Source organism: Sphingomonas sp. BK069 (genome assembly GCF_014193405.1).
In the GTDB taxonomy this organism is placed as follows: domain Bacteria; phylum Pseudomonadota; class Alphaproteobacteria; order Sphingomonadales; family Sphingomonadaceae; genus Sphingomonas.
In genome coordinates this window covers 56,478-104,206 of record NZ_JACHZH010000010.1, presented here as the reverse complement: position 1 = coordinate 104,206, position 47,729 = coordinate 56,478, and the positions used below count along the sequence as shown (strand labels likewise).

Sequence of the window (47,729 nt, the reverse complement as noted above, 5' to 3'; positions counted from 1 at the left end):
ATCTTCCGCTCGTCGGCTTCGATCGCGGCCATTTCAGCGTCCAGTGACTTCGCCATAGTCTTGCCTTTCGGTCAGGCTCATCGGCTTCTGAACGGCGCTGTTATACCGATCACGCTCGCGATCTGAAAGCCACCTCGCAGCACCAGCGAGCAACCCCGGAGACAACCCATGAAACAGCCTTGGCCACGCCTCAACGAACCGGCGCGAAGCGCCCCTCAAAACCTGCCATTCCGCCTCACGGCGGGGCAGATCCCGGCGGAAGACCGGGGCACGCCCGGAGCCTCCTCGATGGACCTAGGGGGTCAAAGCAGCACGGAGGATTCGGGACTACAGTAGTGCACACCCTACGCAAGCTTCGCTTGCCGTTTTTCCCGGATCTCTGCGGCTTTTGAGGCGCTCAGATGGTGATTACATTGCGGTACGCTTTGCGGTACAACGTACTACACTTGGAAAACGGCGGATTTCCGCACGTTTGAGCGTAAGACGATGTAGTACGCGCTCGTCTCGGAGGCTAGATCGATCTTGCACCTCGAAGATTGATCGAGTAAGCAAAAGGTCCTCCTTAGGACCCACCAGCCCCCCTGCTAGGAGGCTGGTTCGTTGAAAACCTCGCGCCCTTACACGCTCCGGGTGCCCCGCGACTTGCGGGAACGCATCGACGCTCAGGCCGAGCGTCAGAGGTGCCTACCATCTGAGCTAATCAGACGCGCAGTCGTCCACTATCTCGACGGTCAGCAACGACTGTCGGATAGCGAGCTGCGCCACCTCCGCGTCGCCGAATATACCCAGGTCGCACTCGACGCGATCATCCGGGAAGATCATCCGGAACTGCGCGACACGCTGGTCCTCGAGACGAACCGCCGCATGGAGAAATACCATGGCGCGTGACGACCCCAAGGGCATGCGGCGAGACATCCGCAACAACCGCCTCGCGATACCGCAGGAGCACCATTCCTCGCGCGGCGACACACCCCGCAATTCGGGCAATTTCACCCGTGGTTCGCAGCTCCTAAACACGCAGGTGCTGATGTGGCTACAGGGGGCCAAACTGCCGGTCCTGATGTGGCTCGGCGTGTTCGCCCTCGCCTATGTCATCATCCTATCCATCACCCTCGATGAGAACAACGTGCAGCTCATCTGCATGCGGATTCTCTCGAGCCTGTGGAACTGGGTCGCGCTCGACAATCTGAAGCAGGTCGACCTGCGCATGCCGGACAACAGCCTGCATCGCACGATCATGGGCTACGTGCCCTACGTTCCGGAGGTCGCCCGCGCGTGGGACAAGGCGATCCGCGGGGTGCTCGGATCGATGATGATCGCCACCTGCGTGACTGTGCCGCTTGCCATCTGGTTCGTTGGCTTGTCCAAGCGCCGCGGCAAGCCCATGATCCAGGAGCGCCCCGAGCGCGGCGCCATGCTGATTTAACGTGATATCCTCTACGCCGAGATCGTCCCGCACAACGAGATTGAGCTCGAGACAGAGGCGTAGACCCTCTTTCCGGGCAAGAGCACGAACGTGGTGCTCCAGCCGCCATCTGGAGTGTGGAAAGCTTGCGCATCCACCATCCTTACTACATCGCCGGCATCCCCTACCCGCATTGCCTCAAGCAGTTGCACACGATGCTGCTCGGCATCACCGGCTCGGGTAAATTCACGACGCTGCGCAAGCACATCCAGCAGAGCGTGAGCGCCAGACAACGCCGTCGTCTTCGACCTGACCGGGGCCTACTTAGAGGCTTTCTACGGTCCCCGGAACGACACGATCCTGAACACGATCGACGCCCGCTGCCCCGCCTGGTCGATCTTCAACGACTGTCACCGTTATGGTCGGTGACAGTGCCAACGCCGCCCATATCGTGATTAAGACGAAGGCGCGCTCCGCCTTCATGGTGCGTCATGCGATCGCAACGAGAGCGAGGCCGAGAAAGGCCACTTCGAAAACAGCTCTGTACTTGACCTGGATGGCGGTCGACTCAGCAGCAGGGCGACGATGCCGTGGCTTTTGACCTTGTCTGGCGCGTTGATGCTACGAAGAAAAAGCAGGACCGCGGCCGCGACGACAAGATTGTAGAAGGCGGGTGATTGGCTATTCGCGCCACCGAACACCATCATTCAGCAAAAATAGAGTAGCGCCGTCGCTAGAGCCGTGAAGGCGCTGCCGTAGCGTCAAGCTATATTCCAGATGACGAAGACGGTGCCGACGGTCGAAAGGGTACCCACCAGCTGTATGCCGATGAGGCCACCGCCGCTCAACGGGTGCAGCGCGGCGTAGGTAAGGAACAAGCCGATCGGCTTGCGGTCCCAGACATCGACGTGCGGGAGGGCGCCGTGCCACGTCAGATCGGCAGAGAGTCCATTAAGCTCCTCATTTCGCATGGTAATCTGGATTCCCGGAGGAAGCTGACCCGCGTCAAGGTGGTTATCACGAGAAGGATGAGGATTCCTAAGAGCTGACGAGTTGGTACTTCGACCTAGTTGAGCGGCAGGCGCATTCTACGTCTCGCGAACGGCGTGGCCACGTTGTCGGTGCGCACCAGCATGCTCCCACGTCGATGCACGGGGTGCTGCTAACACGTTGTAATCAAAGCGCACTTGAAGGCTGATGAAAGCGGCCCTGCGCTGGAAACACGATGGAGCAAGTGGCCAAGGCGCGCAGATACTCTCGCAAACCGGCAAAGTTCCCGAGCACGGAAATATAAACATTCGTGTCCCAAGGCATCCCGGTCGATCCCGTCGCCGTATCTCTCGAAGCTCGCGCGTGGGGACATGGCCCTCTCCTGTGAGCATAGGGAGTTGCCACTCATGCATGAAGACGATCTGGTCATCGACGCTCTCGAGGCACGCGCCCAGCGACGCCACGACCGCCGCGCCCTGTTCACCGCGGCGCTCGGCGCCGCCGCGGTCGGTTCCGCCTTCGCCTACTCGGATCCCGCCCTGGCGCAGTCCGCGGTGACCGACGCGGACGTGCTGAACTTCGCGCTCAACCTCGAGTATCTCGAGGCGCAATTCTACCTGTACGCGGTCAACGGCACGGGGCTGCCGTCGACGCTGACCGGCAGCGGCAGCACCGCCGGCGGCACGGTGACGGGCGGCGCGCAGGTCGACTTCTCCGGCGACACGCTCGTCGGCGCCTATGCGCGCGAGATCGCGGCGGACGAGCAGGCGCACGTCAACTTCCTGCGCACCGCGCTCGGCTCGTCGGCGGTGGCGATGCCCAACATCAACATCTCGGGCGCGGCCGACGGCCCGTTCACTGCGGCGGCGCGCGCCGCCGGCGTGGTCGATTCCACGAGCGGGGTGTTCAACCCCTATGCCGACCCGACCAGCTTCCTGCTCGGCGCCTACATCTTCGAGGACGTCGGCGTCACCGCCTACAAGGGCGCGGCGCCGCTGCTCAGCAACAAGACCTTCCTCGAGGCCGCGGCGGGGATCCTCGCGGTCGAGGCCTATCACGCCGCGATCGTCCGCACGACGCTCTATGCCAAGGGCGTGCCCGCGCTGGTCGAGGCGACCGAGAAGATCTCGGCGGCGCGCGACGCGCTCGACGGCAGCCCGACCGAGGACCTGATCCGCGGCATCGCGCCGAAGGACGATTTCGGCATCACGCCGAGCGGCAGCGGGGACACGCTGGCGTCGAACATCGCGCCGCTCAACGTCAACGGCCTGGCCTACAGCCGCAGCACCGGACAGGTGCTCAACATCGTCTACCTCAACGCCGCGACCACGACGATGGGCGGGTTCTTCCCCAACGGCGTCAACGGCAACATCCGATCGACCACGTGAGCGTGCGGCGGCTCCCCTGCCCCGTCCCTCCCTCGTCACAGGAACCACGCACATGATCGATCATCGCAACGCCCTCGACCTGCTCGCCGCCGCGGACACGCGCCGCGCGGCGCGGCGCCGCTTCCTCAAGGTGGCGGGCGGCGGCACGCTCGCGCTCGGCGGGATCAGCCTGCTGTCCGGCTGCTTCGACTCCGAGGACGACGACGCCCCGAACCCCACGCCGACGCCGACGCCGACCCCCGCCGCGGTGACCGACAGCGACATCCTCAACCTCGCGCTCAACCTCGAATATCTCGAGGCGCAATATTATCTCTACGCGGTCAACGGCAGCGGACTGGCGGCCAATCTGACCGCGAGCGGCACCGGCACCGCGGGCGGCAGCGTCACCGGCGGCGCCAAGGTGGACTTCTCGGGTGACGCGCTGGTCGGCGCCTATGCCCGCGAGATCGCCGCGGACGAGGCCGCGCACGTCGCCTTCCTGCGCGCCGCGCTCGGCTCCGCCGCGATCGCCATGCCCAACATCAACATCGCGGGCGACGCGAGCGGCGCCTTCACCGCGGCGGCGCGCGCGGCCGGCGTGATCGGCGCGAGCGACACGTTCAACCCTTACTCCTCGCCCGAGAACTTCCTGCTCGGCGCCTATCTGTTCGAGGACGTGGGGGTCACCGCCTACAAGGGCGCGGCGCCGCTGCTGTCGAGCAAGGTCTTCCTCGAGGCCGCCGCTGGCATCCTCGCGGCCGAAGCCTATCACGCCGGGCTGGTCCGCACCGTGCTCTACGCCAAGGGCATCGCCGCCCCCGCGCTGGTCACCGCGGCGGGGAAGATCTCGGACGCGCGCGACGCGCTCGACCAGGGCGGCGACACCGACCAGGGCCTCACCGGCACGGGCGGCGCAGCCAATCTCGTCCCCGCCGATTCGGATGCGATCGTCTACAGCCGCAACAGTCGCCAGGTGCACAACATCGTCTACCTCAACGCCACCGGCGCCAACCAGAACGGGGGCGGCTTCTTCCCCAACGGGACGAACAACCCCAACGCGACGCTGCGGGTGGGACTGCCCTGATGCCGCGCCGGGCGCGCCGCCCGGCCGCCGCGCGACGGGGATGATGACGACAGGGGAGGAGGCCACCGCCTCCTCCCCAGTGATTCACGAGGGAGTGAGACATGAAGGTGATCGGATTGACCGCGGCGGCGCTGCTTGCCGCCTACGCGCTGCCCGCGACCGCGCAGGAGAGCGACGGCGGCTTCAGCGGCGTCTACGTCGGCGCGGCCGGCGGCTATGACGTCCAGCCCAATGACGGCGGCCGCTCGCGCGTGCTGTTCGACCGCAACCTCGACGGCCAATATGGCGACGTGGTGCGCACCGGCTCGGGCGCCGACGCGTTCGGCCCCGGCTTCTGCGGCGGCCGCGCCACCAACCAGCTCAGCCCCGCCAACGGCGGCCGCTGCGCCAAGGACAAGGACGACTGGGCCTATTACGGCCGGCTCGGCTTCGACGCGCAGCGCGGCCGCGTCGTCGTCGGCGTGGTCGGCGAGTTCGGCACCACCAACATCACCGACGGGGTGAGCGCCTTCTCAAGCACGCCGGCGAGCTATGTCTTCAACCGCGGCGTCGACTGGGAGGCGGGCGTGCGCGCGCGCGCCGGCTATACCCCCAACGACACCACCTTGTTCTATGGCACCTTCGGCCCGGGCTACGCCCGGATCGACCGCGCCTTCGGCTCGACCAACACGACCAACACGTTCGAGGGCAGCGGCAAGCGCAACCAGTTCGGCTTCCAGGGAGGCGGCGGCGTCGAGCAGCGGCTCGGCCGGCACTTCTCGATCGGGCTGGAGTACATCTACCACCAGTATCAGGACGACGATTATGTCGTCCGCGCCGCCGGGCCCGCGGGTACACCCTTCACCAACGCCAACAACGGCGGCAGCGCGTCGGGCACCGACTTCATCCGCAGCGACGACAAGTTCCGCTGGCACTCGCTGCGCGCCACCGCGGCGTTCCGCTTCTGACCGGCAGCCCCGTGCCGCCGCGCGACCCCGGTCCGCGACGGCACGGGGCCAGCGGCCTCTCGCCGGCGATCAGACCTGGCGCATGCCGCCGTCGACGCACAGCTCGGCGCCGGTGACGAAGCTGGCGGCGTCGCTCAGCAGGAACAGCGCCGCGGCCGCGACCTCGTCGACGCGCGCCATGCGCCCGAGCGGGATCGGCGCGATCAGCGCCCGGCGCGTCTCGTCCGGTACCGCCGCCATCATGTCGGTGTCGGTCGGCCCCGGCGCGACGACGTTGACGCGGATGCCGCGCGGCGCGAGCTCGGCCGCCCAGCTGCGCGCGTAGGAACGCAGCGCCGCCTTGGTCGCCGCATAGGTGCTGTACGGCGTCACCCCCATGGTCGCGGCGATCGAGCCGACCAGCACCACCGCGGCGCCCTCGCGCAGCAGCGGCAGCGCCGCCTGCAGGCCGAACAAGGCGCCGCGCACGTTGACCGCGAAATGCCGGTCGACATGCTCGGCGGTCTCCTCCGCCAGCGTCGCCGGCTCGGACAGGCCGGCGTTGAGCACCAGCGCGTCGACCCGCCCGTGCCGGTGCCGCACCTCGGCGACGACGCGCGCGAGATCGGCCTGCGCCGCCGCGTCGGCGACGATCCCCTGCGCCGCCCCCCCGATCCCCGCGGCGGCCGCGGCGACTTCCTGCTCCTTGCGACCGGTCAGCACCACCGTGGCGCCCTCCTCCGCCAGCGCGCGCGCGGTCGCGAGACCGATCCCCCGTGCGCCGCCGACCACCAGCGCGATCCTGCCTGCCATCCGCGTCATCGTCCGTCCTTCCTCGTCATGGAGGGCGGCTAGATATACGACGCATATCTGCTATCAAGAACGCACCCGGAGGTGAGTAGATATGGCGAGCGATACCGATCTGGCGGCGCTGTCGTGCCAGGCGATGATGGACGTGCCGCGGATCCGCCCCGTGCTCGACAAGATCGCGGACAAATGGACGATCATGATCCTGACGGTGCTGTGCCCCGAGCCCGCCCGGTTCAACGAGATTAAGCGGCGGCTCGACGGCATCACGCACAAGTCGCTCGCCGACGCGCTCAAGCGGCTCGAGCGCCACGGCCTGATCACGCGCACCGTGATCCCGACCGCGCCGATCGGCGTCGTCTACGCCATCACGCCGCTGGGCCACTCGCTGCGCGCGCCGTTCGAGGCGCTGTGCAGCTGGGCGCTCGCGCACGAGCAGGCCTTCGCGGACGCCGCGCTCGCCTATGACCGAGCGCGCGCCGCATAGCCCTCCTATCCACCTCATCAGAAATAGTCTTTTCAACTCCTACCAGCTTGGTGGATGATCGCGGCCGGAGGTGGCGATGTCCGACGAACTGGCGACGACGGAGGGAGGCGAACCGGCGCGGCGCGGCGCGATCGAGTGGCCGACGGTGGCGCTGGCGGCGCTGATCTACGGCGGCTGGCTCGCGCTGACCTACTGGCACGCGCTGCTGCCCTGGCCCGTGCTGATGGCGGCGGGCGGGTGGATGGTGGCATGGCACGGGTCGCTCCAGCACGAGACGATCCACGGCCATCCGACCCGCTGGGCCCGGGTCAACGGCGCGATCGGCGCGGTGCCGCTGGCGCTGTGGCTGCCCTACGGCGTGTACCGCGACAGCCATCGCGCGCACCATCGCAGCCCGCACATCACCGACCCGCGCCACGATCCCGAGTCGCGCTACGTCGCCGGGACCGGCCTGCCCCGCACGCTCGCCGCGGCTCAGGCGACCTTGCTCGGGCGGCTGGTGCTCGGCCCGCCGCTGGCAGTGCTGGCGCTGGCGATCGACGAGGCGCGCCGGCTGCGGCGCGCGCCCGCCGCGGTGCTGCGCGACTGGGCGCCGCATCTCGCCGCGGTCGCGCCGCTGATGGCCTGGCTCGAGTGGACCGGACTGGGCGTGGCGCGCTACGCGCTGCTGATGGTCTATCCCGGGCTCGCGCTGACGCTGCTGCGCTCCTTCGCCGAGCATCGCGCCGACCTGCCGGGACCAAGCCGCGCCGCGACGGTGGCGCGCGGCGGCGTGCTCGGGCTGCTGTACCTCAACAACCACCTTCACACCGCGCACCACGATCGGCCCGGGCTCGCCTGGTACCGGCTGCCGGCCTATCAGCGCCGCCACGCCGCGCGGCTGGAGGCGCAGGCGGGGCGGATCCACCGCAGCTACGGCGAGATCGTGCGCCGCTTCGCGCTGCGCGCGCACGACCGGCTGGTCCATCCCGCCGCGGCGCCCCGATGAGCGGCGCGGTCGCCTCGCTCGGGATGTACGACCACCCGGCGCAGCGCTGGGCCAACGACGCCTTGTGGCAGGCGATCGCGGCGCATCTGGCCGCGGGCGGCGTGGCGGCGCCGGACGCGCTCGACCGCGCGCGGCCGGTCGAGGCGATCTGGCGCGACCCGCGGCTGCTGCTGGCGCAATGCTGCGGCTACCCGCTGGTGACCGATCCCGCGCTCGCGCTGCGCGTGGTCGCGGTGCCGCATTACGCGGTGCCCGACTGCGCGCCGGGGCGCCACGCCAGCCGCGTGCTGGTGCGCGCCGACGATCCGGCGACGACGCTGGCGGAGCTGCGCGGCCGCCGCGCCGCGGTCAACGCGCTCTCCTCGAACACCGGCGCCAACCTGTTCCGCGCCGCGCTGGCGGGCGAGCCGCTCGACCAGGTCTTCGCTGCTGTGGTGGAGACCGGCTCGCACCGCGCCAGCGCCGCCGCGGTCCGCGACGGCGTCGCCGACGTCGCCGCGGTCGACGCGGTGAGCTACGCCGCGCTGGCGCGCGACGAGCCCGACGCGGTGGCGGGGCTGCGCCAGCTCGCGCTCACCCGCTCCTCCCCCGCGCTGCCCTTCGTCACCGCGCGCGCCACGCCCGCCGCGCTGGTGGCCGCGCTGCGCGACGCGTTGCACGCCGCGGTGCATGACCCGGCGCTGGCGCGGGCGCGCGCGGCATTGTTCCTCGCCGACGTCGCGCCCGCGAGCGTCCACCGCTACGTGGCGCTGCGCGCGCTCCACTGAGCCGCGCGCCGCCGCGGCAGAGCGCGGGCACGGTTCCTTTCCCCGCTCTCACGCGTATGCGCATCGGATGGAACAACAGGCACTCGTCATCGCGCTGATCGGCGCGCTCGGCATCGGCGCGCAATGGGTGGCGTGGCGCACCGGCTGGCCGGCGATCGCGCTGATGCTCGTCGCCGGCGTCGTCGCGGGGCCGGTGACCGGCCTGATCGACCCGCATCGCACCTTCGGCGCGCTGCTCGAGCCGCTAGTTTCGGTCGCGGTCGCGATCATCCTGTTCGAGGGCGGGCTCAGCCTCAACTTCCGCGAGCTGCGCCGCACCGACGGCGCGGTGACGCGGCTGCTGCTGGTGGGCGTCCCGGTCGGCTGGCTGCTCGGCGCGCTCGCCTGTTATTACATCGGCGGGCTGGTGTGGCCGGTCGCGATCCTGTTCGCGGGCATCCTCGTCGTCACCGGGCCGACCGTCGTGCTCCCGCTGCTGCGCCAGAGCAACATCGCGGCGCGGCCGCGCGCGATCCTCAAATGGGAGGCGATCGTCAACGACCCGATCGGCGCGTTGTGCGGCGTCGTCACCTACGAATATCTCCGCCGCGCCGGTGAGGGCGTGACGATCCCGCAGCTGCTGCTGTCGCTGCTCGCCGCGAGCGTGGTGTCGGGGCTGATCGGCTATGGCGCGGCGCGCGCGGTCGCCTGGGCCTTCCCGCGCGGGCACGTGCCCGAATATCTCAAGGCGCCGGTGCTGCTGGTGGCGGTGATCGGCACCTTCGTCGTGTCCAACCTCGTCCAGCAGGAGACCGGGCTGCTGGCGGTGACGGTGATGGGCGTGGCGCTCGCCAACCTGCGGCTCGACTCGCTGCGCGACATCCATCCGTTCAAGGAGAATGTCACCGTCCTGCTGATCTCGGGCGTGTTCGTGCTGCTGTCGGCGACGCTCAACCTGAGCGTGCTCGAGCGCTTCGAGTGGCGCTTCGCCGCCTTCCTGCTGGCGCTGCTGTTCCTGGTGCGCCCCGCCACGGTGCTGCTCAGCCTGGCCTTCACGCGCGTGCCCTGGAACGAGCGGCTGCTGGTCGCGTGGATCGCGCCGCGCGGCATCGTCGCGGTGGCGATCTCGGGGCTGTTCGCGCTGCGGTTGGGCAATCTCGGCTATGACGACGGCTCGATCCTGGTCACGCTCTCCTTCGCGGTGGTGGTGGCGACGATCGTGGCGCACGGCTTCTCGATCGGCGCGGTGGCGCGCTGGCTCAAGGTGACCGGCGCGACCAAGCGCGGGCTGCTGATCGTCGGCGCGACGCCGTGGAGCATCGCGCTGGCCGAGCAGCTGCGCCAGCTCGAGGTGCCGGTGACGCTCTGCGACACCAGCTGGCAGCGGCTCGCCCCGGCGCGGCGCGGCGGGATCGACACCTATCACGGCGAGATCCTCGCCGAGGCGACCGAGGACCGGCTCGACCTGTCGCGCTATCAGGTGCTCATCGCCACGACCGACAATGAGGCGTATAACGCGCTGGTGTGTAACGAATTTGCCCCCGAGCTCGGCCGCGACAACGTGTATCAGCTCGGCGCCGGCACGCACGAGGACGACCGCCGCGCGCTGCCCGCCTCGCTGCGCGGCCGCGCGCTCTTCACCAGCGGGCACGGCGTCGAGGAGATCGTCCGCCGCGTCGACGACGGCTGGGCGTTCCGCAAGACGCGGATCACCGACAAGTTCGACTATGCGACCGCGCGCGCCGACCTGGCCGACGAGGCCGACATGCTGCTGCTGCTGCGCAAGGGCGCGCCGCTGCGCTTCTTCTCGCACGCCAGCCGGCCGGTGCCGCAGTCGGGCGACACGATCATCAGCTTCGGTCCGCCCGCCGGGGTGCGACGCGCGCAGCAGGAGGTGAGCGCATGAGCGGGACCCGGGTCAAGCGGATCGGCGCGATCGAGGCCGGCGCGGCGGCGCTGCTGCTCGGCCTCGCGGCCTGCTCGTCGCCGCCGGCGGGCGAGCGGGGCAATGCCGCGGAGGTCGCCGAGGTGGCCGGCAACGCCGACGACGTCGCCGCGCCCGGGAACGGCGCCGAGGCGGTGCCGCCCAAGTCGATCCTGCGTCCCGAGGTCGCCGCCCCGGTGCCGGAGCCGGAGGCGCCGCGCGCCGAGGACGTCGTGGTCGGCTTCGACGAGCCCGGCAAGATCCTGACCGACGAGGCGAAGGCGGCGCTCGACGCGCTGGTCGCCAGCCCCGCGGCGCGCGCCGGCGGCGCCTTCACGCTGCGCGGCCACAGCGACTCGCGCGGCGACGATCGCGCCAACCTGCGCGCGTCGCGCCGCCGCGCCGAGACGGTCCGCGACTATCTCGTGGCCAAGGGGATCGACCCGGCGCGCCAGACCGTGATCGCGCTCGGCGAGACCACTCCGCTCGTCCCCAACGCGCACCCGGACGGCAGCGACGACCCCGTCGCCCGCCAGAAGAACCGCCGCGTCGAGGTGCATGTCGCGCTGCCCGCGCCCGCTCCCGCCGCCACCCCCGCCGCGGCGGGCGAGGACGCGGTCGCGGAGAACGCGACGGCGCCGACCGACTAGGCTGATCCGACCTTCAGCTGATCCCCCTCGCTAGGGGATCGCTGCGAGATCGCTCGGCTCGTGTGACGCGTCTCCGTGTTCCGGCGAACGCCGGAACCCAGGGCCAAGCAGAACCACACGTCGGGGTGCGTCACTCTGGGCTCCTGCCTGCGCAGGAGCGCGGACAGAGACGACGCGACGACCTCCTGCGAGGGATGATCGGCGAGCCCTTTCCTTGCATGCTGTTACGACCTGCATGGCGGCGCCGTGCGCTCGCCGGCAGAAGGGCCGGGATGCGCGCCGTCGGGCGTGCTCCACGCCGGCGCGCCGCTCGCCGACCTGCGCCGCAGCTTCGTGCCGCTGTGGCTGTTCCATCGCTACGCCGTGGCGGCGATCGGCAAGACGCTCGGCGGGGTCCACTACAGCTACGCCACCGCGGGCGACAGCGCCCCGCCGCCGACCCGCGCGACTGCGGCCGAGCAGGGAGAAGCGCTCGACGCGCTGATGGCGACGCTCAGCCCCGCCGCGCTCACCGTGCCGCCTGCGCTGGCGCTGACGCTGTCCTCAGGCGTCAACGGTAGCGCCGACCCGCAATATGACAGCGAGGTGTTCGACACCGCGGGCGGCGCGGTGTTCGACCCCCTGGTCGCGACCGACGTCGCGGCGCAGGTCACGCTGGAGACCCTGCTCGCGCCGTCGCGGCTCACCCGGCTCCACCTCCAGCACGCCGCCGACCCGGCGCTGCCCGGCGTCGAGACGCTGCTCGACCGGCACGACCGCGACGTGGTGGCGCGCCACGACGACGCGGTGGCGCAGCGGATCGCGCTGCGGCTCGACACCGCCCTGGTGGCGACGCGCGGGCGGCTCGCGCGCGACAAGCGCGACGCCTGGGCGCAGGGCGTGGCGCGGTTGCTCGGCGACAAGGACGCGCTCGACCGCGCGCCCGCGCCGGCGTCGCGACCCGCGCCGGCGATCCCACCGGGGATGCCGATCGGGTGAGCAGGGGGCGTCCGCTTCGGCTGGCCGACGCTCGCCGCGATGATCTCTTTCGCTTATCAACGGCCGACCGTCGCCTCAACAGTGATCGCCATCGGGGCGCTGCGGCTCGGCGCCGGGCATCTCGACGGTCATGTCGTCCGCTAACAGACGTCACCAGTCCGGCGCATACGAGCTAGCCAATTGCGGCGAATGCCATTAGGCGCTCGGCGCAGAGTCAACGAGGATTGTCGCGATGATCGGATCGACCAGCAGCCATTCCGCGACGGCGCCGCTCCACTTGTCCGACGCCGCGCGTGCCGCGATGACGTCGGATCGATTCCACGATGCAAGCCCGTTCCCGGTGCTGATCGTGGACGATTTCCTGCCCGAGGCTTTCGCCGCCGACTTGCACCGGGAGATCCTGGCGCTGCAAGACCTCAGCCAATCGAACGACTATATTTTCGCCAAGAACAAGTTCGAGTATCCCGCGCTCGAGGCGATCGGGCCGCACGGTGCCGAACTCAAGCGTTTCCTGCTGTCGGAGGAGTTTGGGACCGCACTCACCGCGATGTACGGGCGCCCCCTGTTCGTCGACGCGAATTTCACCGGCGGCGGTGTCCACCGCGGCGGACCCGGCTCGTTCCTCGACATGCACGCCGATTTCGAGCGTCATCCTGGCGAAAAAGATTGGGTAAGAGAGCTCAATATACTACTCTACATGAACAAGGACTGGGAGCCCGCGCACGGCGGCGCACTGGACCTGAAGCACGCCGACACGGGCGCGGCGAGCGCGATCGAGCCGCGCTATAATCGCCTCGTGTTGATGCTAACCAAGTCGTTCACGCTGCACGGCTACAAGCGCACCTCCTTCCCACCGGGTTCGTATCGCAACTCGATCGCGGCCTATGCTTACTCGCGCGAGGCCGATGAGAGCCGGCTCGCCCGCTTATCGACGACGACGCGATGGCAACCGTCCAACGCCGGTGCGGTGAAGCGCACCATCGCCGCGCTCACACCAGGCCTTGTCAGGCTGAAGCAACGGCTGCTCGGCAGCAACACGGCGCGAGGCGCGGGGAAAAAGTAAAAATGCCGATCGCCCGCCTCAGCGCGGTACAATCGTTCATCAATTTCTTTCAAAACTTCCTGGACTATGGGGTGGTCGGCTGACTAGCCCTCCTTTGCGCGATGGGGGATTGCGTGAGTTTCCGGGGGTGGAGTGGCATGAACAGGCTGGGTTCGGTGCGTATGCGCCGGTGGACGCTCGCGCTCGGGGCGAGCATCGTGGCGATCGGCGTCGCCAGCAGCCCCGCTGCGGCGCAGTGCGGCCCGGACCCGACGCGCGCGAACGCGACCACCACCTGCACGGGCATCGATCCGGACGGCCTCGTGGTAACGACCCAGGGCTCAAAAGTGAACGTCAGCGCCGATGCGGTCATCCGCTCGGGCCGTCACGCCGCGATCGACGTGGCCGCGACCGGCGTTACGCTCTCGATCGCCGGCGCGGTCGCTGGCGGCAGCAACGCCGGCATCCGGCTAGACGTCGGCGCCCCGTACAACGTGGCCTGCAACGACCGCCTGCCGGGCGCCCCGGTCCCATGCCCAGCCGGCTACATCTACTCGGCCTATCCCGCATCGGCGTCGGCCACGATCGCCATCGCGGCCGGTGCGAGCGTGGGCGGTGCACACGCGCTGAGTGTCTCACTCAGTCCGGCCAATTACGGCGCCACCGCGCGCGCCGACGTTACCAATGCCGGCGCGATGAGCGGCAGCGCCGGTGCAGCGATCATCGCTGACCTGCCGCAGACCGGCAGCTTCTTCTACAATCAGGTGAGCGTCGTTAACGCCGCGTCGGGAACGATCGCCGGGATAAGCGGTCACGTCGGCAGCATCACGAATGACGGTACCATCACCGGTGTCGGCGGTACGGCCATCAACATCAGCGGCCCGCTCTCGCTCACCAATCTCGGTACGATCGACGGCGCGGTGCGGGCGGGGTCGTCGGGCAACCAGGGCAGCACAATCGACTCGAGCCGCGGCACGATCGACGGCGCGCTCACGCTGGGCGACGGCGACGACGTGCTGCTCGCGCGCTACGTCGACGGCAGCATCATGACCGGCATCACCGGCGCGATCGACGGCGGCAACGGCGTCGACACGCTGCGCCTCGGCATCGCGGCCGATGCCACGCTCGGCGCGGTGGCGCTGCCGACCAACTTCGAGCGGCTCGGGCTGGACGTGGCGAGCGGCGCCACCGCGACTTTGGTGAACGGCTTCGCCGGCCCGGTGCTGCTGGGTGGGACGGGCACGATCATCAATCGCACGACGCTAACCGGCGACACGAAGCTGGTGGGAAGCGCCGGCTTCTTCGACTCGCCCAGCTTCATCAACGCTGGCACGCTGCGTACGCTGGGCGCCGGCGGCTATGCGATACAGACAAACGCGCGCGCGATCGACAACCAAGGGGTGATCAACGCGGCCGGCGACGGGGTGTCGGTCGACGGATCGTCCGCCACCTTCGCCAACAGCGGCACGATCACCGCGGGGGGCACCGGTGTTTTCGGCGTCGGCATCTCGTTCAGCAACACGGGCTCGGTCCAGTCGACCGGCGGGACGGCGGCGCGCCTGTCGAGCGGCAGCGCGCGCAACAGCGGGACCCTCACCGGTGCGGAGGCGGGGGTGCGGCTCTCGGGCAACCTCGTGAACGAGGGGACGATCAGCTCTCCCGGCACCGCGATCCTCGTCAACACCTATAGCGTGATTGACAATCGCGCGGGCGGCCGGATCAGCGGCGGCACGCGGGCGATCGCTTCCGAATATGCGGTCTCGCTGGGCCGCGTCGACGTGACCAACGCGGGCACGATCGACGGCGATGTCCTCCTCAATACCGATCCGGACCCCGACTTCTACAACGGCAACCGCTACGTCGCACTGCCGGGCGGCGTGCTCAACGGTAATCTGACGATCGGTGGTGGCGACACACTGGTGACCGAGCTGGCCGGTAGCGGCGACGGCCGCTTCGCCGGGATCACCGGCACGGTCAGCGCGATCAACAGCGGGCTGCGTTACCGCGTTCGCGACACCGCCATCGTCTCCGCGGCGGCGCCGGCGGGCTTCATCGCCGTCGGCTACGAGCTGTTCGACGGCGCCGCGCTGACGTTGACCGGCGCGAACGCACCGCTGAGCTTCGCCGGCACCGGCAGCGTCGACGTCAGCGGCGACATGGTGGTGGGCAGCAGCCCCGCGATCGGCCGCGCCGCACCGCTCTATGTCACGGGTGAGCCCGAGCGCGACGGCGGCGCGCTGGCGATCACCACCCGCGGCACGTTGACGCTGGTGCGCTCGGCCGACCAGGGCGGCGCGCCCGGTGTCGCGGTGAGCTTGAGCGAGCGCGACACCTATACGAACGCCGGCACGATCCTGCTCGGCGGCGCGGTCAGCGCCGCGAGCGCGGGCCGCATCATCAACACCGGCACGATCCGCCAGGTGGTGGGCAGCGCCGCCTCCGACGGCATCAACGGTACCTATAGCCGGATCGACCTCGTCAACGACGGGACGATCGAGGTCGCCGGCGCGGCGGTCCGCGGCAGCTACAACAGCACAACGATCGACAACAGCGGCCGGCTCGTCAGCAGCGCGAGCGCCGCGGTGATCGCGGGCGGCTATGCCGACACGATCGTCAACCGCCCCGGCGGCGTGATCGCGGGCAGCGGCACCGCGGTGCGGATGTACGGCGGCACGCTGACCAACGCGGGGACGATCAGCGGCGACGTGCTGCTCGGCTTCGGCGATTATGGCCTCAGCTATGCTCCGACAACCTATGTCGCGCAGGGCGGTACGATCGCGGGCGACCTGCGCTTCGGCAGCGGCGACGACCAGTTCGTCAGCTACGGTGAGGCGACCGGTGTGAGCGGCACGATCGACGCGGGCGAGGGTTACGACACCTTCGTCCACGCGCGCAGTACCAGCGCGACGGTGACGCTGGGCGCGCCGCTGCTCGCCAGCTTCGAGCGCGAGGGCGCGCGCGCGACCGGCGACGGCACGGTGCTGACGCTGCGCGCCGACGCACCGCTGACGGCCGACCTGCTGCTCTCGGGCGACGCCACGATCGTCAACACCGCGACGCTCAGCGGCAGCATCACCGCGGCGAGCGCGCAGCTGCTCCCGGGCGCGGACATGAGCGCGCTTGCCGGCCTCATCAATCGCGGCGATGTCACGGGTACCGTCGTCGGCACCGTGCGCGACTTCACCAACGAGGGCAGCATCAGCGCGGCCCGCGGCGCACAGCAGCAGACGGTGCTCTACCTCGACGGCGATGCGGCGCTGACCGCGCGCAACACGGGCACGATCCGCGGCGCGACGATCCTGGTCGGCGGCGACAGCGGCTCGCCCTTTATACCCGACCCTCGCGCACTGACGCTCGGCTTCAGCAACAGCGGGACGATGTCCGCGACCCGGGCGACGCTGCAGCTGGCGGCGAGCACCTACCTGCCGCGTGAGACCGCGTTGTCGCTCGACAACCAAGGGACCATCGAGGCAACGGGCGTTGCGGGCGTCGCGGTACAGTTGAGCGCTTACGGTAGCGCGCCAAGCGAGGTGTCGCGCACGATCGCGGTGACGAACGGCGGCACGATCCGGGCCGATGGCGGAGGCGGCGTCATCGACACCGACTATCCATACTATCTGCCGGGTTACCGCGTCCCTGCGGTCGCAGTCGCGCTCTCCGGTGGCGACGACACGACGCTGAGCGTGACCAACGCCGCGCCAGGCGTGATCGAGGCGACGGGCGCGCGCTCGACCGCGATCACCGCCGCGGGCGGCGCCTTCAGTCTGACGAACGCGGGCACGATCCGTGGCGGCGTGGGCGAGACGATCGCCTACACTAGCTGGTATGAGCCGGAGGGCGAGAGCTATTACCTTCCCGGCGCGATCCAGGGCAGCGACGGCGGCAACACCATCGTCAACAGCGGCACGATCATCGGCTCGATCGATCTGGGCGACGGCGCCGACCGGATCGAGAGCACCGGCCGCATCGTCGGTGACATCTTCCTCGACGACGGCGACGACCGCGTCACGCTGGCGGGCAGCTTCGGCGGCGCGATCGACGGCGGCGCCGGCACCGACACGGTCACCGTCACCGGCGGCACCGCGGCGACGCCGATCGCCTTCACCCGTCTCACCGACGTCGAGCAGCTGTCGGTGACCGGCGGCTATGCCACGATCGCGGGCGCCGCGGCGCTGCGCCAGCTCGACGTCACCGGCGGACGGCTGGTCGGGCTGGCAGGCTCGACGATCAGCGCGCCGCTGATCACCGTCGCGCGCGGCGCCACCTTCGGCTCGGCCGGCACGGTCGACGCGAACCTCGCGATCGCGGGCACGCTGAGCCCCGGCGCCTCGCCCGGCACGATGACCGTCAACGGCAACGTCGCGCTCGCCGCTGGCGCGACCGCGCTGTTCGAGATCACGCCCAGCGTGTACGACAGGCTGGTGGTCAACGGCGCGGTGTCGATCGCATCGGGCGCGAGCTTGCAGCTCGTCTCCGACACGCCGCTGCGCGCGGGCACCAGCTACCAGCTGATCACCGCCACCGGCGGGGTGAACGGCGCCTTCACGACGGTGCAGCTGCCCGGCAGCCAGCCCGGATTGGTGCTGCAGGACGCGGGCAGCCTGCGCCTGCTCGCGCAATTCGCCCAGCCGACCAGCCTGGCGCCGCAGGTCGCCAACAGCGTCGCCTACGTCAACGCCGCGCTCGCCGCGGCGCCGCGCGACGCCGCGCTGCTCGCCGCGGTGCCCGCGCTGCTCGACGCCGCGGGCGCGACCGACGCGCGCGCCTTCGCGCGACTGACCCCCGAGGCCTATGCCTCGGCGACCCAGCTGGGCGTCGACCAGGCGCTGTCGCTGGCGCAGGTGGCGCGCGGCGGCGCCTTCGCGACCGACCGCGCCGAGGCGGGTGCGTTCACCTTCGCGCAGACGGTGGGCCAGTGGCACCGGCTCGCCGGCGACGCCGCCAGCGGCAGCAGCGCCGCGCGCGCGCAGAGCTACGGCTTCCTCGGCGGGCTGGGCTACGGCGATCGCGGCTGGATGGTCGGCGCCTTCGCCGGCTATCTCAACGGCCGCCAGCAGATCGGCGCGCTCGGCGCGCGCACGCGCGCCGACGGCGTCGTGGCCGGCGTGCACGCGCGCTACACCGCGCCGGCGGGCTGGGGCTTCAGCGGCTCGCTGCTGTACGACGGCGGCGAGGCGCGCACCGATCGCGCGTTGCCCGGCACGGTCGCGGCGAGCGCGCGCTACGGGCTGCACAGCTGGGTCAGCGACGTGTCGCTGCACCACACGCTGGCGGTCGGGGGCGACTGGACGCTGCGCCCGCGCCTCGGCGCCACGGTCGTCCGCACCACGCGTGACGGGGTGAGCGAAGAGGGCGCGAGCCGCTTCGCGCTCCAGGTCGCGCGCGAGCGCCACGTCGCCGGCTTCGTCGACGCCGGGCTGACGCTGGCGCGCGACGACGGCTCGGACGCCCGCTTCCGCCCGCACGTCGCGCTCGGGCTGCGCCACCAGGTCGAGGGACGCCGCGTCGACGCGCTGGCGGGCTTCACCGGGGGGCCGCTCGGGCTCGACGCGGTCGGCGCGTCGCGTGCGTCGGTGGTGGGCACCGCCGCGGCGGGCGTCGACTATCGCCTGAGCGCCGCGGTCAACCTGTTCAGCGCCGCCACGGCGCAGACCGGGCGCGACGATCACCAGGAGACGATCACGACCGGGGTGCGGCTGCGCTTCTGAGCCGCTGCTGCTCCCATCATCGGCCAGACTCTGGCCGATGATGGGGGGCGGTCCGATCAACTCTTGGCGACATGACCGGCGACCGCTTCCCGGTCGGCGAGAAGCGGCCGACCAGCATCACCGCCTATCGGCGGTACCGCGTTCCAGTCTGCAAAACGTTCTTCGCCATGCTTTTCACGCGCTGGCTCACGGGCACCGCGATCGGCTTCCCTTCGCTCACGCCGCCGACGTTCCGACCGGTGCGGATATCGACCGGGTAGCGCCGATGTAGCCCTTTCGCGGCGTCGGACAGCAAGGGCGTGTGATAGCTGCAGCCCTCGAAATAATAATGGGTGACCTGGCTGTGTCGTGTCCGGCCTGGATCGAGGATCGGCTGACCGCCGTGAAGCAGGTTGGCGGACCAGACCAGCGCCTGTCCCTTGCGCAGATGCGCCTCGCGCGGTTCGAGACCGTGCTGAGCGACAACCCCGGCGATGCCCGGCTCGTACACCGTACGATACAGGTCATACGGGTTTTGCCCGTTCAACGATGTGACGCCGAAGTCGGCCAGTGTCGCCTGCGGCAGTGTGTGCGACCCGGGATAATAATGAAGCGGGCCGTTCGCCGCGTCGATGTCCTCGAGTGCCACCCAGACGCCGCCCATGAATCCCTGCGGCTCACTGTCGAAATGGATCGTGTCGCTGTGCGTCGCCTGCTGGGTGCCGCGGTCGAAGTTCAAGGTCTGAAACGGGAAGGCTTCGCGTCCATAAAGATAGTGCAGGGTCTCGAGGACCTGCGGGTGCGTCGCGAGCTGACGCACCGCCTGATTGGTCCGCCACGCGTTCTCGATCCGGTGCGTATCGTCGAATTTCGGCGCGAGACCGTCGACGATCTGGCTCGCGACCGAGTCGAAATCGGGTATGTCGAGGTCGAACACGACATAGCCATCGCGCTCGTAGACGGCGGCCAGAGCCGCCAGATCATGTGGCACCATCATCGTCCTTATCGCTACCCGCATCGGTGAAAAGAAGCGACGAATCGACAATGTTGGCCGCGAAGAGCCGATCGACGAGACATCGTCGCCGATCCGGCGCCTTCGCGCGACGATGTCGACCGCACCTTCGTCTTCTGCCTAGCCCAATGATCCAGTGACGCCAAGACGAGACAACATCCCCGCGGTTCGCTCAGTCTGCCACGACGCCGCGCGCGCCCGCGAGGCAGATCGCCAGACCGCCCAGGATCAGCATGACGAACTGGGCGAAGTGGAACATGCCGTCGAACAATCCCTCGATCGCCAACACGTCCACCATCAGGACAACGGGCAACAGCGCCGATGCTCGCGCGGCGGCCTGATGGGCGTGCCAGGCGGCGCCGGCGAGCAGCGACCCAGCCGCCGCGCCGCCGACGATGCCCCAGTTGAGCAGGAACTCGACGACGACGTTATGCGGGTGGATGTAGAAGGGCGGCAGCAGCCACCAGCTCGCCATCATCCCGCTTCCCAGCAGCGGGTGGTCGAGGGCGAGCCGTAGCAGTGCCGACCAATAGCTCAGCCGACCCGTCGCGAACCCATCGACGGAGGTGAAATTGTTCGCTTCGAAGAAGGTGTATGAGGGGTCGTGATAGGGTTGGAACGGGAGCGTCAGGAGCGCGCCGGCCAACAGGTAGAGCGGCAGGATCGACCAGAAAGCGCGCGCGCGCGGTGCTCCCGCCACGAACCACGCGATCGGGAGGACACACAGGTCTGCGAGCAGCGCCGCGCGCGTCGTCGTCCAGAAGGTGAGCGCGAAGGCGAATGCCGCCGCGGCATACAGGCGATGCGCGGCCGGCCCTCGCCCCGGCGAGAGCCAGGCTAGGCCGAGGAGTGCCGCGAATACCGCGCCGGTCCAGGATCCGAACAGTCGAACGTTGATGAAGCCCGGTATGGCGACCTTCCAGTCGACCGACCGTTCATGGCCGACGAGCCACGCCGGCAGGAAGGTGAAGTGGATCACGATCATCAAGGTCAGCGACACGAGGCCGACGACGAAGCCGGGCCAAAAGCGCGCCAGCGCGACCTGCGGCACGTCACGCATCAGATGGAACAGGCCAGCGGCAAACAGCAGATGAATCGTCCAGGCGAGGCAGAGCATGATCGAGCAGGACGGTAGCCGCGACACGGTCACCGAACTGATCCAGAAGGTCGTCAGAAAAACGGTGAGTGCGACCTGAGCCCAGCGCGGCAGCGCGCGCGCGATCGACCAAACGTCGAGGCCGCGCGCTTGGGCATGGAGGATCAAGGCAATCTCGCCGGCGAGATAGACATAGCCCCACAGCTGTGCGTTCTGCACGACGATCGGCCGTGCCGCGAGATCGTAGGTCGCGAAGAGGATGCCCGCGATCACCGGCAGCACCGTGCCCATGGCAAGACCCAGCCAGAACGGACGCGCTGCCGGGTCGAGCCGCGTCGCGGTGAGAGCAGTGAGGCTTACATCCATGCCGGCGTTGCTAGCGCCGCAGTGGTAAATACGGCGTTAGTCGCTAGATGGCCGGGGCGTACGGGCGGGCGGTGCCGACCGCGTCTCGTCCCGCCGGCCCGCAGTGCGCACCTCCCGCTCGGCCGCGCGATAGGCGGCGGCGCCGCCCATCAAAGGGTCATAGCCGCGGTCGATCCGGGTGTGCAGCCGAGTCTCGATGCGGTTCTGGATACGACTCGCGACACGGGCTGTGGGCGCAATCCCCGCTGCTGACTGGAGCCGCGTCTGCCGCTGCCCGACGGCGCCGGCGGTCGACCTCGCGACTCGGCCCATCGGCGGCGACGGATCGTCGCGCCCGCTCGCCTGGGCGGTGGCAGGCGCCGCGCAGAGGAGCGACACGACCGCCGCAAGCAGGCACCATCCACGGAGGGTCGTCACGCCGCCGGCTCCAGCTCGACACGATCGATCTGCGCCGACAGCCCGCTCGCCGCGCTGACCGGCCGCGCGATGAGCTGCAGCATCTGGATACCGCATCCCGACGGGATCACGATATTGCCGCCGAACCGACCCCCGGTGCGGGACAGATCGGGTAGATCGACGCGACCGAATTCACGCCCGTCGTGGCAGGTGATCGACCAGTACGGGCGCTCGCCGTCGGGCTGGCTGATGCCCGTGCCGTGGCCGATCAGCCGGTATCGACCAGGAGGAAGCAGCTGTAACTGCCGGAGAACGGCACCGCCAGCGCTCGCTGGTGCAGCGACCTCAAACACGCCTCCCCCGTCGCCGCGCTGGATCGAGGCGCTGATGCCCGGGCTCTCCACCGGGGTCCAGTCCAGCGGCGTCGCCGCGCTCGTGTCGGCGGTGAAGCGTGGATCACGAGAGCGCCGCCGATCGAGCCCGCGTCGTCCCGCGACGTAGAAGTTCCACGTCTGCTCGACATAGCCGGCGCGGGCGAGCGCCGTCACCGCAGCGGCACGCGCACTCGCGGGAATGACAAATCCCGCGTCGCCCGCCGCGCGGAGCAGCTGCGCCGCGGCGAGGGGATCATCTGCATGATCCGCGACATAGCTGACGAACGGCGCTGCCCAGGGAGGTGCGCCGGCGAGCAGGCGCACGAGCGGGGCGCGGACCGTCGCGTTCGCGCTCGCTGCCGCGAGCACTGGAAACAGCAGGTCGGCACTCTCGGGTGAGGTCCGCAGCGCGATGTCATAGTGCCGCAGCGCGCCGCCGACGTCGCCGCGCCCGACCGCATCTTCGAGCGCCCAAAGCTGGGTGGTCAGGTCACGACGCGAGAGCCGTTCGCTGTAGGCGAAGAGCCGGCGCGCGCGCGTGCGATCGCCGGCGAGCTCGGCATCGAGGCCCAGCGTCACGACCGCGGGCACGACCGTGGCGTCGCGCCGCAGCGCCTCCAGCGCGAGCGCCCGCCCCCGCTCGCGATCATGGCCCCGTCGCGCCGAGTCCTCGCGGATCAGCGACTGGGCGAGTCGGCCGGTGATCTGCGCGTTCGCCGGCGCGAGCGCATGGCCCGTCGCCAGGTCGCCGCGCGAGAGCGCTCGGCCAAGCGACGCGGAAACGCCGATCCAGCCCGTCACCGCCAGCGCGACGGCGATCGCGCCACGTGCGAGGCGGCGCTTGGTGCGGCCCCCGGCGCGCCGTTCGCGCGCGGGTCGATCAGCCGGCGCGCGCACGAGCCGACTGATCGTCGCTGCGACCGTAGCCATAGCCATAATCGTAGCCATAGCCGTAATGCGCCTTGCGCGCGTCGAACTTGGTCAACACTGCGCCGAAGATGCGTGTGTTCGCGCTCGCCAGGCGGCTCAGCGCGGTTTTCACCAGGCTCGACCGTATGCCGTGCGATTCCACCGTGTAGATCACGCCCTCCACGCGGCTGGCGATCAGCGGCGCGTCGGCCAGCCCCATCACCGGCGGGGAGTCGATGATCACGTGATCATACGTCTCCAGCAGTCGCTCGATCAGTACCGACAGACGATTGCCGGTGAGCAGCTCCGCGGCGTTCGGCGGGATCGGACCCGCCGACATGGCGGTGAAGCCGAGCTCGGCCATGGTGAAGGTGAGCGGTGCGATCTCCTCCTCGCCCGCCAGGAAGTTGCTCAACCCGCGGTCATGATCCACGTTGCCGAGATGATGGACGGAGGGCGAGCGCATGTCGCCGTCGACCAGGATCACACGCCGCTGCGCGCGTGCCAGCGTCGTCGCCAGAGCGAAGGCGGTGGTCGACTTACCCTCAGCAGGGCGAGTCGAGGTCACGACGAAGGAGCGCGGAACACCATGTTCGGTGGTGAAGCCGAGATTGGTCTGCACGGCCAGATAGGCGTCGAACAGGTCGGACTTGCGATCGAGCAGGGCCTCCTGCGGCGTGCTCGTCGCGACCTTGGGAACCGAGCCGAGTAACGGGAGGCCGAGCCGCCGCTCGATCTCGGCGGGGTCGGCAATCGCCTCGTCGATCTGCTCGAGCGCGTATGCGATGGCGGCGCTGAGACCGAGCCCGAGAAGCAGCGCGAGCGCGAGATTGAGCCCGAGCTTGGGGCTCGAGGGACGCTGCGGCACGTCAGCGGTATCGACGATCGCGATGTTGTTGATGCCGACGCCGCCGGCGACGCCGATCTCCTTGAAGCGCTGAAGCAGGCCGTCGTACAGCGCGCGATTGGTATCCACCTCCTGCTGGTAGATGTTGTACTGGATGCTGCGGCGCCGCACGTCGAGATACCGGCTCTTGAGCTGGTTGACCTTGGTCTGGAGGGCCTGCTCTCGCTCACGCGCCTCGCGATAGTCCGCCAGCTGTGATCCGGTGACGCGATTTTCCTCGCGCGCGATGGAGCGGTCGAGCTGATCGATCTGGGACTGGATCGCGCGTGCGGCAGGATATCCCGGTTCGAACTGCACCATTAGCTTCTGATAGTCGGCCGCCAGCTCCGCGCGCCTCTGCCGCAGCGAATTGATCGCGAGGTTCCGCAAGGCCTCGGTCGAGGCGCCGGATCGCCCGATCTGCTCGTAGCGCGCCTGCGCCTGGATGCGGTCGGTGGTCGCCGTCGCGAGGGCGCCATTGAGCGCGGCGAGGTCGTCGACCACGATCGAGCGCTCGGACGCGGTCTTCCCGTCGCCGCCCGACTGTGCGGGCAGCGTGATGATCTGCTGCGCCGAGGCGTAGCCGACGAGCTGACGCTGTGACTGGTCGAGTTTCTCCTTCTGCAACGCCAGCTGGCGTTGCAGAAGGTCGCGGCCATAAGCCGTCGCCTGAACCTTTCGCTCCAGATTGGTCTGGATGAAATTGTCTGCCCAGGCGTTCGCGACCTGAGACGAGAAGATCGCGTTTGGGCTGGTGAACGCCACGTCGACCAGGCGTGACAGTCGCGTCGGATTAACCGACAGGTTCTTCAGCAGGATCTCACCCGCCACCCGCTGGCGCTCGGGACGGCCCGATGCCGGGTAGCGGCCGCCGACGAGATCAAACGCCGGTTTGGAACTAGAATAGCGGAAGCGGGTGTAGAAGTCGGGATCATCCACGAGACGCAGCTGGTTGGCGACACGCTCGGACAATGCCCGCGAGCGCAACAGCCCATATTGCGTCTGGTAGAACTCCTGATCGGCGACGCTGGTCTCGCGCTCGACCCCCTGAAAATTAGTGACTTGGTTCGACTCGCGCGACACCTCGAGCGTGGTGATCGCGGTATATTTGGGAGTCATGAGAAGAGTGATGACCAAGCCCAGCATCAGTGCTGCGGCGGTGATGCCGATGATGACATAGCGCCACCGCATCGCCACGCGCATGTATTGCTTGAGCAGAGGCAAGCGCTCGGGCTCGACCCCGGTCGGGCTCGGCGGATTGAGTCCCGACGCGGACACAAAGTTGGTCGAAGCCACGTTCATGACAGTCCTAGGCAGCCTTACTGGAGTACCGCGATGAGCGGCCCTGCGAGAAGCGGAGACAGCGACACGAAATCGCGGAAGAGACGACGCTGCGGCGAGTCGCCGACCATGATGATGTCGTTGGCGTAGATCGAGGGATCGTCATAATAACCGCGCCGGATCGCATCGATGTTATACAGGCCGGCCAGCTTGCGGCCGTTGACCGTTCGCAGAATGACCACGTCGTCCTGCCGGGCAAACTCCGAGAGGCCCTTGGCGGAGGCGATCGCGCGCAGCAGCGTCATCTGGTTCGTCACCGGATACAGACCGGGCTCCACTACCTGTCCGTCGATCGTAACGACTTGGCTGACCGAGCTGCGGATATTGACCGTTACCTCAGGATTGCGAACGTATCGGCCCCGAAGCGCGCTCTCGATCGCGCGCGCTAGCTCCGCCGAGGTCTTGCCGCGCGCGTCGATTGTGCCCGCCAGCGGCATCGAGATCCGTCCACTGGCGTCGACCTGCATGTCGCTGCTGAGCTCGGGTACGTTGAAGACGTCGACTTGGATCGTGTCGAGCGGTCCGATCAGCGAGGGGCGATCGCCCGCGGTGAGATCGTTCCGATCGGGTGCCGGCAGCCCGGTATCCGGTATCACGGTAAGCCGCTGGTTCGACTGCAGCGGCGGCCGCCCCGCACATCCGGCCACGGCAACCGAGAGGATGGTGGCAATAAGAACGTTACGCATGTGCTAGGCGGGGTTCCAGACTGGCGGAAGTTGCGCCGCTATAGATGCTGCCCCCGGCGCGGTAAAGCGCGGCCACCGCCACACTATTCGGACGCGCGCGGGGCGTAGGCGAGCCACGTGGCGGCCAGCGCGATTACCGCCATCATCAGCGGCGTGCGCGCCGGGTAGTCGAAGACGCTGGCGATCATTACCAGCAGCAGGATCACCGCGCCGGTACGCGCCGGCAACGCGTCGGGCATGGGCGCGCGCATCGCGCGCACGGCGGACACCGCCCACCAGACCAGCGCGCTCACTAGGACGGCCAATCCCGCCGCGCCGCCGTCCAGCACGATCTCAAGGAAGTCGTTGTGCGCGTGATTGAAGAAGGTGGGTTTCAGCAGCGCGTAAGGTTCATTGGCGCGGAAGATCGGATCGAAACTGCCGAACCCCGTCCCCGCCGGAAAATAGCCGGTCACCATCTTCAGCACGGTCGGCAGCGCTCGTACGCGCGTATCCTGCGCGGCGTCGATCGTGACGAGCCGATTGACCGACTGAGCGCGGTCCGCGGTGATGCTGATGCCAATAAGCAGGGCCAGCACCGCGACGAGTGCGGCGACGGCGGCCGGAAGAACCCACCGCGGCGCGCGGCGCAGCTCGCGCCGCAGTCCCTGCCTGGCGAGCACCAGCGCCAGCGCTACCGCCAGCGCACCGACCGCGAGACCGGCGCGGGAGCCGGTCGCTAGCAGCGTGAGCACGAAAAAGGGCATGAGCCCGAGGGCGATCGGACCGCGCCATCCGGAGCGCCGCCCACCGTTGAACGCCCAGCTCGGCACCACGACGCAACCGATGGCGACGAACAGTGCAAAATGGTTACGGTTGGCGAACGTCCCGCTGACGTCGCCCGGCGTGCCGTTGATCAGGGCATTGCCGAACCCCGCGCCCGATGCCTGAAGGAGGCCGACCAGCGTTCCAGCCAGCACGACCGCCAGCAGGATCGCGGGCAGATGGCGGCGCTCGCCCTCGCGCAGCCCCGCCGCAAGTACCAACACCGCGGCGGGGACGATCAGCGCACCGAGCGCGTTGGCGGTGGCCGCCGGCACCATTGACCACGGACGCCACGGCTGCGACTGCCCGCTGGCCGCGGCAGCCTCGCGCAACAGGTCGCGTCCGGGCAACGATTGCCACAGCGAGACCGGGAGCGGGATGAGCTGCAGCAGCGGCAGCAGCGCGACGAGGGAGAGCAGCACGGCCGGCACGGCCACGCGTCGCAGCGCGGGACGCTCGCCGACCAGCGCCATGGTGATCAGCGACAGCCACGCCGCGCCGCGCACGATCGCCTGACCCAGAACGTCCGGGCGTGAGGCACCACCGGCGAGCCATAGCGCCGCCAAGAGGCCGGCGAGCAGACAAAGCGAGACACTGAACTTGTCGGACAGTCTGGACCGATGCGCTGAAGACATGGCTTCGCGCCTAGAATCTTGCGCGATCGATCGCAACGTCTGTCGTGCGCGGTACCCGCGGCTCACCCCTGCCGTGTGGCATCACGTGCTGGTTGCGCGCCCGAAGCAACTGCCCTACCACGCGGCGCTGCCTGGCGGGCACTGGCAAAGGGCGTAGTGGCTATGCGCTCCCCGGCGGCACCGGGACGTTGAGATCATTCGAGTGCAAGCGATGCATCAGCTGAATCTGGCCAGGCGCGAGTATCGCGCGACCGCCCCGGGGCGACGGGCGTAATGAACGAGCCGGGCGCTAGCCTGGTCGACGCGTGAGGGCGCGCCTATAACGCGGCTGATGCTGCACTGGCGCACCGGCGGGGACCTTTAAAGATGGCACGGGTCAGCTCGATCGTGCCAGATGAACGCGAGTGGAACCGTTCATGCTGATGACCAAGCAGATCGTCGCCAGTCCGATGCGGAACATGACAATCGTTCGGCGACTGCGCTTCCAGGTCGTGCTCATGTGGGCGCTCTCGGTCGCGGCGCCGGGATTGTACGTCTATCTCGGCTTCATCACCGCCGAGTCGAACCGGGCCATTCTCAACAGCGTCGTGGCAGCGGCGGTCGCGACGCTGACCGGGCTGATGATCCTGCGACGCGTCGACGACTTTCCCGGCATGCGGTCCTATTCGATGATCCTGCCGTCGTTCGCGGCCAGCTACGGCATCGCTCTCGTCGGGATCCTGGGCCTGCGACTGGTCTACAGCCGGGTGGTGCTGACAAGCAGCTTCGTGGTCGCGGTGCTCACCGCCTTCGGCCTCGCCTTCCTGACCGAGCGGCTCGTCAAGCCGATCTTCTCTGTCGTGCCTGGCGGCGACGCCGACACGCTCCAGGACATCGACGAGGCGCGCTGGATGATGCTCGACACCCCGGTCGTACCGCAGCATGAGCCGTGCCTCATTGTGGCCGATTTCCGCCATGACCACGCCGCCGCCTGGGAGCGGATGCTGGCCGAGGCCGCGATCAGTGGCCGGACCGTCTATCATTCCAAACTGCTGCGTGAGTCGCTCACCGGGCGTGTCACGATCGAGCATCTGTCGGAGAACAGTTTCGGCTCGTTGCTGCCCAACCACGCCTATCGCCGGGTCAAGCGGCTGCTCGATCTCGTCGGTGTGGTGCTGCTGTTGCCGCTACTGCTCGGGCCCATGGCCATGATCGCGCTGATCATCGCGCTGGACTCACCGGGCGGAGTCTTCTTCCGGCAGGAGCGGATGGGATATCGGGGCCAGACCTTCCGCATGGTCAAGTTCCGGTCGATGCGACCGCGCGACGCGATCGCGGACGAGCACGGCGCGCGCGAAGACGCGATGACACGCAGCGACGACGATCGGGTGACCCGCATCGGTCGGGTGCTGCGCCGTACCCGGCTCGACGAGCTGCCGCAGATCGTCAACATCCTTCGCGGCGAGATGAGCTGGATCGGTCCGCGACCGGAGGCGGTGCCGCTGTCGCGCTGGTACGAGAGCGAGATCCCGTTCTACAGCTACCGTCACATCGTTCGGCCCGGGATCAGCGGCTGGGCGCAGGTCCAGCAGGGACACGTAACCGATCTCGACGCCATCAACCAGAAGCTGTCGTACGATTTCTACTACATCAAGTATTTCTCCGCCTGGCTCGACATCATTATCGCGATGCGGACGATCCCCACGATGATCGGCGGCTTCGGTGCCCGATAACGCCGCCTTGCCGGCGCCGGGGCTGCTCCCCCTGCCGTCCGACGCGTCGGTAGCACCCGCCGCGCCCGTCGCGCCCTCGCTTTGGCCGACGATCCGGGCCATGGCCTTTCCGCTGCTGACCAACGCCTGGCCGTTGCTCCTCTTCGTCTCGCAGAAAGCGTTCGTCGTCCCCGGGCTTTTGCTGGTCGGGAGCGGGGACACGCGCTACCGGCGCGACCTGATGCTGGCCATCGCCCTCGGCGTGGTCGGGCTGCTGGTGTACTTCACGCAATTCGGTAACGGGTATGACCAAGTCCACCTCATCGGCTTCGTGCTGTTCGTCTTCGCCATGCCAGCGCTCAACTACGGCGTCCGCCGTGACCCGCGACTGCTTCGCAAATTCCTGACGTACTTCACGTTATTCAATGTCGCTCTGAGCATCTACTTTCTCGTCTACGACGTCGATCTGTACGGATTCCGCGGCCTGAACCGGATCGAGGGCAGTGACGGCGTGACCTACCGGATCTATTTCGAGTCCTCGAGCCTCGCCGCGGTCGCGCTGCTGTCGACCTTCCGTCGCCGCTGGTTGCAGCTCGCGACGCTGGCGGCAGTGACCTTCTTCGTGGTCCTGATCGCGCGAAGCGCTGTGGTGATGGCGCTGCTCGCGGCCAATCTCATGGCGCCCTACATCCTTCGCAGTCCGCCTCACATCAAGGTCGCGACGGCGATCGCGGCGGTGGGAAGCGCGGTGCTGCTCTTCATCTACCTGCCCGTGGTACGGCCCGACATCGATCTCAGCCTCAGCGCGAAGCAGCTCCAGCTCCAGGTTATCCTCAGCTTGCTCCAGGACAATTGGAGCGGTTGGGGCTGGGGGACCTTCATCCCCTACCTGTCGACCGACCGCGACCAGCCCTACCAGATCGAGATGCAGCTACCGATGCTGGTACTCCAGCTCGGCCCCGCCGCGACGACGGCGATCCTGCTGCTCATCCTCGCCATGTTCCTATCCGCCGCGGAACAGTCGCTGCGCGGCTATGCGCGGTTCGCCACCTACGCATTGATCGGCTTCAACAATCCCTGGCTGTTTCTACCATCCTGGTATCTTACCTGTCAGCTGCTGTTCCGCGTCGAACCGGACCCGCCGACCGATCCGGCGCTCCGACAATGACGCTTGTTCGCCCGGAGCCTCGCCGATAAGGCCCTGCTCCGGTCCGGTGACAGGAACATGCGCGCTCCGCACCGTGCTGATCCTTCCTCCTGTATCAGTTGGAACGGCGCGGGCGGCCGTTTGAGTTTGAGCAAGGCTGGGTGATAATGCAGAAGACGAAGACGGCGCTGATCACCGGGATCACCGGGCAAGATGGATCTTATCTCGCGGCCCTGCTGCTCAGCAAAGGCTACGTCGTTCACGGCATCAAGCGCCGGTCGTCGAGCTTCAACACCGATCGGATCGACCATCTTTACCGCGACCCGCACGAGGAACAGGTTCGTCTGTTCCTCCATCACGGTGACCTGACCGACGGCGGCAACCTGATCCGGCTGCTTCAGCAGATCGAACCGGATGAAGTCTACAACCTCGCCGCGCAGAGCCACGTCGCCGTGTCGTTCGAGCAGCCGGAATATACCGCCGACGTCAACGCATTGGGCACCCTCCGGCTGCTGGAGGCGATCCGCGCGCTCGGACTGGCGCGGCGTACGCGCTTTTACCAGGCGTCCACCTCGGAGCTGTACGGGCTGGTCCAGGAGGTGCCGCAGCGCGAGACGACCCCCTTCTACCCGCGCTCGCCCTATGCCGTGGCCAAGATGTTCGCCTATTGGACGGTCGTCAACTATCGTGAAGCATACGATATCTTCGCCTGCAACGGAATTCTCTTCAATCATGAGTCCCCGGTTCGCGGCGAGAATTTCGTGACGCGCAAGATCACGCGCGGCGCGGCACGGATCAAGCTGGGTCTGCAGGACTGTCTCTACCTCGGCAACATGGACGCGCGACGCGATTGGGGCCACGCACGCGATTACGTCGAGATGCAGTGGCGCATGCTCCAACAGGATCGTCCGCGCGATTTCGTGATTGCCACGGGTGTACAGCATACGGTGCGTGACTTCGTCGGTGCGACTTTCCGAGAACTTGGCATATCACTCACGTGGCAGGGCGAGGGTCTGGACGAAGTCGCGCTCGACGACACCGGCCGCCGCGTCGTCGCGGTTGATCCGCGCTACTTTCGTCCCACCGAGGTCGAGACGCTGCTCGGCGACCCGACACTGGCGCACGAGGCGCTGGGCTGGCAGCCCAGCACCAGTTTCGATGAGCTCGTGCGCGAGATGGTCGCGTCTGATCGCCGCGGCGCCGAACGCGAGGCACTGCTGCGCCAGCACGGTCTGCACAGCTGACGTTCATGACGAACGGTCGGAATTTCATTGCCGGGGTGGCGAGCTCCGGCTGGACCGCGCTGATCGGCCTCCTCGTGGTGCCGTGGTACATCCGCTACCTCGGGATCGAAGCCTATGGGATGATCGGCGTCCATCTGACGCTGCAGAGCCTCTTCGTACTGCTCGACCTCGGCCTCTCTCCCGCGGTCAGCCGCGAGGTCGCTCGCGCCGGAGTCAGCGGCCATATGGCTGCGGCGCGGCGCCTCGTCCACTCCATGTCTGTCCTCTTCGTAGTCGCCGGCTGTCTAGTCGCGGCGCTTCTGGCGGCGATGGCGCCTTGGATCGCGCGCGACTGGCTTCACGCCGGCTCGCTGCCGACTGGTCAGGTCACGCTGGCGCTCGCGCTCAGCGCGGTCACCGTCGGCCTGCGCTGGCCCGCCACGCTGTACACCGGCGTGCTGAACGGCACGCGTAGGATCGACCTTGCCAGCGCGATCACCATCGCGACGACGACGTTGGCCAACGGCGGCGCCGTCGCGGTGCTGGCCTTTGTCGAGCCCTCACTTCGCGCTTTCTTTCTCTGGCAGGCGGCCGTCGGGCTGCTCCACTCGCTCGCCATGCGCCATGCCGCGCGGCGGGCGATCGGCCAGGACGCGACCGATCGCTTCGACTGGACGGCGATCCGATCGATATGGCGCTTCTCGGCCGGGATGGCGGGCGTGGCGGCGACCGGGATCGTGTTCTCGCAGATCGACAAGGTCGTCTTGATGCGCACCGCGACGCTGGTGCAGGTCGGGCATTACACGATTGCAATCGCGCTCACGAGCGTCCTCTACCGGCTGATTACGCCGGCGTTCAACGTGGTTTATCCGCAGTTCTGCTCGTTGGTAGAGGCTGGCTCCGAGCACGATCTGTCGCGCCAGTATCACGCATCGACGCGCTTGTTCCTGTCGCTGATCCTCCCCGCCGCCATGTCCATCGTCGTCGGCGCGCCGAGCATTCTTGCGCTGTGGGTGCATGACCCGACAATAGTGCAGCAGACATCGCTAATCGTCGTGCTGCTCTGTCTCGGCACCGCAGCGCACTGCATCATGTACTTCCCTTATGCGCTGCAACTCGCCAAGGGGAATACGACGCTGCCGCTCACGATTAACCTATGCCTGTCACTCGTGTTCCTCCCGCTGGTGATCGTCCTGGCGCTTGCTCGCGGCGCGGTCGGTGTCGCCGCCGCCTGGTTGGTGCTTCACTTATGCTATGTCGCGCTCGGCACCTGGCTGACGCACCGGCATATCTTGCCCGGCGAGGGGCGGCGATGGGCAACGAAGGCGGTCGGGCCCCCTCTTGCCATTTCAGTCGCTTTCGGGTTTGCAGCGGCGACGGTCATGCCGAACGCGGGTAGCGACGTGGTGCGTCTGCTGGTGTGCTTGGTCGGTGCGGCAGGGGCAGCGGCGACGAATGTGCTGCTGATGCCGGAAGGGCGGCTCTTAGTGAGGCGCGCCACGGCTGGACTGACATAGGATTATGAGGGTCGTGGCAGAGCAATTTCACGGGCAGTTCGGTGAGGACCGGCTGCTGGCCGACATGTTTAGAGACGTCGGCGCCGGCGTGTGCGTCGATGTCGGCGCCAACGACGGCGTCACGGGCAGCGTCAGCCTCTATTTCGAGCGGATCGGCTGGCGGTGCGTGCTCGTCGAGCCAAATCCCGACCTTTGCGCCCGGCTACGACGGGAACGCGCTTCCTTCCTGTTCGAGGGCGCCGCCTCGGCGGCGCGCGGCACGACCACGCTGATGCTGGCGGAGGGCGCCGATTTGTCTCACGCGGTCTCCAGTATCGAACCTGGTGCGCGCGACGGGATACGGCGGCAGGGCCTCACGGTGCGCGAGGTGGCGGTGGCCACGGCGCCGCTCGACGAGGTCCTAGAGCAGGCCGGCGTCGCGCCGGGCGAGATAGCCTTCGTCTCCATCGACGTGGAGGGCCATGAGGCGGCAGTCCTGGCAGGCTTCGACCTGGCGCGCTGGCGCCCGCGCGTGCTGATCATTGAGGACAATTCGATCCTCCTCGGCAACGGCCTACGCGGGCTCCTGGAGCGGCAGGGCTACGTGCGCTTCCGGCGCACCGGCGTGAACGACTGGTACGCCGCGCGCGGCGACGCGGTCGCGGGGGAGCGGCCGGAGCAGGCCTATCGCGCCTCGATGGTGCGCGCGCGCGGTCTGATGATCCGACGCAACCTCTCCGATCGATTGTTGGCACTTCCCGGTGTGGGCGGCGCGATCGGCCGCGTGCTGCGCGCGTTGCGGGGGCGGTCGGGTGACTGAGCCGCTGCTCTCGATCTGCATGGCGACGTTCAAACGCGGCAACTTCATCGCGGCCACGCTCGACACGATCCTTCCGCAGTTGCGGCCCGGGGTCGAGCTGATCGTCGTCGACGGCGCCTCGCCCGATGACACCGCGGCGGTGGTGTCAAGCTACACACGTGACTGGCCGCAGCTGCGCTACGTTCGCGAGGAGACGAACTCAGGGGTGGACGCCGACTATGACAAAGCGGTCGGCTATGCGCGCGGCCGATATGTCTGGCTGATGACCGACGACGACCTGCTCAAGGACGGTGCCGTCGACCGGGTGCTCGGCCTGCTCGACGAAGATCCCGACCTGCTGGTGGTGGACGCCGAGATCCTCGACGTGCGCTGCGCGGCGATGCTGCAGACCCGACGTTTCGGCTTCTCGGGGATACGCCGCTATGGCGCTGAGGATGGGGACGCGTTTCTCGCCGACGCCGGCGACGTGCTGTCGTTCATCGGTGGCACCGTGATCCGTCGCTCCTTGTGGCTGAGCCGCGCGCGCGAGCCTTATTACGGTTCCCTCTTCATCCATGTCGGCGTCATCTTCCAGGCGCCGATCGAGCGCGTGATCCTGCTCGGCGAACCGCTGATCCAGATCCGCTTCGGCAACGCGATGTGGAGCGCGCGCGGGTTCGAGATCTGGATGTTCATGTGGCCCGAGATGATCTGGAGTTTCCCAGGCTTCTCCGATGCCGCCAAGGCCGCGGTCACCCCTGCCCGGCCGTGGCAGATCCCGCGTAAGATGCTCGGCTTCCGTGCCAATGGCTCGTATGACCTGGGCCAGTACCGGCGCTTCTTCGGCGCGCGGCGCGTCGGCACGTGGCGCCTCGGTCTGCTCGCGCTCGCACTGCTGCCCGGGCGCCTCGCGAACGTGGTCGCGCTGTCGTTCCTGCTCGCCATGCGCGGCCGTTACAGACCGGCCTGCTATGCGCTGGCGTGGAACAGCCGCTTCGCGAGCGCGCTCAGCCGCCGTATGGCGGCGCGATCTCCGTCCAAGCATCCGGCGTGATGGCGCGTACCGCGCTGATCTTCGGCATCGCGGGGCAGGACGGCTCCTATCTCGCCGAGCTGTTGCTCGGTGAGGGCTATCGCGTTGTCGGCACGTCGCGCGATCCGTCCTCCGCGCGCGCGCGCCTTGGCGCGATCGGCTGCGGCGCGGCGGAGCTGACCGACGTGGATCTGCGCAGCACGGCCGCGATCGCGGCGCTCGTCGATCGCTCCTGCCCGGACGAGATCTACAATTTCGCCGCCTTCTCGACCGGCTTGGGGATGCACGATCGGCCGGTCGAGATCGCCGAGATCAACGGAGTTCTGATCGCCCGCGTGCTGGACGCGATCCGGGGTGCCCCGACCCGTTTCTGTCAGGCGTCGAGCAGCGAGATGTTCGGCATCGCGCGGACCAGCCCGCAGGACGAGCACACCACCTTCACCCCACGCAGCCCTTATGGTGCGGCGAAGCTGCTGGCGCATCAGCTGATCGGCATGGCGCGGCAGCGCGACCGGACGTTCGCCTGCTCCGCCATCCTGTTCAACCATGAGAGTGAGCGCCGCCCTGCCGCCTTCGTCACGCGCAAGATCACGCGCGCGGCGGCCGCGATCGCGGTCGGCGCGGCGGACGAGCTGGTCCTCGGCGATCTCGAGGCGCGGCGTGACTGGAGCCACGCCGCCGACGCCGTGCGCGCCATGGCGCTGATGCTGCGGGCCGAGCAGCCGGATGATTATGTCGTGGCGAGCGGCGAGACGCACTCGGTTGCCGAATTGTGTGAGATCGCCTTTGCTCATGCCGGGCTGCACTGGAAACGGCACGTCCGCGTCGACCCGGCGCTGCGGCGATCGCCCGACGGCGCCCAGCTGATGGGTGACGCGCGGCGCGCGCGCACCCGCCTCGGCTGGGCGCCACGCATTGGATTTCAGACGATGATCAAGAACATGGTGGATGCCGACCTGCTCGCCTTGCGGGCAGGCACTCAAGAAGGGAAGATGGCGTGACGGACCCGATCAAAGCATGTCGCATCTGCGGCAACGAGCGGCTGGAGCCGGTCCTCGACCTCGGCGAGCAGCGCCTGACGGGCACCTTCCCGCGCGGGGAAGACCCTGAGCTGACCGGCGGCCCGCTCGTTCTGGTCAAATGCGTCGGCGACGACACCTGCGGGCTGGTCCAGCTCGACCGCAGCTATGACCTTGAGGAAATGTACGGCGAGAACTACGGCTACCGCTCAGGTTTGAACCAGAGCATGGTCAAGCATCTCGAGGCCAAGGTCCGTCGTATCACCGATCTCGACCTGATCCGCCCGGGCGATCTGATCGTCGACATCGGCAGCAACGATGGCACCACGCTGGGCTTCTACCCGGCGGACGGCGTGACACTGGTCGGCATCGATCCCACGGCCGCCAAGTTCCGCCAATATTACAAGCCTCACGTCGAGGTCATCCCCGACTTCTTCACGGCCGGTCTGGTTCGCGAACGCTTTCCCGGCCGCAAGGCGCGTGTCGTCACGTCCTTCTCGATGTTCTACGACCTGGAGGACCCGCTCGCTTTCATGCGCGAGATCGAGGGGATCCTCGAGGACGACGGCGTCTGGGTGTTCGAGCAGAGCTATCTGCCGACCATGCTCGCGCGCAATTCCTATGACACGGTCTGTCATGAGCACATCGAGTTCTACGCGCTCCGGCAGATACACTGGATGGCGGAACGTGCCGGCCTGGCGATCCGCGACGTCGAGTTCAACGACGTCAACGGCGGCAGTTTCTCGGTGACGGCGGGCAAGGCCGATGGCGCGCCGCTGCCCGCCACGGTCGCGGCTCTGCTCAGCCGCGAGGAGAGCGACGGCATCAACTCGCTTGGGGTCTACCATCGCTTCGCCGAGCGCACCCGTCGGCTGCGCGAGGAACTCACCGCCTTCATCGCCGCGGCGCGCGCGGAGGGCAAGACGGTCGCCGCGCTCGGCGCTTCGACCAAGGGCAACGTGCTGCTGCAATATTGTCAGCTTGGTCCCGATGCGATCACGGCGGTCGGCGAGGTCAACCCGGACAAGTTCGGCTGTGTGACGCCGGGAACCTGGATCCCGATCGTTCCGCAGGAGCAGCTGCTCGGCGACAAGACCGACTATCTGCTCGTGCTGCCGTGGCACTTCCGCGACTTCTTCGTGGCGTCGCGTGAGCTCGCCGGGAATGCGCTGCTGTTCCCCCTCCCCGAGCTCGAGGTGGTGCCGCCGCGGGCGTGAGGAAGCGATGATCCGGGTCGTCATGTGCGCGCATAACGGCGCGCACTTCCTCGAGGCGCAGCTCGCGTCGATCATGGAGCAGCAGCTACCGGTCGACCAGATCCATGTGTTCGACTTCGCCTCGACTGACGCGACGCGGTCGTTGCTGGCGGGCCTCGCGCCCCGGTGGCCCAGGCTCGACGTCCAGTTGGTCGACCATGCCCCCGGTGTGACGCTGTCGTTTCGCCACGCGCTCGCGAATATCGTACCGCGCTGCGCCGACGACGACCTCGTGTTCCTGAGCGATCAGGACGACGTCTGGCTGCCGCAGAAGACGGCCCGAATGGCTGCACGGGTGGCGGCCGCGCGACGCGGCGTCGACGACCGGATCCTCGCCTTCCACGACGTGATACTCTGCGACGCCGAGCTGCGCGAGCTGCGGCCAAGCTTCTACGATGGCCGTCCGTTCCGATTGCCGCGGGACCTCGAGCCGGCTCGATTGATGATCGCTAGTCCGGTGATCGGCCACACGATCGCCGCCACCCCCGCCCTCCTCGCGCTCATGCTGGAACATCAGCGGCTCGAACATTATGTGATGCACGATTGGGCGCTGGTGCTGCTCGCCACGCACCTCGGCCGCGTCGAGTTCGAACCCGAGCGACTTGGGCTCTACCGCCAGCATGACAGCAACGTGCTGGGCGCCGGGCGTCGACGCTCCGCGATCGGTTACGTGCGGCGCGCGGCGACGCTGTCGCGCGCGGTCAACGTCCAGGCGCGAGCGTTCCTCGCCGATCTCCCCGTCGCCGCCGCGGCGGTGAACGAGCGGACCGACCGTTCGCCACTGCCCGGGCGTGGTCCGCTCGCGTGGCGCCTCGGCGTCGCGATGGCGACACATGGCCCGACGATATGGCATCGTGCGCTCGGCTTGACCCAGTTGCGCTACCTCGTCCCGTTCCGGCGTGACGCCGGCGCGCGCGATGGATCCTGAAGGGCGTCCGCCCGAATCGCGAACGACGGAGCGAGATGATGTGGGATCCTATGCGAGCGACGCGCCGCTCGATCGTCACCGGCTTCCTCGGCGGCGTACCCGCCGCGCCGACGCTCTCCTCGGCGGCGCTCGGTCCGGCCACGCCGATGGGCCATAGCGGGCGCGACATCGCCTCGGTGCGCGAGTTCGGCGCCATCGGGGACGGTGTGACCGACGACAGCGCGGCGTTTCGCCGCGCCCTCGCCGCCACGCGCTACCTGTTCGTCCCGCCCGGTCGTTACCGCCTGGGCAGCGCGGTGAAGCTCGGGAGCGGACAGCGCATCGTCGGCACCGGCAAGTCGGCGTGGGAACCCTACGACGAGGCCGCCTTTCCGCCAGTGGTGCGCTCCGAGATACTGGTCGACGGGACGCTCGCCTTTGACGCGACCGGCAGCAACAGCAGCACCATCGAGGGCATCGCGATCAAGGCGATCGGCGGCCGCCAATCGCGCTGGGGCTGGCCCGCGGGACAGCAGAAGGGCGCGGTCGGCGTCGACATCACCGGTTCCTCGCAGTTCGAGGCGCGCGATGTCTCCTTTCATGGCCTGGACGTCGGGATCGACGCGAACCAGCGCGCCAACTCCCCCGACACCCAGATGCCGAGCATCAGCGACTGGTCCGCGAGCGATTGTCGCCGCGTCTTTCGCTTCGGCACGCCCGCCTCAAAGGTCTATACCGTCCGTGACGCGCGCATCGGCGAGGCGATCGTTTCGATCCACTGCGATGGCGTGGTCGAGGCGCACCGATGCGACGGGTTGCGGCTCGAGAACCTGCGCCTGTTCCACGGCAGCGGCACGCCCGTCTATATCCGCGAGACGACGTTCATCACGCTGAACGCCGTGACCGTCTTCGAGAGCGGCGGCGACCAGATCGTCCTGGAGGATTGCTCCAATGTCTCCGCCGCAGGGCTATTACTCGCCCGCGCCGGCGGCTTCCGCGGCGAACCGCCCTATCCGCAGCACGTCGCACTGACGCTGAATCGCTGTCGCGACGTGCATCTCTCCGCCGAGATCCAGGAGCCGAGCGGCGGCGCCATCGCGGTGAACGGGTGCAGCAACGTCGATCTCGCCTGCGCCGTCGGCGTGCCCTTCTGGCGCACGGGCAATCAGAACCTGCTGTCGGGTGCGGCGACGATCCGGGACAGCATCGCGGTCCACCTCCAGGGCTCCTTCGGCGGCCTCGGCCGTGATTATTGGGTGTCCGTGTGGGCCGATGCCGCAAGTGCGCAGACCCTCTCCGGCTCCGTCGCCAGCGATCGCTCGATCGGCGTCTTCCGCGCCGCCGCGCTGCAGCAGCAGGGCGGTTACATCTTTCGCTTGCCCGACGCGGTCGCGTTAGCGCCGCGGCAGACGCGCCGCTTCCGCACGCTCCGTCTGTTCGTGCCGGCCGGCAGGGTCGCGAAAGCGCGCTCGATCGAGATCGCCTCTTACCCGATCGAGCTGGCCGCGGCGCCGGTCAACGCGCGGCAGATGGTGATCTGCACCGCCGCCGCGGACGTGCTAGGCGAGGGTCCCGCGCGGGCCGTGCTCGGCACGGTCACCGAGCAGGACCATGTGCTCTATGACAATCGCGAGGGCGCGGCGGGCTGGTACTCGGTCGATCTGGCGCTGCGCAATCCGACCGACCGCGCAGTCGAGGTGCCGGCCGACACCGTCATCGCGCTATCGACGGTGGTGATCTAGGATCTGTACTCGAGCCGCCAGCGCCGCGCGGCCGCGTCTTCAGGCGGCGGCACGCTCCCAGCGTGCGCCGCACGCGCTCGCGATGTGCGCTGGCAGTTCGGTGAGCGGGAAAGCGACGACGTCGCCCGCGGTACGGCCGGTGTCGACGAAATAGCCCTCGCCGTTGTGCTCGCCGTTCTTGATCGCGACGAAGGCCACCGCCTCGCGCAGGCCGCCGACGGTCTCGTTGCCGCGACGATAGACGAAGTCGGCGGGAATGTCGGCCGACCACGTCAGCTCGACGAAGAGGCTGTCGCCGCGATTGTCGACGGTGAACAGCGGTTTACCCTCCTGCGAGGTGATCGAGGATAGCCGCTGCTGCGCCGCCTCTGCCTGCGCAGCGTCGTCACAGAAGGCGACGAAGTCGCGCGACATCCGCGGCTCGACTCGCGCGAACGGCACACCGGCCGCGGTCAGGAAGGCGGCGTGTTCGCGCAGTCGCCAGTACATGGTCAGTTGGCCGTGCGGATCCTGGTGCAGTCCGGTCGCGAGCATCAGCCGGTGCTGCGGGAAGGCGCTACGGATCTGGCCGACGATCGCGTCGTACAGGGAATAAACGTCGAGCACCGGATCCGCGTCGGGGCTGACGTACCAATCGGGATTGCGCAGCCCGCCCTCGTAAACCGCGGAATTAAAGAGGTAGTGATGTTGAATGTGCGCGCCGGCGTTGAGGAACAGCGAGGCGAAGCCGGGCCGGTGCGTCCGCACCTCGCGGACGAACACGTCAGCGAGCAGACGATCTAGCAACATTGCCTTGCGCCACGACCGTCCGCGCGCGGCCGCGGCGACATCGGCGACATAGCCGCCATAGTTGCCAGGCAACGCGTTGCTGACCAGACCCGTGAGCAGCCGCAGCGCGGTGCCGGGCGTGATCCGCGCGTCGGCGTTGCCGTTCACCGCCGCGGCGACTGGGGGAAAGAGGCGCGCCAGCCGTTTCCCCGTGATCTTCGACGTCGTCCAGGGATCAGGCATGAAGAAGGCGGCGTCGGTGCAACGGTTGACCGCGTTCATCGGGCTGATCGCGCCGACGCGGACACCCTGACGCTCGAGCACTTCCCAGATCTGGTCGGGCGAGCGCTCGTCGACGTCGCCGAGGCGGTAGATGCCATGCTCGGCCAGCGTGAGCCCGGTGTGAGCGGTGACCCACTGGATCCATGGCTCCAACTCCTCGTAGCGGCGCTCAGACGTGGTGCGGCACAGGCCGTGGCGCTCGATCAGCCCGGCCAGCACCGGGAGCTGCCCCCTCGCGGCGTAGCGCTGCACCTGCTCGAAATTGATCTCGTTGAGTTCCAGGAGGAGAACGCCCATGCCGTCCGCTTAGCCGAATCGCTCCGCCAGCTCAATCGCGATACGCCGGCCCCTTGGCGCCGACGAACGTGGCCGATAGGGAGCATCGCGAGCGCGCAGACCGGCCGCGCTGACCCGCCGGTGCGTCACGTCAGCGACGGCTCGGGCGATCGGAGGCAAATGGCACGATGGTTGGTGAACGCGTGACGCCGCGGGTGGCAATCGTCGGCACGGTCGGCCTGCCCGCTGCCTATAGCGGCTTCGAGACATTGGCGGAGCATCTGGTGCGGTACAACGAGCGCGAGGGATCGCCGCTCGCGCTCACGGTCTATTGCAGCGCCCGCCACTTCGCCGAGCGGCCGCCGGTCTATCACGGTGCCGCAATGCGCTACGTCAATCTGGACGCCAACAACGCGTCCAGCCTGATCTACGACGCGGTGAGCATGGCGGCGGCGCTCCGCGAGGGCGTCGACACAATCCTGCTGCTCGGCGTCTCCGGTGCGTGGGCGGTGCCGTTCGTGCGCCTTCTTACCGGCGCGCGAGTGGTCACCAACATAGACGGGATCGAGTGGAAGCGCGAGAAGTGGCGGGGCGCGGCCAGGTGGATCCTGCGCGCCTCGGAGTGGATCGCGGCGCGTTTCTCCCACGCCGTGATCGCCGACAACGGCGCGATCGTCGAGCACGTGCGACAGTCCTACGGTCGCGACAGCGTGTTGATCGCTTACGGGGGTGATCACGCGCTGGCGCCCGCCCCGACACCTTATCCGGGGCTACCCGAGCATTACGCGCTGGCGCTGTGCCGGATCGAGCCCGAGAACAATGTCAGCATGATCCTCGAGGCATTCGCCACCGATCCCGCCCTCCCGCTGGTCTTCATCGGGAACTGGGATCGCAGCGCGTTCGGCCGCGAACTCAAGCAGCGCTACGCCGCGTCCCCCCATATCCGCATCGTCGACCCGGTCTATGACCTGGCGACGTTGCACACGATCCGCGCCGGCAGCTCGTTATACGTCCACGGCCACTCCGCCGGAGGCACCAACCCCTCGCTCGTCGAGATGATGCACTTCGGCCGGCCCATCCTGGCTTTCGACTGCGTATTCAACCGCCAATCGACCGAGGATGCCGCGCTCTTCTTTGATGACGCCGGTTCGCTCCAGCACCTGGTAGCGGCGACCGTCGCCAGCGGCGGCGCCGAGCAGGGGCAACGTATGGCCGCGATCGCGCGCGCGCGCTACACCTGGAGCCAGATCGGAGCGGCTTATGTGCGGCTGCTCACCAATCGACGGTGAGCGAGGGCAACGAAGCTTATGGACGCGCCGCAGCTCCCCGTTTACCAGCTCCCCGTATGAGTGACGCGCCCGTCCGCCTCCTACACCCGCGTCGCTTCGGCGACGCGCGCGGCTGGTTCACCGAGACCTACAATCGCGACACCTTCGCCGCGCTGGGGATCGGCTGCACCTTCGTGCAGGACAATCACTCGCTCTCCGTGCCGGCCTATACGCTGCGCGGGCTGCACTTCCAGACGCCGCCGCGGGCACAGGACAAGCTGGTGCGCTGCGTGCGCGGGCGCATCTTCGACGTGGCGGTGGACCTGCGCCGCGGCTCGCCGACTTACGGCCAGTGGGTCGGCGCCGAGCTCAGCGCGGCCGACGGCGACCAGCTCTTCATCCCGGTCGGCTTCGCGCACGGCTTCGTCACGCTCGAGCCCGAGTGCGAGGTGGTCTACAAATGCTCGGACACCTACGCGCCCGCGCAGGACGGCGGCATCGCCTGGGACAGCGCCGGCATCGACTGGCCGATCCCCGCCGGGATCGTCCCCGAGCTGAGCGCCAAGGATCGGGCGCAGCCGACGCTCGCCGCCTTCGACAGCCCCTTCGACTATGACAGCCGTCCGCTGACGCCGCTCGCCTGAGGACCGTTCCATGCGCATCTTCGTCACCGGCGGCGCCGGCTTCATCGGCTCGGCGCTGGTCCGCCATCTGATCGACGACACCGAGCACGAGGTGCTCAACTTCGACAAGCTCACCTACGCCGGCACGCTGTCGACGGTCGAGCGCGTCGCCGGCTCGAACCGCTATCGCTTCGTCCAGGGCGACATCTGCGACGCGGCGGCGGTGCGCGCCGCGATCGCCGAGTTCCGCCCCGAGGTGATCACCCATCTCGCCGCCGAGAGCCACGTCGACCGCTCGATCGACGGCCCGGGCGCGTTCGTCCAGACCAACGTGGTCGGCACCTACACCATGCTGGCGGAGGCGCGCGCGCATTGGCTGACGCTGGACGAGGCGGCGCGCGCCGCCTTCCGCTTCCACCATATCTCGACCGACGAGGTCTATGGCTCGCTCGGCGCCGAGGGGCTGTTCACCGAGGAGACGCCCTATGACCCGCGCTCGCCCTATTCGGCGAGCAAGGCGGCGTCGGACCATCTCGTCAGCGCCTGGGGGCATACCTACGGCCTGCCCGTGCTGATCACCAACTGCTCGAACAATTACGGGCCCTATCACTTCCCCGAGAAGCTGATCCCGCTGATGATCGTCAAGGCGCTCGGCGGCGAGCCGCTGCCGGTCTATGGCGCGGGCGACCAGGTGCGCGACTGGCTCTACGTCGAGGATCACGTGCGCGCGCTGCGCGCGGTGTTCGAGCGCGGGCAGGTCGGCCGCACCTACAATGTCGGCGGCCACAACGAGAAGCAGAACATCGAGGTGGTGCGCACCGTCTGCGCCATCCTCGACCGGCTGCGCCCGCGCGCCGACGGCGCCAGCTATGCCGCGCAGATCACCTCGGTGGCGGATCGCCCCGGCCACGACAAGCGCTACGCGATCGACGCGTCACGGATCGGCGACGAGCTCGGCTGGCAGCCGCGCGAGACGTTCGAGAGCGGCATCGAGAAGACCGTCCGCTGGTATCTCGACAACGCGGACTGGTGGCGCCCGCTCGTCGCGGCGAAGGCGGCCGAGCGGCGCGGCGCGGCGTGACGCGCGCGGTCCTCGTCACCGGCGCGGCCGGCCAGCTCGGCGACGCGCTGCGCCGGGCGGCCTGGCCCGAGGGCTTCGCCGTGGTCGCGCTCGACCGCGCCGCGCTCGATCTCGCCGACCCCGACGCGATCGCGGCCGCGGTGGCCGGGCGGCGCTGGGCGGCGGTGATCAACGCCGCGGCCTATACCGCGGTGGACAAGGCCGAGAGCGACCAGGTCGTCGCCTGGCAGGTCAACGCGCTCGCGCCCGCCGCGCTCGCCGCCGCCTGCGCGCGCGCCGCGGTGCCGCTGGTGCAGGTGTCGACCGATTACGTCTTCCCCGGCGACCGCGACGGCGCCTGGGAGGTGGACGACGCGGTCGCCCCGCTCGGCGTCTACGGCGCGTCCAAGCTCGGCGGCGAGCTGGCCGTGCGCACCAGCGGCGCGCGCCACGTTATCGTCCGCACCGCCTGGGTGGTGTCGGCGCACGGGCACAATTTCGTCCGCACGATGCTGCGGCTCGCCGCCGAGCGCGACACGCTGCGCGTCGTCGCCGACCAGCGCGGCAGCCCCACCGCCGCGGCCGACCTCGCCGCGGCGCTGGTGCGGATCGCGGTGCGGCTCGCCGACGACGCGGTGGCGCCGACCGGCACCTTCCACTTCAGCAATGCCGGCGCGACCAGCTGGGCGGGCTTCGCCGAGGAGATCTTCCGCCAGTCGGCGCGGCGCGGCGGGCCCAGCGCGGCGGTGACGCCGATCGCCACCGCCGATTATCCCACGCCCGCGCGCCGGCCCGCCAACTCGCTGCTCGGCCTCGGCGCGATCGGCGCGGCCTATGGCATCCGCCCGCGCCGCTGGGAGGCGGCGCTGGGCGACATCCTCGACGAACTTATCGGAGCACCGAAGTGAAAGGCATCATCCTGGCCGGCGGATCGGGCACGCGGCTCCACCCGGCGACGCTCGCGGTCAACAAGCAGCTGCTGCCGGTCTATGACAAGCCGATGATCTATTACCCGCTGTCGGTGCTGATGCTGGCTAGCATCCGCGACGTCCTGATCATCTCCAGCCCGGAGTTCCTCGGCAACTACCAGCGGCTGTTCGGCGACGGCGCGGCGCTGGGGCTGCGCATCGCTTACGCCGAGCAGCCGCGGCCCGAGGGGCTGGCGCAGGCCTTCACCATCGGCGCCGACTTCATCGGCGACGACGCCGTCGCGCTGGTGCTCGGCGACAATATCTTCTTCGGCGCGCATCTCACCGAGCTGCTGGCGCGCGCGGTGGCGCGGCCGCACGGCGCCACCGTGTTCAGCTACCGCGTCGAGGATCCCGAGCGCTACGGCGTGGTCGAGCTCGGCGCGGACGGGCGCGCCCTCAGCCTGGAGGAGAAGCCCGCCGTGCCCAAGTCGAACTGCGCGGTGACGGGGCTGTACTTCTACGACAACCGCGTCGTCGGCTATGCCCGCGACCTCGAACCCTCGGCGCGCGGCGAGCTGGAGATCACCGATCTCAACCGGCTGTACATGGAGGCGGGCGAGCTCCACGTCGAGCAGATGGGGCGCGGCTACGCCTGGCTCGACACCGGCACGCACGACAGCCTGCTCGAGGCGTCGGAGTTCGTGCGCACGCTCCAGCACCGCCAGGGCATCCAGATCGCCTGTCTCGAGGAGATCGCGTTCGAGATGGGCTTCATCTCCGTCGACCAGGCGCGCGCCGCGGGCGAACGCTTCGCCAAGACGGCGTACGGACGCGCGATCCTGAGGGCGGTGGAGGGGCAGTGAGGAAAGGCACGAAGCCCCGCTCCGCTGTGTGAACCCAGCGGCTACGCACTGGAAGGGCCGCTGATCGGCGTGCCCTCACGTCAGTGGCCATCGTCTCCGGACCGCGGCGGCGCCTTGATAACAGCAACCTGGCCGCGTCTCCTTGACTTCACCTAGAGCGCCGCCAGTGCCGCCTCGACCGACGCCGGATCGACGGTGAAGCCGCTGAGGTGCGGCGCCGCGCCGGCGTCGCTCACGTCACCGTAGATCACGCGGTAATGATGCCCGCGCACGGCCGCGAGATCCCAGTAGAAGGGTTCGATCCAGCCCGTCGGCGCGAGGTGGATCACGGTGGTGGTGGGGCGACAGAACAAGGTATTGGTCATCGCCGCGCCCATCTGGCCGATGACAACCTGCGCGCCGGCGAACAGCTGCACCTGCTCGGCGAAGGACAGGCCGTCGGGGTCGACGAGCGTGAAGCCGCGCGCCGCCACCAGCGCGCGGATCTCCCCCTCGTTGGCGAGCCCGCGACCGTAGCGCGGGGTGCGGAGCACGAACAGCTGGAGCGGTCCGTTCGGCAGCGACCCGGCCTGAGCCAGCCGCGCCAGCACGTCGCGCGCCGCCCGATCCAGCGCGGCGGGGGATTTCTGCAGCGGATGCTGCGTCACCGGCGTGACGTAGTAGAGGTCGGGGATATGCTGCGGCACGTTGGGGTCGATCAGGTCGATGTGGACCGACTCGCCGAGTAGCAGCCGGATCGACTCGATTCTCACTGCGTCGATCGCGCCGCCGAAGCCGGGGATCGCCACCCGCACCGGCCGCCCGGCATGGCGCGTCACGCCTTCGAACCCTTTGAGGCGCGGCAGATCGTCGACCAGCCAATGGCCGTAGTTGGACGAGCCGGCGGAGCCGACGAACAGCGTCGCCCAGTCGCGATCGGCGAAGCGGGCGCGGTCCGCACGCGCGATCTCGCCGCGGTCGATCGCGGGCAGCGCGGGGCGGTCGTTGGGACGGTAGGTCTCGTAGACGATCGCGGGCGCGTCGCTCGATCCGCGCGCGTAGAGCACGCTGTGCGCCAGCACCGCATCCTCAATCCGCACCAGCACCGACGCTGGGCAGTTGCGCGTCACCTGCCCGGCATAGAAACGCGCGAGCTCATCGGTGAACGGCCCCGGGTTGACGTACATCTCCGGGAACGGGCGCCAGTGATAGCGCACCGTGTTGTACACTTCCTCCAGCGTGTGGATGCCGAACGCCGCGGGATCGGCGGTCCCCGCGCCCGGCGCATCCGCGTCGAGCCCCGCGGGCAGCGCGCCGATACCGTACGTTTGGCGCGCGGCGCAGCAGATGAACGGCAGCACCGCCGGGTCGCTCATGCCCGCCCCTCCTGCTCCCACGGGAAGGGCACCCGCGGCCGCAGCGCCGGCGCGAAATCGAGCCGGTCGAGCGAGAGGTTGGGCGACCAGAAGGGGTCGTCGCGCAGCTCCTTGCCCCAGCGCGCGTGCATCCACGCCGCCTCCTGCGCCAGCCGCTCGGCACGCGGCCCCTCCTTGTCGCTGCCGCGCGTGCGGCTCTCCTTGTGGATCAGCAGGATGTCGGGATCGCCGACCACCTTCAGCCCGCGCGCGCGGACCTTGAGGCACAGGTCGACGTCGTTGTAGGCGACGCGCAGTTCGGGCTCGAAGCCGCCGACGGCGAGGAAATCGGCGCGGCGGATGAACAGGCAGGCCGCGGTCACGGCAGAGAATTCCTGCATCAGCCGGGCCTTCCCGAAATAGCCCGGGTCGTCGGCGCTGAAGC

At 68.8% G+C, this 47,729-nt stretch carries 41 protein-coding genes and 1 pseudogene (1 of these 42 only partly in view); 29 read left to right on the top strand and 13 right to left on the bottom strand.

Annotation, left to right across the window (positions count from 1 at the left end; genetic code table 11):
• Positions 1–600 precede the first annotated feature (600 nt).
• From FHY02_RS20435 to FHY02_RS23475, 3 genes and pseudogenes are all read left to right on the top strand, one after another.
• The gene (locus FHY02_RS20435; RefSeq protein WP_260173025.1) at positions 601–888 is read left to right on the top strand and encodes a hypothetical protein; all 288 of its coding nucleotides are present in this window, start codon (positions 601–603) and stop codon (positions 886–888) included.
• On the top strand, positions 878–1,426 hold the full coding sequence (locus tag FHY02_RS23145) for a hypothetical protein (protein ID WP_260173024.1): 549 nt from the start codon (positions 878–880) through the stop codon (positions 1,424–1,426). Before FHY02_RS20435 ends, FHY02_RS23145 begins: the two co-directional genes overlap by 11 nt.
• A gap of 194 nt (positions 1,427–1,620) precedes the next feature.
• Positions 1,621–1,834, top strand: a pseudogene (locus FHY02_RS23475) (type IV secretion system DNA-binding domain-containing protein).
• Between the two features lie 50 nt (positions 1,835–1,884).
• Here FHY02_RS23475 and FHY02_RS20425 read toward each other — a convergent pair.
• A complete protein-coding gene (locus tag FHY02_RS20425; protein WP_183925729.1) occupies positions 1,885–2,112 on the bottom strand; it encodes a hypothetical protein in 228 nt (75 codons plus the stop codon).
• Between the two features lie 54 nt (positions 2,113–2,166).
• Positions 2,167–2,376, bottom strand: a complete 210-nt coding sequence (locus FHY02_RS20420; protein WP_183925727.1) for a hypothetical protein — start codon at positions 2,374–2,376, stop codon at positions 2,167–2,169.
• Between the two features lie 426 nt (positions 2,377–2,802).
• On the opposite strand from FHY02_RS20420, the gene FHY02_RS20415 reads away from it, so the two are divergent.
• From FHY02_RS20415 to FHY02_RS20405, 3 genes are all read left to right on the top strand, one after another.
• The gene (locus FHY02_RS20415; protein ID WP_183925725.1) at positions 2,803–3,783 is read left to right on the top strand and encodes a ferritin-like domain-containing protein; all 981 of its coding nucleotides are present in this window, start codon (positions 2,803–2,805) and stop codon (positions 3,781–3,783) included.
• A 52-nt stretch (positions 3,784–3,835) separates the two neighbouring features.
• The gene (locus FHY02_RS20410) at positions 3,836–4,846 is read left to right on the top strand and encodes a ferritin-like domain-containing protein (protein ID WP_183925723.1); all 1,011 of its coding nucleotides are present in this window, start codon (positions 3,836–3,838) and stop codon (positions 4,844–4,846) included.
• Between the two features lie 101 nt (positions 4,847–4,947).
• Positions 4,948–5,793, top strand: a complete 846-nt coding sequence (locus tag FHY02_RS20405) for an outer membrane protein (RefSeq protein WP_183925721.1) — start codon at positions 4,948–4,950, stop codon at positions 5,791–5,793.
• Between the two features lie 69 nt (positions 5,794–5,862).
• Here FHY02_RS20405 and FHY02_RS20400 read toward each other — a convergent pair whose 3' ends face one another.
• Complete coding sequence (locus FHY02_RS20400) at positions 5,863–6,594, bottom strand: SDR family NAD(P)-dependent oxidoreductase (protein WP_183925719.1); 732 nt, start codon at positions 6,592–6,594, stop codon at positions 5,863–5,865.
• Positions 6,595–6,676: 82 nt separating this feature from the next.
• Here FHY02_RS20400 and FHY02_RS20395 point away from each other — a divergent pair, with 82 nt between their 5' ends.
• From FHY02_RS20395 to FHY02_RS20360, 8 genes are all read left to right on the top strand, one after another.
• Positions 6,677–7,066 (top strand): helix-turn-helix domain-containing protein, encoded by a 390-nt coding sequence (locus FHY02_RS20395; RefSeq protein WP_183925717.1) that lies wholly within the window; start codon positions 6,677–6,679, stop codon positions 7,064–7,066.
• Positions 7,067–7,142: 76 nt separating this feature from the next.
• The gene (locus tag FHY02_RS20390; RefSeq protein ID WP_183925715.1) at positions 7,143–8,054 is read left to right on the top strand and encodes a fatty acid desaturase; all 912 of its coding nucleotides are present in this window, start codon (positions 7,143–7,145) and stop codon (positions 8,052–8,054) included.
• A complete protein-coding gene (locus tag FHY02_RS20385) occupies positions 8,051–8,821 on the top strand; it encodes a phosphate/phosphite/phosphonate ABC transporter substrate-binding protein (protein ID WP_260173023.1) in 771 nt (256 codons plus the stop codon). Before FHY02_RS20390 ends, FHY02_RS20385 begins: the two co-directional genes overlap by 4 nt.
• Positions 8,822–8,888: 67 nt before the next feature.
• Positions 8,889–10,706, top strand: a complete 1,818-nt coding sequence (locus tag FHY02_RS20380; RefSeq protein ID WP_183925713.1) for a sodium:proton antiporter — start codon at positions 8,889–8,891, stop codon at positions 10,704–10,706.
• Positions 10,703–11,374: an OmpA family protein gene (locus tag FHY02_RS20375; RefSeq protein WP_183925711.1), complete on the top strand. Its 672-nt coding sequence runs from the start codon at positions 10,703–10,705 to the stop codon at positions 11,372–11,374. Before FHY02_RS20380 ends, FHY02_RS20375 begins: the two co-directional genes overlap by 4 nt.
• 246 nt (positions 11,375–11,620) lie before the next feature.
• A complete protein-coding gene (locus tag FHY02_RS20370; protein WP_183925709.1) occupies positions 11,621–12,352 on the top strand; it encodes a zinc-dependent metalloprotease in 732 nt (243 codons plus the stop codon).
• 232 nt (positions 12,353–12,584) lie between these two features.
• Entirely contained in the window at positions 12,585–13,415 is an 831-nt protein-coding gene (locus tag FHY02_RS20365; RefSeq protein ID WP_183925707.1) for a 2OG-Fe(II) oxygenase, read from the top strand.
• 137 nt (positions 13,416–13,552) lie between these two features.
• A complete protein-coding gene (locus tag FHY02_RS20360) occupies positions 13,553–19,102 on the top strand; it encodes an autotransporter domain-containing protein (RefSeq protein ID WP_183925705.1) in 5,550 nt (1,849 codons plus the stop codon).
• A gap of 124 nt (positions 19,103–19,226) precedes the next feature.
• Here the strand turns inward: FHY02_RS20360 and FHY02_RS20355 are convergent, their stop codons facing one another.
• The 7 genes from FHY02_RS20355 to FHY02_RS20325 form a co-directional block, all read right to left on the bottom strand.
• On the bottom strand, positions 19,227–20,126 hold the full coding sequence (locus tag FHY02_RS20355) for a phytanoyl-CoA dioxygenase family protein (protein WP_183925703.1): 900 nt from the start codon (positions 20,124–20,126) through the stop codon (positions 19,227–19,229).
• A 139-nt stretch (positions 20,127–20,265) separates the two neighbouring features.
• Positions 20,266–21,555: an O-antigen ligase gene (locus FHY02_RS20350; RefSeq protein ID WP_183925701.1), complete on the bottom strand. Its 1,290-nt coding sequence runs from the start codon at positions 21,553–21,555 to the stop codon at positions 20,266–20,268.
• Between the two features lie 36 nt (positions 21,556–21,591).
• Complete coding sequence (locus FHY02_RS20345; protein WP_183925698.1) at positions 21,592–21,972, bottom strand: hypothetical protein; 381 nt, start codon at positions 21,970–21,972, stop codon at positions 21,592–21,594.
• Positions 21,969–23,255, bottom strand: coding sequence for a hypothetical protein (locus FHY02_RS20340; RefSeq protein WP_183925696.1), 1,287 nt, complete (start codon positions 23,253–23,255; stop codon positions 21,969–21,971). Before FHY02_RS20340 ends, FHY02_RS20345 begins: the two co-directional genes overlap by 4 nt.
• Positions 23,206–25,422 carry a polysaccharide biosynthesis tyrosine autokinase gene (locus tag FHY02_RS20335; RefSeq protein ID WP_183925693.1) on the bottom strand — a complete coding sequence of 739 codons (2,217 nt, stop codon included), beginning with the start codon at positions 25,420–25,422 and terminating at the stop codon, positions 23,206–23,208. Before FHY02_RS20335 ends, FHY02_RS20340 begins: the two co-directional genes overlap by 50 nt.
• A gap of 17 nt (positions 25,423–25,439) precedes the next feature.
• On the bottom strand, positions 25,440–26,147 hold the full coding sequence (locus tag FHY02_RS20330) for a polysaccharide biosynthesis/export family protein (RefSeq protein ID WP_183925691.1): 708 nt from the start codon (positions 26,145–26,147) through the stop codon (positions 25,440–25,442).
• Between the two features lie 83 nt (positions 26,148–26,230).
• The gene (locus FHY02_RS20325) at positions 26,231–27,622 is read right to left on the bottom strand and encodes an O-antigen ligase (RefSeq protein WP_183925689.1); all 1,392 of its coding nucleotides are present in this window, start codon (positions 27,620–27,622) and stop codon (positions 26,231–26,233) included.
• A gap of 380 nt (positions 27,623–28,002) precedes the next feature.
• Between FHY02_RS20325 and FHY02_RS20320 the strand changes: the two genes are divergently transcribed.
• The 10 genes from FHY02_RS20320 (at position 28,003) to FHY02_RS20275 (ending at position 39,899) form a co-directional block, all read left to right on the top strand.
• Complete coding sequence (locus FHY02_RS20320) at positions 28,003–29,298, top strand: sugar transferase (RefSeq protein ID WP_183925687.1); 1,296 nt, start codon at positions 28,003–28,005, stop codon at positions 29,296–29,298.
• Positions 29,299–29,398: 100 nt separating this feature from the next.
• Complete coding sequence (locus FHY02_RS20315) at positions 29,399–30,445, top strand: hypothetical protein (RefSeq protein ID WP_183925685.1); 1,047 nt, start codon at positions 29,399–29,401, stop codon at positions 30,443–30,445.
• 146 nt (positions 30,446–30,591) lie between these two features.
• The gene (gene gmd / locus FHY02_RS20310; protein WP_183925756.1) at positions 30,592–31,668 is read left to right on the top strand and encodes a GDP-mannose 4,6-dehydratase; all 1,077 of its coding nucleotides are present in this window, start codon (positions 30,592–30,594) and stop codon (positions 31,666–31,668) included.
• A gap of 5 nt (positions 31,669–31,673) precedes the next feature.
• A complete protein-coding gene (locus FHY02_RS20305) occupies positions 31,674–33,164 on the top strand; it encodes a lipopolysaccharide biosynthesis protein (RefSeq protein ID WP_183925683.1) in 1,491 nt (496 codons plus the stop codon).
• A gap of 13 nt (positions 33,165–33,177) precedes the next feature.
• A complete protein-coding gene (locus FHY02_RS20300; RefSeq protein WP_183925681.1) occupies positions 33,178–33,963 on the top strand; it encodes an FkbM family methyltransferase in 786 nt (261 codons plus the stop codon).
• Entirely contained in the window at positions 33,956–34,996 is a 1,041-nt protein-coding gene (locus tag FHY02_RS20295) for a glycosyltransferase family 2 protein (protein ID WP_183925679.1), read from the top strand. The genes FHY02_RS20300 and FHY02_RS20295 overlap by 8 nt, the downstream gene beginning before the upstream one ends.
• A complete protein-coding gene (locus FHY02_RS20290) occupies positions 34,996–35,976 on the top strand; it encodes a GDP-mannose 4,6-dehydratase (RefSeq protein ID WP_183925677.1) in 981 nt (326 codons plus the stop codon). Before FHY02_RS20295 ends, FHY02_RS20290 begins: the two co-directional genes overlap by 1 nt.
• Positions 35,973–37,211 (top strand): class I SAM-dependent methyltransferase, encoded by a 1,239-nt coding sequence (locus FHY02_RS20285; RefSeq protein ID WP_183925673.1) that lies wholly within the window; start codon positions 35,973–35,975, stop codon positions 37,209–37,211. The genes FHY02_RS20290 and FHY02_RS20285 overlap by 4 nt, the downstream gene beginning before the upstream one ends.
• A 7-nt stretch (positions 37,212–37,218) precedes the next feature.
• Entirely contained in the window at positions 37,219–38,178 is a 960-nt protein-coding gene (locus FHY02_RS20280) for a glycosyltransferase (RefSeq protein ID WP_183925671.1), read from the top strand.
• Positions 38,179–38,228: 50 nt separating this feature from the next.
• Positions 38,229–39,899 carry a glycoside hydrolase family 55 protein gene (locus FHY02_RS20275; protein ID WP_221198758.1) on the top strand — a complete coding sequence of 557 codons (1,671 nt, stop codon included), beginning with the start codon at positions 38,229–38,231 and terminating at the stop codon, positions 39,897–39,899.
• Positions 39,900–39,938: 39 nt separating this feature from the next.
• Here FHY02_RS20275 and FHY02_RS20270 read toward each other — a convergent pair whose 3' ends face one another.
• The gene (locus tag FHY02_RS20270; RefSeq protein WP_183925669.1) at positions 39,939–41,246 is read right to left on the bottom strand and encodes an alkaline phosphatase family protein; all 1,308 of its coding nucleotides are present in this window, start codon (positions 41,244–41,246) and stop codon (positions 39,939–39,941) included.
• A gap of 167 nt (positions 41,247–41,413) precedes the next feature.
• Between FHY02_RS20270 and FHY02_RS20265 the strand changes: the two genes are divergently transcribed.
• The 5 genes from FHY02_RS20265 to rfbA are packed head-to-tail and all read left to right on the top strand — an operon-like array spanning position 41,414 to position 45,950.
• Complete coding sequence (locus tag FHY02_RS20265; protein WP_183925667.1) at positions 41,414–42,514, top strand: DUF1972 domain-containing protein; 1,101 nt, start codon at positions 41,414–41,416, stop codon at positions 42,512–42,514.
• 56 nt (positions 42,515–42,570) lie between these two features.
• A complete protein-coding gene (rfbC, locus tag FHY02_RS20260; RefSeq protein WP_183925665.1) occupies positions 42,571–43,137 on the top strand; it encodes a dTDP-4-dehydrorhamnose 3,5-epimerase in 567 nt (188 codons plus the stop codon).
• A 10-nt stretch (positions 43,138–43,147) separates the two neighbouring features.
• Positions 43,148–44,197 (top strand): dTDP-glucose 4,6-dehydratase, encoded by a 1,050-nt coding sequence (rfbB, locus tag FHY02_RS20255; RefSeq protein ID WP_183925663.1) that lies wholly within the window; start codon positions 43,148–43,150, stop codon positions 44,195–44,197.
• On the top strand, positions 44,194–45,084 hold the full coding sequence (gene rfbD, locus FHY02_RS20250) for a dTDP-4-dehydrorhamnose reductase (RefSeq protein ID WP_311731896.1): 891 nt from the start codon (positions 44,194–44,196) through the stop codon (positions 45,082–45,084). The genes rfbB and rfbD overlap by 4 nt, the downstream gene beginning before the upstream one ends.
• The gene (gene rfbA / locus FHY02_RS20245) at positions 45,081–45,950 is read left to right on the top strand and encodes a glucose-1-phosphate thymidylyltransferase RfbA (protein ID WP_183925659.1); all 870 of its coding nucleotides are present in this window, start codon (positions 45,081–45,083) and stop codon (positions 45,948–45,950) included. The genes rfbD and rfbA overlap by 4 nt, the downstream gene beginning before the upstream one ends.
• Before the next feature lie 152 nt (positions 45,951–46,102).
• On the opposite strand, the gene FHY02_RS20240 is transcribed toward rfbA, so the two are convergent.
• Together FHY02_RS20240 and FHY02_RS22745 are read right to left on the bottom strand one after the other, a co-directional pair.
• A complete protein-coding gene (locus tag FHY02_RS20240) occupies positions 46,103–47,305 on the bottom strand; it encodes a DUF563 domain-containing protein (protein ID WP_183925657.1) in 1,203 nt (400 codons plus the stop codon).
• Positions 47,302–47,729, bottom strand: the end of a protein-coding gene (locus tag FHY02_RS22745) for a glycosyltransferase family 2 protein (RefSeq protein WP_221198757.1). 2,269 nt of this gene lie beyond the right edge of the window; the window shows 428 of its 2,697 coding nt (coding positions 2,270–2,697); its start codon lies off the right edge, out of view — the gene reads right to left on this strand; its stop codon occupies positions 47,302–47,304. The genes FHY02_RS20240 and FHY02_RS22745 overlap by 4 nt, the downstream gene beginning before the upstream one ends.

Bases quoted from the DNA above. Each gene is read 5' to 3' on its own strand.
- FHY02_RS23145 (WP_260173024.1), top strand. From the start codon at position 878: ATGGCGCGTGACGACCCCAAGGGCATGCGGCGAGACATCCGCAACAAC.
- FHY02_RS20425 (WP_183925729.1), bottom strand. From the start codon at position 2,112: ATGATGGTGTTCGGTGGCGCGAATAGCCAATCACCCGCCTTCTACAAT.
- FHY02_RS20420 (WP_183925727.1), bottom strand. From the start codon at position 2,376: ATGCGAAATGAGGAGCTTAATGGACTCTCTGCCGATCTGACGTGGCAC.
- FHY02_RS20415 (WP_183925725.1), top strand. From the start codon at position 2,803: ATGCATGAAGACGATCTGGTCATCGACGCTCTCGAGGCACGCGCCCAG.
- FHY02_RS20410 (WP_183925723.1), top strand. From the start codon at position 3,836: ATGATCGATCATCGCAACGCCCTCGACCTGCTCGCCGCCGCGGACACG.
- FHY02_RS20405 (WP_183925721.1), top strand. From the start codon at position 4,948: ATGAAGGTGATCGGATTGACCGCGGCGGCGCTGCTTGCCGCCTACGCG.
- FHY02_RS20400 (WP_183925719.1), bottom strand. From the start codon at position 6,594: ATGACGCGGATGGCAGGCAGGATCGCGCTGGTGGTCGGCGGCGCACGG.
- FHY02_RS20395 (WP_183925717.1), top strand. From the start codon at position 6,677: ATGGCGAGCGATACCGATCTGGCGGCGCTGTCGTGCCAGGCGATGATG.
- FHY02_RS20390 (WP_183925715.1), top strand. From the start codon at position 7,143: ATGTCCGACGAACTGGCGACGACGGAGGGAGGCGAACCGGCGCGGCGC.
- FHY02_RS20385 (WP_260173023.1), top strand. From the start codon at position 8,051: ATGAGCGGCGCGGTCGCCTCGCTCGGGATGTACGACCACCCGGCGCAG.
- FHY02_RS20380 (WP_183925713.1), top strand. From the start codon at position 8,889: ATGGAACAACAGGCACTCGTCATCGCGCTGATCGGCGCGCTCGGCATC.
- FHY02_RS20375 (WP_183925711.1), top strand. From the start codon at position 10,703: ATGAGCGGGACCCGGGTCAAGCGGATCGGCGCGATCGAGGCCGGCGCG.
- FHY02_RS20365 (WP_183925707.1), top strand. From the start codon at position 12,585: ATGATCGGATCGACCAGCAGCCATTCCGCGACGGCGCCGCTCCACTTG.
- FHY02_RS20360 (WP_183925705.1), top strand. From the start codon at position 13,553: ATGAACAGGCTGGGTTCGGTGCGTATGCGCCGGTGGACGCTCGCGCTC.
- FHY02_RS20350 (WP_183925701.1), bottom strand. From the start codon at position 21,555: ATGGATGTAAGCCTCACTGCTCTCACCGCGACGCGGCTCGACCCGGCA.
- FHY02_RS20340 (WP_183925696.1), bottom strand. From the start codon at position 23,255: ATGGCTACGGTCGCAGCGACGATCAGTCGGCTCGTGCGCGCGCCGGCT.
- FHY02_RS20335 (WP_183925693.1), bottom strand. From the start codon at position 25,422: ATGAACGTGGCTTCGACCAACTTTGTGTCCGCGTCGGGACTCAATCCG.
- FHY02_RS20330 (WP_183925691.1), bottom strand. From the start codon at position 26,147: ATGCGTAACGTTCTTATTGCCACCATCCTCTCGGTTGCCGTGGCCGGA.
- FHY02_RS20320 (WP_183925687.1), top strand. From the start codon at position 28,003: ATGCTGATGACCAAGCAGATCGTCGCCAGTCCGATGCGGAACATGACA.
- FHY02_RS20315 (WP_183925685.1), top strand. From the start codon at position 29,399: ATGGCCTTTCCGCTGCTGACCAACGCCTGGCCGTTGCTCCTCTTCGTC.
- gmd (WP_183925756.1), top strand. From the start codon at position 30,592: ATGCAGAAGACGAAGACGGCGCTGATCACCGGGATCACCGGGCAAGAT.
- FHY02_RS20305 (WP_183925683.1), top strand. From the start codon at position 31,674: ATGACGAACGGTCGGAATTTCATTGCCGGGGTGGCGAGCTCCGGCTGG.
- FHY02_RS20290 (WP_183925677.1), top strand. From the start codon at position 34,996: ATGGCGCGTACCGCGCTGATCTTCGGCATCGCGGGGCAGGACGGCTCC.
- FHY02_RS20280 (WP_183925671.1), top strand. From the start codon at position 37,219: ATGATCCGGGTCGTCATGTGCGCGCATAACGGCGCGCACTTCCTCGAG.
- FHY02_RS20275 (WP_221198758.1), top strand. From the start codon at position 38,229: ATGCGAGCGACGCGCCGCTCGATCGTCACCGGCTTCCTCGGCGGCGTA.
- FHY02_RS20270 (WP_183925669.1), bottom strand. From the start codon at position 41,246: ATGGGCGTTCTCCTCCTGGAACTCAACGAGATCAATTTCGAGCAGGTG.
- FHY02_RS20265 (WP_183925667.1), top strand. From the start codon at position 41,414: ATGGTTGGTGAACGCGTGACGCCGCGGGTGGCAATCGTCGGCACGGTC.
- rfbC (WP_183925665.1), top strand. From the start codon at position 42,571: ATGAGTGACGCGCCCGTCCGCCTCCTACACCCGCGTCGCTTCGGCGAC.
- rfbB (WP_183925663.1), top strand. From the start codon at position 43,148: ATGCGCATCTTCGTCACCGGCGGCGCCGGCTTCATCGGCTCGGCGCTG.
- FHY02_RS20240 (WP_183925657.1), bottom strand. From the start codon at position 47,305: ATGAGCGACCCGGCGGTGCTGCCGTTCATCTGCTGCGCCGCGCGCCAA.